The following is a 56242-nucleotide window of genomic DNA, read 5'->3' on the forward strand; positions in this document are numbered from 1 at the left end:
GAGCAGCAGAGCGGCAACCGAAATGCGCTTCCCGTGCTCGACCAGATTCCCGGCCTTGGCGACGCCTTCGGGCATCAGAGCAACGGCACCCAGCGCACCGAGCTGATCATCTTCATCCGCCCGCAGATCATCCGCAACGGTACCGACGCCCAGGTCGTCGCCGAGGAGCTTCGATCGAAACTGCGCGGCAGCATCGCCACGACATCGACCAATGCGCCGATCACCACCAGCTTCCACTGAGCCGGGCAACAGGATGCTCCGCATGCGCGCGCTGCGAACCGGCCTCTGCGCTACGCTTGCGGTCGCGCTTTGGGCGATGACCGCATCCGTCGCGAGCGCCGACAGCGTGGCGCGCGGAACGGCCGCCTTCCATCGCGGCGACTATGTCAGGGCGTCTCGGGAGCTCGCGCCGGCCGCCGAGCGCGGCAATGCCCGCGCCCTCGGCCTGCTCGGTTTCATGTATGAGCACGGTTTTGGCGTGCCGCAGGCCTATGACGCCGCCGCCGATCTCTACTATCGCGGCGCCGTGCAGGGCGACCCGTTCGCGCAAGCCATGCTTGGCCTGATGTACGACAAGGGCCACGGCGTTCCGAACGATTACGTGCTGGCCTACAAATGGCTCAATCTGGCGGCCGCCCGCGCCAGCGGGCGGCAGCGCGAAGCCTATCTCCGGTTCCGCGATGCGGTCGCATCAAAACTCTCGCGCAACGAGATCATCGCCGGCCAGCGCTTTGCATTGGGATGGATCCCTGGCCCGCCGGCGCCGGACGTGCACCTGACGGTCAAGTAGTTTTCCGCGCGGGCGCCAAGCTGGGAGACAGGTGTCTCCTTCGCAGCGGCCGGCGGCGCAGCCGGCGCCAGCCGATCACGATGCCGCTGATCGAGACGATCGTGCCGGCCGCTGACAGCAGCCACACCACGACATCGCGCGCCGGCCAGAAGCGCAGTAGCACTGGGAAATCCAGGCTGTGCAGCGCGTTGAACAGCCAGCGATAGGAGCGGCGGCTGTCGTCGCTGCGGTCGAGAATTTCACCAGTGATCGGAGAGATGTGCAGCCAGGTTTGCGCGGGATCATCAAAGCCGATCCGCAGCACGGGAAGCTCGCGCGCGTTGTGCAGCGTGTACCAATAGGCGTCGGGTTCATCGAGCTGTTGGGCCGATATCATGGCAGCTCCGGGCACCGCGCGCCGGGCGGCTGCCATGATCTCGTCACGCGAGAGAGACGCGGGCGCGCCGGTGGCGGGATCGGCGAGGCTGCGACGGCCATCGCTGTCATCGAGCATCATCAGTCTCCTTCCGCTAATCCAGACGAAGCGTGCCTCCACGGCTGATATCGATGGCGTCGACTGGAAGCCGGCGACAATCTCGGGCGCGTCATGGCCGCCATAGCCGACCGCGATCTCCCTGCTGACGCCGCGGCCGGAGAACACGCCGCCGGGATTGAGCGACAGCCAGCCGCTGAACATCCAGGTGAAAACGCAGATGCCGCCGATCAGCCCGGCGATATGATGCCAGGCCATCCAGCCGCGGTACGGCGAGATGGCGCCGCTTGCGTAGCGACGCATCAATCGAAGCCGTAGAATGCCGATCCAGAAGCCGGTGACCGCGACCACGAGGCACACGCCCGAGATCCACAGCACCACGTCTCGCCACAACGGGCCGTCCTTGCGCAGCACGGTCGGATAGATCCAGTGCGGGATCGAGCCGAGCCAGTTCCAGACCCGCTCCCGCCGCGTGGTGTCGAGCGCGATCTCGCCGCTGCGCGCGGAGACGTAGAGCTCGGTCCCGGCAGCGTCGCCGAGGCCGACCATATAGAGCGGCCGCAACGGGTCGAAACGCGCAGTGACCGACCATTGATCGCGCGTCACCGTGTCGAGCAACTGCGGACGCACCGCTTTCGGGTGATGACCAGCGATGGCCAGCGCCTGGTCCGGTGCGATCCGTTCGATGACGCTGCCGTCGATCGCCGAAATGGTGACGGCGGCTCCCTTCCAGCCGGCGACGCGATAGACCGGAACATCGGCCATCATCGACAGCCGCAGATCGCGCGGATAATGCTCCATGCCCGCGATCGCCATCGCGCGGTCAGGCGCGATCTGCACCTTGCCCCACGAAATGACTGGGAGCGCGGCCAGGCGCTCGCTGTCGGTGAGGCGCGGAAAGGCCACGTACATCATGACGAGGCCTGAGATGAACCACATCGCGAACAAGAGGCAGGTCGCGATGCCGATCCAGCGATGGACGACATAGAGCCATCGCCGTCCTCGCCGGACCAGAGCGTTGCGCATCGTCAGAACTTCACGTTGACGGAGAGTTCCGCGGTGCGCGGCATGCCCAGCAGCCACTGCCCGGCATAGGGCGACGTCACCGCGTAGACCTTGTCGAACAGATTGTAGACGCGGAACGCGACCGTGGTGCGCTCATCCGGCTTCCACCTGACACCGCCATTGACCACATTGTAGCCCGGCCGCAACTGGGTGTTGGCAAGGTCGGAGTACATCTGGCCGACGATCTGGACGCCGCCATAGACCGACCAGTTGGATGCGAAGTCCCAGGTCAACCAGACGTTCGACACCTGCTGCGGTACGTTGATCGGAACGTTGCCGGCATAGCTGACAAGCTTTCCGCTCACCAGCTGGCTGTTGTTGTCGTACTTCGCCTGCAGCAGCGCGACATTGGCGTCGATACGCCAGCCATAGTCCAACGCCAGTCCGACCGATGCCTCGACGCCGCGCGATGATTGCTGGCCGACCTGCAATGCGAGGCCTGCGGGGTTGTTCGGATCGGCAACGAGCAAATTGTTCTTGACGATCTGATAGCCCGCCAGCGTCCACTCGCCGCGTCCGCCCAGGAACGACTGCTTGACCCCGATCTCGGTCTGCTTGCCGGTGGCGAGCTGGAAGGTCTTTTGCGTGGCCGACAGCGAGATGAGATTGCCAACCGGATCGACGCCGACCGCATACTGACCATAGAACGCGAGGTTCTTGATCGGTTCATAGACCACCCCGGTGCGCCAGCTGGTGCCCGAGAGCGCGACGTCGAAACTGTTCGACGACGTCCGATAGTCGGTGCGGTCGACCTCGGGGCGATCGTACCTGACGCCGGTGACGAGCGACAATTGATCGGTCAGCGACAGACGATCCTCCGCAAACAGCGCGTATTGATTGACGATCGCATTGAAGCCGGGCGATGTCGCAGTGGTCGTCGCGAAGAACGATCCGGGATCGAAGACGTAGGGGTTGACCGACGACGCGCCGCCAAACGGCGAGTTATTGGTGTGGGTGAAGTCGATGTGGTTAACGTCGAATCCCGCAACGAAGCGGTTCTCGAGGCCGAAGATGTGGCCGCTAAAGGTCGCGTCCATCCGGTTGCCGGCCTGCTTCTGGTCGTGGAAGATCTCGATATAGTTGCCGCGATCGATCAAGCTGGTCTTCGGATTCCAGGTGTAGCTCTCGATGTCGCGCCAGTGCCGCTCGCTGGTCAGATAATAGAGCGTGTTGTTGATCTTGATGCCGTCGGCGACGTCCCACTCGGTCTTGAACTGGGTCCAGCTGTCCTGATAGCGGATCGTGCTGTCCAGCGCGTTGTAGTTCTTGAAGCGCAGCGCATCCTGGATCACGCCGTTGATCAGCGGCGTGCCGAAATAGCGCGACGGGCTGCGGTCGCCATAATCTTCCGAGAGAGTGAAGGCGAGATTTTCCGACGCCTGCACCCGCACCGCGGCGGAGACCACCGCGTTCGAGGTCTTGTCGCGATCGACCCAGCCGTCCGACATGTTGCCGGTGGCATTGATGCGGTAGGATACATTGGGATTAATCGGACCGGTGCTGTCGACCGAGAGCCGCCGCGTCATGTTGCTGTCGAGCGAGACCTCGGCTTCGTTGTAGGGCGTGCCCAGCGGCTTTTTCGGAATCACGTTGATGACGCCGCCGATTGCGCCTTCGCCGTACAGCACCGAGGCGGGGCCGCGCAGCACCTCGATACGTTGCGCCGACCAGGTATCGTACGGGAACGTCAGGGTTCCCGAGCCGATGTAGAAGCGCGTGCCGTCATACAGCGTCATCACCGAATTGCTGCCGGCGAAGCCGCGGGTACTGAACGATAGGCCGCCATTGCCGGGAGCCGGCGTTGCGATGAACCCGGCCGCGTCCTGGGTGACGGCATCTGTGACATTATGCTGGCCGCGTTCGGCGATGGTCTGCGACGTGATGATCTCGACGCTTGCCGGCGTCTGCAGCGGCGTTAGATTCAGACGGCTGCCGGTGCTACCCGGCGTGGTGGCGTTGAGCGTGGGCGATGCCGACCCCGAAGCGCCCGACGCTGCGGCGCGCGGCGTGTTGCCGATTGCCGCGGCCGGTGCGGGTCTGGAGCGTGGCCGCGACGACGACGCCGAGTTGCTGCTTCGCGCCGCGGGCTTGGGCGTTTCGGATGCCGAGGGCGAGACCTCGATCGGAGCGAGCCTGGTTGGTGGCGGTGTTTGTGCTCCACCTTCAGCCGGCAGCAGCAGCGATGACAGGGAGCAAACGAGGCCGAGGCGCCAGCGGCGCGCAACGGGAGAAGACGGAGACATGAAAGGACTCGCGGTAACGTGGCACGTCACCGCGAACGCGGACTGGCGCATTGCCCAAAAGGCAGTGCTCCGATCCCACCAGGACGCCCCCGCCCGATGTGCTCGCGTGTGACCACGACTGACGGCAGGTCTCCTGGCTCACGGGTCGTCGCCTGTCGACGCCTTCCCGGACCGAATGGCCCAGTGGCAAATTGACGAAAGGCTCGCCGTTTACAGTTGCGGGGACAGCTGCGGCATTGGGGTTACCCTCGCACCGCATTCCCTTTTGATCCCCGAAGGGAACCGTCGGCGGAAACGATAGGTGGTGCGGGATGGGCTGTCAATTCGGCGCGATTGTCGCGCACGTGCTTTGCGGGACGGTGCTGCGGCGATGACACACGGCCTGTATCGCTGACGCGGAGACCTCCTTAACCCGTCATCCTGAGGAGCCGCGAAGCGGCGTCTCGAAGGATCGACGGCCCGGCTGGTGGCCGTGCACCCTTCGAGACGCGCTACGCGCTCCTCCAGCGACAAAGGCAAAGCCTTTGCGCGGGGGTGACGGAAAACTCAGGTAGCTTCGACGCAGCCTGCCATGATCTCATCGATCTCCGCGCGCGACAGCACGCCGATCTCGGCGATGAACACGATTCGCGTGCGCGGCACGCCAGCCGACGGCACGCCGCCCGCAGCCAAAGTTGCGCGTCCGCCGGCGAGTTGAAACACAGTCAGCCGCCCCGGCTGCTCCACCGTCTCGAACAATCCCTTCGATCGCGCGAGCTTCGGCGCCAGCCTGCCGATCGCCTGCTGCAAGCGCGGCAACCGCACCGGCCGCTCCGACGTCCAGCTCAGCGTTTCGAACCGGTCGGACACCGGCCGTCGCGGCATGGTCTCACGCGGCGCCGGCAAATGATCGAGATCGGCCGGAAACAGTAGTTCGGTGGGCACCTCGCCATGCAGCGCATCGACGACAACCGCCGCCGGCCGCACCGCGCGTACGGCGTCGCGGATCGCGGCGCGCGCGGTGGCATCAGCCAGATCGACCTTGCTCAGCGCCACCACATCGGCCGCCCGCAGCTGCGACCGCAGCAGCGCATCGTCCAGCATCGTCACGGGCTGCGTCGCGTCGACCACGCACAGCACGGTCTCCAGCGGCGCCTCCTTCCAGACCACGGGATCCATCAGGTTGCGCACGATGTCGGAGGGATCGGCGATCCCGCTGGTCTCGATCACGATGAACTCGGGACGCGGATCACGCCGCAGCAAGGTTGCGAGCGTGCGCAGCAGATCGCCCTCCAGCGTGCAACAGATGCAGCCATTGCTCAGGCTGACCACGCCATCGCTGGCGCCCGCGATCAGCTCCGCGTCGATGTTGATCGCGCCGAAGTCGTTCACGACCGCCGCGATGCGCCGCCCTTGCGCATGCGCCAGCAGATGGTTCACGACCGTGGTCTTGCCCGCCCCGAGAAAACCCGCGACCAGCAGGATCGGGACCGGCATATCAGCCTCCGGCGACCGGCCGGCGCACCGGCCGGCCCGGCCGCGCCGCGACATCGAGCACGCCGTCGTTGATCAGCGGCTGACCGCTGACCACGAGGTGCCGCACGCCCTCCGCCGGGCGGTTCATCGCGGAGAAGGTCGCGCGATCGCTCAAGGTCTCGAAGTCGAACACCACGACATCGGCGTCGGCGCCGACCTGCAACCTGCCCTTGGCGCGCATCGCCGGCGTGCTTGCGGACAGGATTTCCGCCGGGATCAGCGCGCATTTGCGGATGCCCTCGAGCAGCGACACTTTCTTGCGCTCGCGCACCCATTCGCGGATGAAACGGGTGAAGCAGCCGGCCGAACGCGGATGCGAGGTGGCATCATCGGGCAGCGGCCAGCCGTCGCCGGTGTAGGGGCGGCCGTCCGACAGCGTCCACGGCATCGCATCGGACGCGATCGCGCCGCCCGGATACAGCACCGCCATGTCGAGCAGGTCGCGATGATGCTGATTGTTCTCGATATCGAGCACATGCCACAGCACCAGCGTGGAGGGTTCTTCGGCCTGCGCCGCCAGCAGCTCCTCGCGGCTGCCGAAGCGGTGACCGTCGGTCACGCGCTGCACCGAATCGTAGCCGAGGCCGTTGCGCTCCTCGAATTTGGGATCGCTGAAGAAGGTCGCCGCCAGCACGGTCGAACCGGTGCCGTAGGGATAGGCCTCCACCGTTATCGGCAGGCCCTGCGCCTGCGCTTTTGCGATCAGCGCTACACAGCGTTCGATATCCGTCTTGCTCGACGAGTTGAAGTGACAGATGTGCATATGCGCGCCGGTGGCGCCGGCATAGCCGATCAGGCGGATATAGGCTTCGGCCGCACTCTCGGGATCGATGCGGGACATGTAGGCGACGTGGGTGAAGGTCGGCACCGCATGCGCCGCCGCCAGTTGGCACACCGCGGTCAATTCCTGCACGCCGGCGCCCGGCGCATAGGCGTTGAGAATGCCAATGCCGATGCCGCCCTCGTTCAGTCCGTTGGCAAGACGCTCGAGGATGCCGCCGACCTCGCCCTCAGTCGCCACGTTCTCGATCCAGCGGCGATCGCGCATCGCTGCGCCGAACGATTCCAGCGAGCTCTCCGAATTCGAGCCGGTCATCGCGCCGATCCGCGCGAAGGCCCAATTGGCGGCCGCGCCGTAGTTCAGCACCCGGCCCTTCTCGGCCTGGCGCTTGTACCAGGACGCAACCGGCAGCACGCCGGCCTCGAGGTCGAGCGACGTCGTCACGCCGTCGAAGGCCTGCATGCGATCGGCCGGAATGGTCTGGCCGTGGGCGTGCAGATCGATGAAGCCGGGCGCCACCACGAGGCCAGTCGCGTCGATCTGCCGCTCGGCGCCGCCGAGGCCGGTGCCGACAGCGGCGATCCGGCCGTCGACAACAGCGACGTCGCCGATCGCGTCCATCCCGCTGGCCGGATCCACCACCCGGCCGCCGCTGATCATCAAACCACCCATCTCGCCACTCCCGCATTGTCCAAAACCGCGGTCCCGGCCGGCCGCCTTCATTAAGGCTTACGACCGGACCCAAGCGGGGCCAAGAGACAAAAATGCATCGCATCTATCGCGACGCCCCGATCGGGATTCTTGCGATATGGTGTAACGCAATCGTCCTTCGCGCGACGCGAGAAGGCCGTATCAACGATGCGAGTGGCGGCGAGGTCCGTTACGTTCCAGTCGCCCGTCGCGGGGCGAGGCCTCTCCAGAGATCGTCGCTGGGCCTGGTCCGACTCGCGACGAGCTTCGGCGGCGTCCGATCCTTGGCGATCGCCGCCTCGAACGCGCGCCGCAGCCGGGGATTTTCGATCTGCATCTGAAAGCTCCGGACAATCGCTACGGCATGGGCATCGTTGCCGGTGATGGCGCGGCACAGCTCCGCGGTCGTCCTGCGGAAGAAGTGGAACGAGCCGTCGGCCGCACCATCCAATCGATCGAGCTCGCCGGCCATGGCGAGCACGTGCATCCGGTCGGCGTCGTCGAGCGTCACCGTGAAGCGCAGCACGGCGAGTTGCCAGGCGCCGAGCAGCTTGCCCTGCGATTCGCTTGCTCCCTCGCTGCGCATCGATCGAACACCCCGCGCGCCCGATCCGGGGCGCGGCGTGACTATCCTTGCGCGGCAATAGGTTTTCGAGGGGAGCGCGCGAGCGATCTCATAGGCGCCGCATAAGCGGCCCGGCAACGCCTAGCAAGATCGCGGGCTCAAATCCCCTCGAACTGCAGCCGCGCCAGCCGTGCATAGAGGCCGTTGGCGGCGACCAGTTCGGCGTGGGTACCCTGCTCGACGATCCTGCCCTGCTCCATGACAAGGATGCGGTCGCAGGATAGCACGGTCGCCAGACGATGCGCGATCACCAGCGTGGTGCGGTGGCGCATCAGTTCCTCGAGCGCGGTCTGCACCAGCGTCTCGCTCTCGGCGTCGAGCGCCGAGGTCGCCTCGTCGAGCAGCAGCAGCGGCGCATCGCGCAGGATGGCGCGCGCGATCGCGATGCGCTGGCGCTGACCGCCGGACAGCGTCACGCCGCGCTCGCCGAGCTGGGCATCGAAGCCGCCGGGCAGCCGGCGCAGGAATTCGGTGGCATGGGCGAGATCGGCGGCACGCTCGACCTCGGCATCGGTGGCATCCGGCCTGCCGAACCGGATGTTCTCGCGGGCCGAGGCGGCGAACACCACGGAATCCTGCGGCACCAGCGCGATCCGCGCGCGAACCTCGGCGGGATCGGCCTGCCGGATCGGCACGCCGTCGAGCGAGATCGTGCCCGATTTCGGGTCGTAGAAGCGCAGCAGCAGGTGGAACAGCGTGCTCTTGCCGGCGCCGGAGGGGCCGACGATCGCGACCTTCTCACCGGAGCCGACCTTCAGCGACACGCCGTCGACCGCAAGCGCGTTGGGCCGGGTCGGATAGGCGAAGCTGACATTGTCGAAGCCGACATCGCCGCGTGCGGGCTGCGGCAGCGCGCGCGGCGCGGCGGGAGCTGCGATCTCCGGCTTGACGCGCAGAATCTCGAACAGCCGCTCGGCGGCGCCCGATGCGGCCGAGACTTCGCCCCAGACCTCGCTGAGCTGGCCGAGGCCGCTGGCAGCGAACGCCGTGTAGAGAATGAACTGGCCAAGCCGGCCGGGACTGATGGTTCCGACCAGCACGTCGTGCGAGCCGACCCACAGGATCACGACGACGCTGGCGAACACGATGAAGATCACGATCAGCGTCAGCATCGCGCGCGCCTTGGTCGAGCTGCGCGCGGCGTCATAGGCCTGCTCGACCTCGCGGCTGAAGCGCGTCCTGGCCAGTCGCTCGCCGGTATAGGCCTGCACGGTACGGATCGCGTTGACCAGTTCGCTCGCATAGGCGCTGGCATCGGCCAGCGTGTCCTGGGCGTTGCGCGACAGCCGCCGCACCCAGCGGCCGAACGCGACCAGCGGAATCACGATCAGCGGGATCGCAGCCAGCACGAAGCCGGACAGCCGCGGGCTCGTGATCACCATCATGGCGGCAGCACCGAAGAACAGCATCAGATTGCGCAGCGCAATCGACACCGAGGCGCCGACTGCGGACTTGATCTGCGTGGTGTCGGCGGTGAGCCGCGACACCAGTTCGCCGCTCCGTGCGGAATCGAAGAATGACGGCGACAACGAAATCAGATGCGCAAACACGTCGCGCCGGAGATCGGCGACGATCCGCTCGCCGATCGTCATCACGAGGTAGTAGCGCGAGGCGCTGGCACAGGCGAGCACGGCGACGACGGCGATCATCACGCTGAAATAGCTGTTGATCATCGCGATGCCTTCGGGCGTGAAGCCCATGTCGATCATCCGCCGCACCGCGACCGGCACGACCAGCGTGGTGATCGCCGCGATGGTCAGCGAGATCAGCGCGAGGATCGCGCGTCCCCTGTAGCGCGCCACGTAGGGCGCGAGCGCAAGCAGCGGCCGCAGGCGGGCACGGCTCTTCGCCGGCTCCGTGATCTGGCTCTCGATGAAGGCTTCCTCGTCGAGCAACGCATCGCGCGGAGGCTGCGGCCTGCCGGGAGGGGTCTCAAGCTGTTCGGCTACGCTCATTATGTTTCTAGACCGGTTCTATCGCCTCCACATAGGCCCGCCGACCCCCGGCTGGCAAATCCGGTAAAGTCCCAATCCGGTGATGGGCTTAAGCCCCTTTCTTGGCTTGTTTTGGGGGGCTCCATGCGTTATAGAGCCGCCCAAATCCCGTACCCCAGACATCTTGAGACGGGCGCCGGCGCGCCGAAGGAACTGCCATGAAAGCCGATATTCATCCGAATTATCATACGATTAAGGTCGTCATGACCGACGGCACCGAGTACCTGACCCGCTCGACCTGGGGCAAGGAAGGCGACACGCTGAACCTCGACATCGACCCCAAGTCGCACCCGGCCTGGACCGGCGGCACCCAGCAGCTGATGGACCGTGGCGGCCGTGTGTCGCGCTTCCAGAAGAAGTTTTCGGGCTTCCTCAAGAAGGACTAAAGTCCGCTTCGGGATCGCTATCGACGCCCAATGCAAAACGCCTCCGATTCGGGGGCGTTTTTGTTTGGGGGGTCGGGTCGGATCGAATGTCAAACAGCATGTTCAGTGTCATCACCCGCGCATGCGGGTGATCCAGTATTCCAGAGGCGCCAGTGCTTGAGCCGAGAGGCCGCGGCGTACTGGATCGTCCGGTCAAGCCGGGCGATGACAGTGTGGGTGGGGACGCAGCTCCGCATTCTCGCGACATGATTTGTCCGAGCTTTGCTTCTCGTTCCGCCCTCTCCTTGAACAGAGGGCGCAGGGAAAGCCGGGTGCCGATCGCACCCATGGGCCCCGAGCAAAGGTAGAAAGCTCGGGGGTAGGACCACAGGTGTAACCGGAAACAACCCGGCTTTCCCTGCGCGATGGGTTACGGCTTACTTCGTGCTCTCCCCGGCGAGACTTGGCTTGTTTGTCACCGCCTTCGCAAGAACGCTTGCGCGTTCTGCGAGGGGACACCGGCCACTAGGGCGTCAGGACCACACGACTTCACCGTCCGCCTTGCGTGTTCTCGTCAGTGCCACGCTCGGCGTCCACCGCATCTCACCGCAACACCCGTGACGATGCGCAGCGCCCCTCGATCGGGTGAGACGGGCGAACCATACACCGAGTTGCATTTCTGATAAAGCGAAATATTTTTGCGAAGGGAGCTTGACGCGTTTTGCTGAGTTGCCCGTCGGGCTGTTTTGTCGCACCCGCCGCATCAGGCTTGCCGTTGCGAGCAGATCGCATGACGCATGCGAGACCGACACCAGCGCGCGCTCAAAATGTTCCGGCGAGCGCAGTGCATGCGAGAGGTGCGCGGGTCGAGATCCTCGATAGGAGAAACCTGAAACTCAGCTCCGGGCGGTGGAGGTCGATGCGCCAAACCTGCCAGGCGAGCTATTTCCGGAAGCTACGATCGCCCGAACGACAAGTGCGATGCGTTCGCCGTGCGCGCTGGGCCTTATTCGGCCTGAACGTTCGAGTGCAGCGAGCCCATGAAGGGCTGCCCAAAACGTCTCGGTGACGCCAGCTACATCGACGCAAAACGGCGCCACAACTGCCGCAAGGGCTTCGAAACCGGCCCTTAGTTCCGGTCTGGTTCCAGCTTCGGCGAACCGCAAATCCGTCGGAAGGATGAACATCGCCTCGTAGAGTGCAGGATGACGTAGCGCAAAGGCGAGATAGGCGATCGCGACATCCTTGAGCGCATTTCGTCCTCTGGTCGATCCGCTTGCCGCTTCCCGAAGCGCGACTGTGAGCTCCTTAAAACCCTCGACTGCAACTGCCGCAACAATCGCATCCCTGTTCTCGAAATGTGAATAGAGGACTGGCTGGCTATATTCGATCTCTTCGGCCAGGCGGCGGACTGTGACGGCATCCCATCCTTCGCGCTCTGCGATCACGCGCGCTGCAGCGACAATGCGATGCTCGCGCTCAGCCCGACCCCTCCCTTTCCGCTCGGCAATACCCAATCCTCAATCTCCCAGATCCGGAAGGCCCACATATTCGTGATCACACCGATGCTTGATAATCTAGCAATGCTAGATTATCAAGCTAGCAACGCTAGGTTACCTTCTTTGGCTAGAATAGGACAATGTGATGCATTGGCTTGCGCTCGGAATGGCATCGCTCGTGGCTGTCGCGATTATCGTGATCGGCACCCTATATGTCGTGAACCCAACGACCGCGACGCGCAGTTTCGGCCTGCCGCTTCCTGAAAACGGCACCAACATCGTTTGGTGGCTTCGCCTCAAGGGGGTGCGCGACATTGCATCGGGATTGGCCGTACTGGCGTTCATGGCGTGGGGCGCCCCGCGCGGGGTCGGCATCATCCTGCTTGTTGAAGCAATCATCCCCGTGGGCGACATGCTGCTCATTCTCGCGGCGAAAGGCTCCACCAAAAGCGCCTTCGGCATGCACGGCCTCACGGCGGTGTTTATGGTCCTGGCAGCCATCCCCATGGTGATTGGTGCGGCCTGAGATGGTGCATGCTCTTCCAATCTGGCTCCTCGTCGCCGGATTCTTTGGCGCAGGCCTCTTCAACGCGATCGGCACGCCCGGGACGCAAAGTGATTTCGCGCGGTGGGGCTACCCGCGCTGGTGGAGCCTTTTTACTGGTGGACTGGAGATCATGAGCGCCGTTCTGATTGCGCTTCCCGCCAGTCGCAGTATTGGCCTGGCGCTTGGGGCGGTAATCATCGCTGCTGCAGTTATGACCGTTCTACGCCACCGCGATCTTTCGCACCTTGCGCCACTTGGTGTCTTTGTCGCCTTGATTGCTCTTGCCGCGACCTTGTCTTGAGGGCTGACCTAGCGGTCCTGGAACGCGAGCCGTGCGCCGAGCCCGACCAGGATGCTGCCGCCGATCCGCTGCATGATCCGCTGCGACCTCTGCGAGCGCTGCAGCTTCGACATCACGGCGCTGGCGAAAAACACGCAGACGATGTCGACCGCCGAGAACGTCAGATTGACGATGGTGCCGAGCAGAAACAGCTGAGCCCAGACCGGCAGGCTTGCGGACGCATCGACGAACTGCGGCAGGAATGCCAGGAAGAAGATCGCGGTCTTCGGATTCAAAACCTCGACGATGATGCTTTGCGCGAAGGCGCGCTCGGCGGAGAGCGGCGCAAGCTCGGGACGCTTGGTATTGTCGCGATCGCGGAACAGCGACAGGCCGAGCCAGACCAGATAGACCGCTCCGGCCAGCTTCATCGCCACGAACAGCGGCGGCACCGCGTGAAACAGCAGTGCTAGGCCGGCCGCCGCGGCGACGACATGGACATAGCCGCCGAGATGCAGGCCGAGCGAGGCCAGCAGCCCGACGCGCCGGCCGCCCGCCAAGGTGCGGGCCGCGGCGTACAGCATGGCCGGCCCCGGGATCAGGGCGAAGGTCGCAGTCGTGATCGCAAACGCGAGGTACAATTCCATCGCGAGCTTTCGTTTCAGTTCGCCGGGATCATCGCCGCGACCTCGCGGTCAGCAGGATTGTCGCTGGCATCAAGACCCGCGATGACACCGGCGCGATCCTCGAGCTTGCGGTTCTGACTCATCTTCTTCTTGGCGTCGATCCGCGTGATCGGCATCCGGAAGCCGACGATACCGCGCAGCTGCGCCTTGATGAAATCATCAGGCGCATCGCTGACCTGCCAGGCCTCCTTGCGCGTGCTCTCGTGCAACCGGGTCAGCCGCGTGACGACATCGAGCAGGCGGTCCGCATCCTCGAAGAATTCGGCCGCGCCGTAGGCGTGCACGGCGAGGTAATTCCAGGTCGGCACCACCCTGCCGTGCTCGGCCTTGGTCACATACCAGGACGGCGTCACATAGGCGTCGGGCCCGGTGAAGATCGCCATCGCCTCGCCGACCGCAGGCAGCTTCCACTGCGGATTGGGCCGCGCGACATGGCCGTACAGCGTGCCGTAGTCGCCCTCGTCTGCATCGAGGATCAGCGGCAGCGGCGTTCCGATCAGCCCGTCGGCGGTTACGGTGACCAGCGTCGCGAGCTTTGAGGCCCGCATCGCGGCGTGGATCGGGCCGAGCTCATCCATCTTGAAATGCGGCGGCAGGTACATGGCAGACCTCTGGGAGACCTCATCAATTGTTGCTCGCACAATAGCGCCGAAGTGGCCTATGATAAGAGCCACTTTCGATCATACTGAGTGGTCCACTATGCCCCGCCTGCGTACCACGATCAGCATCCCTCCGCTCCGGGCGGTCGACCGCACCGCCGGACAGGTTGGTCGGCAGATCGCGCAGGCTCTGCGCGCCGCCATCGCCAACGGCGAATTGAAGGCCGGTGAATTTCTGCCCTCGACCCGCGCGCTGTCGGCTTCGCTCGGCGTTGCCCGCGGCACGGTCATGGAAGCCTTCGAGCAATTGCAGGCCGAGGGCTATCTGGTGTCGCATGTCGGTGCCGGCACAAGCGTCGCGCCGACGCTTGCCGAACAGGCACGGCCCGTCCGCCCTCCGGTCAACCGCAGTTCGAACAAGACCGCGCCGATCCACTTGCCGCCACGCGCGATCCGGCTTGCCAAGGTTGCGGCTGCCTTCACGCCGATGCCGGAGGCGCCGTTTGCGATCGCAGTCCCGGGCGGCGCCGTCGCCCCCGACCAGAATTGGCGGCGCCTCGGCAACCGCGTCCGCGCATCGCGCGCGGCAGCGCCGGCAAGCTACGGCGATCCGCGCGGGCTGATGGAGTTGCGGCAGGCGATCGCCGACTACGTGCGCAAATCCCGCGCGGTGCATTGCGCGCCCGAGCAGGTCGTGATCACGGCCGGCACGCAACAGGGCCTCTATCTCGCCGGCCGCGTGCTGCTGACGTCGGGTGATCGCGTGTGGGCCGAGGATCCCGCCTATCCCGGCATGACGGCCGTGCTCGACGATCTCGATCTCGTCACCACGCGCGTGGGTGTCGATGCGCAAGGCATCGACGTCGATGCCGCGATCGCCGCGTGTCCGAATGCGCGCGCGGCCTTCGTGACGCCGTCGCATCAATATCCGATCGGCATGCCGATGAGCATGGCCCGCCGCAACGCGCTGGTGGCATGGGCCGCGCGCCGCGAGGCCTGGATCGTCGAGGACGATTATGACAGCGAACTGCGCTATGCGGGTCATCCTTTCCCGTCGATGCAAGGCCTCGCCCCGTCGCGGGTGATCTATCTGGGCACGCTGAGCAAGGTGCTGTTTCCTTCGCTGCGGCTCGGCTACGTGGTGGCGCCCCTGCCGCTGATCGATGCCTTCGCCGGCGCGCGGGCGCTGCTCGACCGGCATTCGCCGACCGCCGACCAGCACGTGCTGGCGGCTTACATGCGCGAGGGGCTGTTCGAAGCGCATATCCGGCGCATCCGCGGCGTCTATGCCGCACGGCGTGCGACACTGATCGCGGCGCTCGAACGTCACATGCCTGATGACGTCACGCTGCAGCCGAGCGACCAGGGCATGCACCTGCTGCTGTGGTTGCCGAAGGGCACCGATGATGTGCAATTGGCGAAGGCTGCCCTCGCCGATGGCATCGTCGTGCGGCCGATCTCGCCGATGTACGCGCTGGCCGCACGGCCCGGCCTGATGCTCGGCTTCGGCGGATTTGCGCCGGAAGAACTGGAGGTGGCCGCGATCCGTCTGCGCGGAATCATGGATCGCGGAAGACGTAGACAACCAGATCAGGTTCGCTTGAAATGAAAGCGTCGAGGTGACTGCCATGATGTTCTGGAGTGCGAGCGTGGCTGGACTGGCGATCGCCTATCTGTTCGGGGCGACGCCATCAGGCTATCTGGCGGGGAAGCTGCTCAAGGGCATCGACATTCGGGAGCATGGCTCGAAATCCACGGGGGCAACGAACGTGTTGCGCACCCTGGGGCCATGGCCTGCGCTGGTGGTTCTGCTGGTCGATGTGCTGAAGGGTGCGGCAGCGATCGTGTTTGCCCGCTGGTTCTATCCCTGGCTCGCGACCGTCACGCCGCCGGCTGCGCTTGACCTTGAGAGCTGGACACCTTGGGCTGTTTGCCTGGCCGGACTTGCCGTATTGCTCGGACACGGCCGTTCGATCTGGTTGAACTTTACGGGCGGCAAATCCGCGGCGACCGGGCTCGGCGTATTGCTGGCGCTGTCCTGGCCAGTTGGTTTCGGAGCCGCGACGGTGTTCCTCGCCGTGCTGGCTGTCTCTCGGATCGTTTCACTCAGCTCGATGCTGGCAGCGTTGACTGCGGTCGCCCTCGTCTGCACGCTGGAGCAGCCGTTGCCCTATCGGTTGCCGGTGATCGCAGGCGCCATCTACGTGATTGCGCGCCACCGGGCCAACATTCAGCGGCTGCTCGCCGGGACCGAGCCACGGTTGGGGCAAGGTGCGCGCCCGAGCTGATTCATGAGGACGCGGCCCGAACCGCGCCGCGCGTCGATTTACTGCTCGAAGGCGGCCTTGAGGCGGTTGAGCTGCGGCACCAGCGGGTTGCCGATCGTCGAACGATCCGGCGCCGGCGCATGGATCGTGGTGTCGAGCCGGCGCACCCGCGTCTGCAGATCCATCGAGCGGGCGATCAGCTGCTGCAATTGCTCCGGCAGTTTCGTCACCATGTCGGCGGGGCCGGGATCGGCGGCCGACAGCTTCACCTTGGTCTTCTCGCGATTGGCCTGGGTCAGCGTCATCTCGCCTTCCTTGACCGCGCGATGCAGCAGCAGCCAGGACGCGAGCTGCATCAGCCGCGTGGTCAGGCGCATGCTTTCGGTGGCATAGGTCAGGCTGACCGAACGTTCGAGCGCCTTGGCTTCGGCACGCCCGTCGCCGTCGAGATAGGCGGCGGTCTGCTCGACCAGGTCCATGCCTTCCCGGAACAGCACGCCAAATGCCGCAGAATTGGTCAGCCGTTCACTGAACAGCACGAGCCCGGCTTCGCTCTGGGAACGATCGGCCATGGTTAACGCCCTCACACCACGTAACGCCCGCTGGCATCTGACGCGCCAGCTTATGATGAACAAATCATTGCGCGGGCGCGGCGAAGAGTCCAGCCGCAACCCGATTTATGGTTTCCGGCGGATCGGACGCACAAAAAAGAGCCGCCGTTTCCGGCGGCTTTTGAAGTTGATAACAGGGAGGCGTCAAACAGAGTGGACAGGAGCCACTCGGTGTCCAAACGAGGACAATGCAGTCATAATCGAGAAAGCTTAACCGACCGTAAATGAGCGGATTTCTTCAGGCTTTGTTTGCCATGTCGGCCATTGACCTAGTTTGGGACAGGTGGCCGCACCATGCCAGCGTGTAGATGGGGTAACGGGCCGGCCGCCCGCTCGCTACGGCGCGATTTGGAAGCGCGCTCGCGAGCGGCCTGTTGGTTGGAAGGCGGTCGTCCCTCAAACTGATGGTGTCAATAAACGGAGTCGGGCAAGCCCGCTCCAAGCATCATTAAGGGACGACCATGTACCACTATGCAGGAATCGACGTGTCTTTGGAATGCTCGAGCGTCTGCCTTGTCGATGGGACAGGTAAGATTTTGCGCGAGGCGAGGGTTGCGAGTGAGCCGGAGGCCTTGATCACCTGGTTGCGGTCGCTGGGGTTGGTGCTGGAACGGATCGGGCTGGAGGCTGGTCCGCTGTCGCAATGGCTCTACGCAGCGATGCGGGATGCGGGCCTGGCAGTCGAACTGTTGGAGACGCGGCACGTCCGCGATGCCTTCAAGGCGATGCCGGTGAAGTCGGACCGCAACGATGCCCGCGGGATCGCGCAACTGATGCGGCTGGGCTGGTTCCGGCCGGTGCACTGCAAGTCGATCGAAGCGCAGGAGACGCGGGCGGTTCTGACGGCACGCAAGCTGCTGCAGTCCAAGCTGCGCGACATCGAGAACAGCCTGCGCGGCGTGCTCCGCGGCTTCGGTCTGAAGGTCGGCACGACCACCGAGCGCACGTTCGCCGAACGCATCCGGGAGCTCGTAGCGGGCCATCCCGGACTTGAGATCGTGGCACAGGCGCTGCTCGAAGCCCACGCCGTGCTGCGGCGCGAGTTCAATGGCCTGGATAAGCACACCCAAAAGCTCGCCAGGTCGCACCCTCAAGCCCGCCTCCTGATGACGACACCGTCCGTCGGCCCGATCGTGGCGCTTACCTACGCCTCGGCGGTCGACGACCCGAAGCGCTTCCGGTCCTCGAAGGCGACGGGAGCGCATTTTGGCCTCACCCCGAAGAAGTACCAATCGGGCGAAACCGACTATACCGGCCGCATCAGCAAGATCGGCGATGCCTCCGTGCGCGAGGCGCTCTATCAGGCGGCTCACGTCATGCTGACCAAGCCGGTCAGGAACTGCTCGGCGCTGAAAGGCTGGGCGATGCGGATCGCCCGGCGCGCAGGCCTGCGCAAGGCCAAGGTGGCGCTCGCACGCAAGCTCGCCGTCGTTCTGCATCGCATGCTCGCCGACGCCAAACCGTTCAACCCGATGGCCAAGGCCTCGGCAACCTAAGCAAGGAGCAGCAATCGGTTCTGGGCGGGCCACGACACCAGGCTCTCCCTGAGCGAGGTCCCTGCGCCGGGACGATGGATCCGGTCAGGCCGCCATCCGGGAAGTGGCTCACAACCACGCTTCCGTAGATTGGCCGGCCGGCTCCTCAATGCACCCCATCAGGCGACGGCCTTCGCGCCGATCCCGTACAGAAGCAAGTGCCCGGCGAGTGGATCACGCAAAAAGGGATTGACTTACAAAGGCCCGTTACAGAAGCCCGGATGGAGCCAACGGGTCGCGCGAACGCGTATTCCGTCATCCTGAGGCGCGAGCGCTTGCGAGCCTCGAAGGATCGACGGCCACCGCTCGGGCCGTGCATGCTTCGAGACGCGCGTTCCGCGCTCCTCAGCATGACGGATTGAGGGCGGCTTCGAATGAAATCTCAGCGCTACGACTTGAAGAACGCGTCAGCGGCATCCTTCGACGCGCGCTTCTTCGTCATCGCCTCTTTCAACCGATCGACCTCGGCAGTGAGCAGCGCGATGCGTTCGGTCAAATCCTCGACCGACAGCAGGTAGAGATCCTGGCCGATCTCGTGGCTGATCTTCTTCCTGGGACGGTCCTCATCCTCAATCGGCATGTGTCCTCCCCGCGATGATGATCTGGCGCCGTGCGTCCAGAAATGGTAGATGTCGAACCGAGGAGAATTTTGCAGTGACTTTCGTGTGCGCGCAACATCTGACGCGAATGCCCCGGCCCGACCGCAAGGAGTCTGACCGGACGGGATAGCGCGCGTCGACGCGCCAGGCATGAGCCGACCCCAAGCCCTTCCGATCATGCGGGAGGGCTTTTTGATTTTTCCGATTTGATCTTTGGGGGTCGGCATCAGCAAACGCGAAAGACCTTAACCCATGACCAAAATTCTCATCACCAGCGCGCTTCCTTACGTGAACGGCGTCAAGCATCTCGGCAATCTGATCGGCTCGCTGCTGCCCGCCGACGTCCATGCCCGCTTCCGGCGGCAGACCGGCTGCGACGTGCTCTTCATCTGCGCCACCGACGAGCACGGCACGCCCGCCGAGCTCGGCGCCATCGAGGCCGGACAGGATGTCCGGGAGTTCTGCGATGCGCAGCACGCCGTCCAGGCCTACATCTACCGGCGCTTTGGTCTGTCCTTCGATCATTTCGGCCGCACCAGCGCGCCGCAAAACCATGCGCTGACCCAGCACTTCTATCGCCGGCTCGACGCAGCCGGGTTGATCGAGGCGCGCACGTCGCGACAGGTGTGGTCGCCGGCCGACCGGCGCTTCCTGCCCGATCGCTACGTGCTCGGCACCTGCCCGCATTGCGGCGATCCTTCGGCACGCGGCGATCAATGCGACCATTGCGGCACGCTGCTTGACCCGCCAGAACTCATTGATCCGCGCTCGGCGCTATCAGGCGACCGCGCGCTTGAGATCCGCGACAGCAATCATCTGTTCCTGCGCCAATCGCAGCTGGTCGAGACAATCGGCGCATGGATCGACAGCCGCACCGGATGGCCGCCCTTCGTGGTCTCGACCGCCAAGAGCTGGCTCAACGCTGATCTGCGCGATCGCTGCATCACGCGCGATCTCGCCTGGGGCATTGCGGTCCCGCGCGAGGGTTTTGACGGCAAGGTGTTCTATATCTGGTTCGATGCGCCGATCGGCTACATCGCGGCGACGCAGGAATGGGCCGCTGCCGCGCCTGATCGCGACTGGCGGCAATGGTGGTGGCAGGCCGACGACGTCAGCTATATCCAGTTTCTCGGCAAGGACAACATCCCGTTCCACACCGTGAGCTTTCCGGCGACATTGATCGGCTCCGCCGAGCCATGGAAGACCGCCGATGTCATCAAGGGATTCCACTGGCTCAATTACGAGGGCGGCAAGTTCTCGACCAGCAGAAAGCGCGGCATCTTCACCGATGCGGCGCTGGACCAATTGCCCGCCGATCTCTGGCGCTGGTGGCTGATCGCCAACGCGCCCGAAAGCGCCGACACCGATTTTGGCGTCGCGAGATTCGTTGCCGACGTGAACAAGGACCTCGCCGACATCTTCGGCAATCTCGCCAACCGCATCATCAGCTTTGCCCATCGCAGCTTCGACGGCCGCATCCCGGAAGGTGGCGCGCCCGGTGAGGCCGAGCGAGAGCTTGCGCACGATCTGGAGCAGCGCATCGCAGCGCTCCACCGCCATCACACCGCACTGGAGTTTCGTGCCGCAGCGGCAACGACGCGCGCGATCTGGGACACCGCGAACGCATACCTGCAACACTCAGCACCATGGACCGCCATCAAGTCCGATTCCGTTCGCGCGGCGGTCATCACCCGCACCGGACTCAATCTTGTCGCGCTCTGCGCCACGCTGGCGTGGAGCATCGTGCCAGGCCTGTCGGAGCGCGTGCTCCGCGCGTTCGGCCACGACGATGCCGTGCCCCCCTGGCCCAATGGCCCACTCATCCCGCTGCTGGATCAAGGCGCCGGCACGCCGATCGCAAGGCTCGGCCCGCTGGTCGAGAAAATCACCCCCGAAAGAGCCAGTCATCTGGCGGCGCGGTTCGGGGCTTAAGGGCGTTTCGCTTCGTAGCAAAAGGCGGTATGCCACAAGCCAATCCTCCTCACTGACCAGGAACGAACCATGCCAAACCTGCCCGCGCAAATGACCGTCGTTGCCATCAGCAAGCCTGGTGGCCCCGAAGTGCTGGTGCCGGAAACTCGCGCGCTGCCGGTGCCGAAGGCCGGCGAGATCCTGGTCAAGGTCGCGGCCGCCGGCGTCAATCGCCCCGACGTCGCGCAGCGCTCCGGCTCCTATCCGCCGCCGCCCGGCGCCAGCGACCTGCCCGGCCTTGAGATCGCAGGCGAAGTGGTGGCGCTCGGTGAAGGCGCGACGCACAAGATCGGCGACAAGGTGATGTCGCTGGTCGCCGGCGGCGGCTATGCGCAATATTGCATCGCGCAGGATGCGCAGGCGATGACCGTGTCGCCGCAGCTCACGATTCAGGAAGCCGGCGCCATTCCGGAAACGCTGATGACGGTCTGGCACAATGTGTTCGAGCGCGGCGCGCTCAAGGCCGGCGAGACGCTGCTGATCCATGGCGGCTCGTCGGGCATCGGCACGATGGCGATCCAGCTCGCCAAGGCGTTCGGCGCCAAGGTGATCGTCACCGTCGGCTCGCAGGACAAGGCCGACGCCTGCCTCAAGCTCGGCGCCGATCACGCGGTCAATTACAAGACGGACGACTTCGTCGAAGCCGTGAAGACAGCCACCGGCGGCGCCGGCGCCAACGTCATCCTCGACATGGTGGGCGGCGACTATATCGACCGCAACTACGACGCCGCCGCGGTTGAGGGCCGCATCGTCCAGATCGCGTTCCTGTCGGGAACACCGAAGGCGTCAGCCAATTTTGCCAAGCTGATGGTCAAGCGGCTCCACCACACCGGCTCGACCCTGCGCCCCCGTAGTAATGCGGACAAGGCGGCGATGGTCGCGGCAATCGAGGCAAAGGTGCTGCCCTTGCTGCGCGAAGGCCGCGTCAAACCGCTGATGGACAGCACATTCTCGCTGGAAAAGGCCGCCGACGCGCACCGGCGCATGGAGACCAGCGAACATATTGGCAAAATTGTGTTGGTCGTTTAACTCTCGCGACGGAAGCGGGGGCGGAAACCCTTTGATTCCCTTCGCTTTCGTGTCATTTATCGCGCCACCGCCGGGCCGGTCGCCGGGCCCGGTCAGTTTGTCGATCGCGGAGTACTGACATTGCGTCTGATCAGGTGCCTTGCGCTGCTCGCGCTGGGCCTCATGATGTTTGCTGCTGCGCCTGACGCGTACGCGATCGACGCGGTCAGCGTGCGCAGCGACGCGCCGGCGATCGACCTAACCGCGGTTCTCGACCATCAACGCAGTGAAACCGACCGCATCCAGGTCTCCACTGCACCTGGAACCGACGGCATCGTGCGCCGCATCGAGGTTCGCGCCCGCGAAGGCGGCCAGAACTGGGTGGTGTTCGCGCTCGCCAACAACACCGACGACCAGCTCGATCGTCTGATTGTCGCGCCGCACTATCGCATCGTGTCGTCCGGATTGTTGTGGCCCGACCTCGGCCTGTCGCGCATCGCCACCATCACGCCGTCGGTCGGCGATCGCCCCGAACGGCAGGAGAGCCCGACCGCCGACGTGTTCCGCATCACGCTCGATCCCGGCGCTGTCGTCACCTATGTCGCGGAACTTCGCACCGACAAGCTGCCGCAGCTCTATCTGTGGGAACCCGACGCTTACAAGGACAAGGTCAACTCGTTCACGCTGTACCAGGGCATCGTGATCGGCATCTCGGGCCTGCTCGCGCTCGTGCTCACGATCTTGTTTGTGGTCAAGGGCAGCATCATGTTCCCGGCCGCCGCGGCGCTGGCCTGGGCGGTGCTCGTCTATATTGGCGTCGATTTCGGCTTCTGGGGCAAGGTGCTCGACATGTCGAACAACGCCGAGCGCGTCTGGCGCGCGGCGGGCGAGGCGATCCTCGCGGCGACATTGCTCGTGTTCCTGTTCGCCTATTTGAATCTTAGTCGCTGGCATGTGCGCTACTCGCACATCACGATCGGCTGGCTGCTCTTCCTCGGCTCGCTGGTGGCGCTGGCGCTGTTCGATCCCGCGGTCGCCTCCGGCATCGCGCGGATGTCGCTGGTGATGATCGCCTTCGCCGGCTTCGCGCTGATCGTCTATCTCTCGACCCACGGCTTCGACCGCGCGGTGCTCTTGATCCCGACCTGGTTCCTGCTGGTGGTCTGGGTGGTCGCAGCCGGCATGACGGTCGCGGGCTCCGTCACCAACGACATCGTCGGCCCGGCGCTGCTCGGCGGCCTGGTGCTGATCGTGATGCTGATCGGATTTACGGTGATGCAGCACGCCTTCGCCGGCGGCGGCGCCACCACCGGCGTGGTCTCCGACGTCGAGCGCCGCGCGTTGGCGCTGACCGGCTCCGGCGATCTGATCTGGGACTGGGACGTCTCCGCCGACAAGGTGTTCACCAGCCCGGAGACCGAAGCCTTGCTGGGCCTGAAGCGCGGCACGCTGGAAGGCCCGGCCGCGAAATGGCTCGAAGTACTGCACCCGCTCGACCAGGACCGCTTCCGCGCCGCGCTCGACAGCGTGCTCGACCAGCGCCGCGGCCGCCTGGTGCAGGATTTCCGGCTGCGCACGCCCGACGGTCACTTCATGTGGTTCGCGCTGAAGGCGCGGCCGGTGGTCGGCTCCGACGGCGAGGTCTCGCGCGTGGTCGGCACGCTGACCGACGTCACCGAGTTCAAGAACTCCGAAGAGCGGATGCTGCACGACTCCGTGCATGACAATCTGACCGGCCTGCCGAACCGCCGGCTGTTCATGGACCGGCTCGGCGCGGTGGCGAACCTCGCCAAGACCATGCCGAACCTGCGGCCGACCTTGATGGTGATCGACCTCGACCGCTTCAAGCAGGTCAACGATTCCGTCGGGATTGCGGTCGGCGATTCCATCCTGCTGACGCTGGCGCGGCGGCTGACCCGCATCCTCAAGCCGCAGGACACGCTGGCGCGGATGGCCGGCGACCAGTTCGGCCTGATCCTGCTGTCGGAGCAGGACCCGGCGCGGATCACCAATTTCGCCGAGACCATCCGCAAGACCATCCGCGCGCCGATCGCGTTCAACGACCGCGAGATCTTCCTGACCGCCTCGATCGGACTTGCGCTGTCCGATCCGGCCGCGCCGCTCTCGGACGAGATCATCAAGGACGCTGAGCTTGCGATGTATCACTCCAAGCGGATCGGCGGCGACCGCATCGACGTCTACAAGCCGGCGATGCGGGCGCGGAAGACCGACCGCCTGACGCTCGAGAGCGACCTGCGCCGCGCCATCGAGCGCCAGGAGCTCACGATCCTGTACCAGCCGATCGTGCGGCTCGAGGATCGCGCGATCGCGGGCTTCGAGGCGCTGGTGCGCTGGGACCATCCCAAGCTCGGCCGGATGTCGCCGTCGGAATTCATCAATGTCGCCGAGGAGACCGGCCTGATCGTCGACCTCGGCATGTTCGTGATGGACCAGACCGCGCGCCAGCTCGCAGTGTGGCAGCGCGCGATGCGGGCGCGCGAGCCGATCTTCGCGTCGGTCAACGTGTCGTCGCGGCAATTGCTGCGCCACGACCTGATCCACGATATCCGCACCGTGCTGTCGCGCTCCTCGGTGGCGCGCGGCACGCTGAAGCTGGAGCTGACGGAATCGCTTGTGATGGAGAACCCGGAGCACGCCGCCCAGATGCTGGCGCGGATCCGCGAGCTCGGCACCGGGCTGTCGCTCGACGATTTCGGCACCGGCCACTCCTCGCTGTCCTATTTGCAGCGCTTCCCGTTCGACACCATCAAGATCGACCAGTCCTTCGTCCGCACCACGAGCCGCGGCACCCGCCCGGTGATCCTGAAATCGATCATCGCGCTGGCGCACGATCTCGGCATGGAGGTGGTCGCGGAAGGCGCCGAGACGGATTCCGATGCCGTCGAGCTCTACCAGCTCGGCTGCGAATACGCCCAGGGCTTTGCCTTCGGCGAGCCGATGGACGCCGACGCCGCCACGCGGCTGCTCACCGAGGAACGGCTGGAAGCCGCGAGCTAGATCTTGTCGTCCCGGCCTCGTGCGCAACTGCGCACGGGGAGCCGGGACCCATACGCCGCGGCCCGTCCATGACGCGCTGGGGCCAGTTGCCTTCGTGACAACAACGCCCTGTGGTTATGGGTCCCGGCGTTCGCCGGGACGACGATTGGACATTTTCTTGAACCTGACGCTCTTGCCGTCGGCCTGGCGCGTGGCGATGTAGCCGGCGTCGAGACAGGCTTCGCGCTGCGGCATCTTCTCCTGCGGGCTGCGCAGGGTTTCCCACCACGACGCCCGGTGCGCGGCGCGCGGCAGCGCCGCATCGATGATCGCCTCGATCTCCTCGAAGGTCAGCACGAATTCGGGTAGATGCTGCTTCTTCAGATAATCCCGCAGCGCGTCGTAGTCGTTCACAACGTCCTCGATGACAAAAAACCAGGTTTCGGCAACCACCCGTTAACCCATTCGGCGGCCGCTGTCGCCATTTAAGGCGACAACAAGATTTCCCGTTGCATGACCGAGCTTTGGAGCGGGTCATGCCATTTCGACGGGGAAACGACGCAAGGCGGCGGTGGCGGCTATCGGCAAAGCTGCTGATCGCCGCGTCGGTTGCGACCGTCCTCGGCTTCTCCGCTGTCTGCGCCGGCGTGATGTTCGACATGCGCCGCGGCGAGGAGCAACTGGCCCGCCAGACCCTGGAGAACTTTGCGTCAGGCATCGAGGCCGACATCAGCCGCAACATCGAGCTCTATGACTTGTCGCTGCGCGCGGTCGCCAGCAATCTTGAGATGCCGGAGATCCGCAATGTCAGCAAGGAACTGCGCCAGCTGATCCTGTTCGATCACGCCGCGACCGCAAAGCATTTCGGCGCGATCCAGGTGTTCGACAGCAAGGGCGACCTGACCATCGACGCGGCGAGCCTCGACCCGCGGCCGGAGAACCGCAGCGACGAGGAATATTTCACGGTCCAGCGCGACCACCCCGACACCGGGCTGTATATCAGCCGGCCGATGCTGCATCGCGGCGCCTACGCCATCGTGCTGAGCCGGCGCATCGTCGGCGAGGACGGCCGCTTTCTCGGCGTCGTGGTCGGCTCGATCCGCTTCAGCTATTTCGACGATATGTTCGGCCGGCTCAACCTCGCGCCCGGCGATACCATCACCGTGCTGCGCAACGACCGCACCATCATCATGCGGACGCCGTTCGATCTCGACGTGATCGGCAAGAACCTTGCGGAGCAACTGGACTGGAAGGCCGAGAATCTGAAGGGGGGCGGCGCCTACTCCGGCAAGGGTCCGGTCGACGACACGCCGCGGCTCTATGTCAGGCGCAGCAGCTCGGGCCCGCTCTACGTCGTGGTCGGCAAGCCGCTCGAAGCCGTCTTCAACCTCTGGCGAACCGAGGCGATCCGGATCGGCGCGATCATGGCGTTTCTGGTCCTGTTCGCGCTCAGCGCGACGCTGGTGCTGGCCCGCGAGATCGTCCGCCGCGCCGATGCCGAGGACAAACTCGAGGAGCTGGCGACGACCGACGCCCTCACCGGCCTGAATAACCGGCGCAAGTTCGACACCGAGATCGAGCGCGAGTGGCGCCGGGCGAGCCGGCACGGCCAGCCGGTCGCGTTGTTGATGATCGATGCCGATCATTTCAAGGCCTATAACGACACCTATGGACACCAGGCCGGCGACCAGGTGCTGGTCGGGATTGCGATCTGCATCTCGGATGCGGCGCGCCGCGCCGGCGATTGCCCGGCGCGCTTCGGCGGCGAGGAATTTGCCGTGCTGCTGCCCAGCACCACCCCGCTCGAGGCCTTCAATCTGGCCGAGACCATCCGCGCCAAGGTGCAGCAATGGTGCGAGGGCGAGGTCATCACGACGGTGAGCATCGGCGTCGCCAGCATGCGCCCGAATGCAGGCCAGCAATGGTCCGACCTGATCGAAGCCGCCGACAAGGCGCTCTACGCCGCCAAAGCCAACGGCCGCAACCAGTCGGTGCTGGCGACCGCGCCGAAGATTGCGCTGGTGGCGTAGGGCACAACTCTCGCCGTGTCGTCGTCCCTGCGAAGACTATCAGAGCCGTCATCCTGAGGTGCGAGCGGAGCGAGCCTCGAAGGATGCACGGCCCGGCTGGTGGCCGTCGATCCTTCGAGGCTCGCCCAGCGGCGCAAGCGCGCTGGAAGGCTCGCACCTCAGGATGACGGTGATGGACATGCGCATGATCCCTCACCGCATCGCTCGTCCAGGGATAGCTGCTCGTAACTCCGCCCCATCGCAACACCTCCTCAAGGAAGTGTTGCACTTCGTTTGTGAACTCAGGGGACCCATAACCACAGGATTGAGTCGTCGAAACGAGCTGTGGCCCCAGCATAGCGCGAGTAACTGCCATTCGTGGTTATGGGTCCCGGGTCGCGCTGCGCTTGCCCGGGACGACATCGAGTTTGTTGCACGGCTGTGAGTCATACATCCGCATTCTCGCGACATCATTTGTCCGAGCACAGCGTCGTAGTCGACGCGGATCAAAAGGGTCTGGCCGGACGAGCCCGACGAGAGCGATGGCAGGTTACGGCTTCGCCTAACCCGCCTTGCAAGACTGATTGCCTTCGGCGCCGGCTATTTGCCCCACGCGGCCTTCCTGATCCGCCCCTTGCCGCCGCACTTCTTGCACGGCTCCGGATAGATCTTCCGTCCCGGCTCGCTCGGTTGCTTCACGTCCGGAAAGCCCGTCCCGTTACACGCGTCACACTTCTCTTCATCGGAAACAAGGTGCTTCACCATCCAACGCCCCGGATTTAAAAAATCCGGAAGCCCGCGGCCGCGGACCTCCGCCACCGTTCGGATACGAACGGCGGCGAGACATGGTTTCAGCGTGCATGGCTGCCCTGCGCGGCAACGCAGGTGGGAACGACAACGGGACGATCGCCGTTGTCAGCCGCTTTTCCACGCTCCGTTACTTCCCCTTGAGCGCCTTCTCGTGGCTCTCGAGCGCTGCGGCCATCAGCTTGGGCAATTGCGCGGCGTAGACCTCGATGAAGGTGGCATCGCCGCAGGCCTCCGGATCGCGCCCGGCCTGCTCGGCGATGCGGGCGGCCTTGGCCTCGCATTTGGCGAACATGTGCCAGAACCAATCCGTGCTCTTGCCGAGCGCCGGCCTGTGCTTCTTGATGACGGCGGCGCCGACCGCGCTCATCGCGTTGACGACGCCGGCGCCCAGCGTGCTGATGGCCCGCGCGTTAAGGATATCCTCGCGCGATTGCGCGGTGGTGTTGGTCGCGGTCGCTCGTCCGGTTGTTCGTGCCTTGGCCGGCATGCTCTGAGCTCCTTGTCGATCCCTTTGGCGCGGCAAGCATCGGCCGCGGAAGTTGAGGAAGGCTCAAGGGGCATGGTTGAAAAGCGCTATGGATTTCATTCCGGTTTTATGCGCTTCCGAGTGATCGGCCTGGAGGGGTTTTTGACCGTCCCTCCAGCGCTCGATCCGTCAGGGGCCGTTACCCTTTCGCGCCGTAACGGCGGATCAGCTGGTTGGCGACATCGTTGAGATCGTCACCCACGACCTGCGGCTGCGGGCCGACGCCGAGCACATCATTGCCGGGCGCCTGATCAGCGCAGCCTCCCAACCGGCGGCCACCGCGCCGAGCGTGTCCCAGGTGTGGCATGCGATCAGGCAGAACTCCGAAGGCTTTGCCCCAAGCTCCCGCTCGACATAACCATAGGCCTGCCGCGACGGCTTGTGATGCTTGACGCCATCGGCCGAAAAGCGCCGCTCGAACAAATCGACGATGCCGCCATGCGTCAGCTGACGGGTCTGCACCTCCAAAAGATTGTCGGTCAGCGTGAACAGGCGGAAGCCTGCGGCGCGCAGCTTGCGCAGCGCCGCCGGCACTTCGGCATGCGGCGGCATGGTGGAGAATTTCTCCGTCAGTTCCTTCTTGTCGGACTCGTCGATCCTGATGCCGCGCGTATCCGCCAGCATCTTCATGACCGCGGCGCCGATGTCGGTGAAGGGCACGTAGCAGCCCGCCACGGTGAGCGAGGCCGAATACATGATGAAGTTCGCGAACCACAGCCACATCGCGCTCTTGTCGTTGAAGATGCGCGCGAACACCGGCTCCATGGTCTCGAGGTCGAGCAGGGTTTCGTTAACGTCGAACACGATCAGGGGAAGTGCCATTTGGTTGGTCTCCTGTTTTTTGTTTTGAGCATGATCTCTTCGGAAAACCGCTGCACACTTTTCCGGATCATGCTCTGGTTCTCAGCCCCTGTCCTTGATCCGGCTGCGATGCGCGGCCTGCTTGGCGCGATTGCCGCAGATCGCCATGCTGCACCAGCGGCGCGCACGCGCCCGCGTGTGATCGGCGAACATCAGCGTGCAGGCCGGGCCCTCGCAGGCCTTGATGTCGGAAAAGCTCTCCTCGCAGACGACCCTGGCCATCGCCTCGCCGATCGGCAGCAGCAACGACTCCGCCGAGCGCCAGCGCCGCGTCCGCTCCAGCGCGAAACCGTCGTGCTCGTCGTAGTGATGCGGCACGATGCGGCTGAACGCCTGATCGCTTTCGAGCAGCCGGTTCAGCGGCTCCAACTCCTTGAGCGCCCGCGGCGTCAGCGGCCGGCCCATATGCTTGCGGACGAAGCCGCGGAACCATTCGCGCAGATCGCGGGCCTGACCGGCGACGTCGTCGAGCTCACCCGCGGTCGCGCGTGCGCCGAGCTCATCGAGCACATCTGACGGCACCAGTTTCGCCTGCGCCAGCCAGCGCAACAGGCCGTCGCCATCAGCGATCCAGTCCACCGGCGTATCGACCGGGGTCGCGATCGAATTGATGAAATCGAGCCCCAGGCTATCGGCGATGAACATCGCGGGCGGATGGGATTGCACGGTGACGCCCTCCTGGCGGCTTTTCGACCTCGCCGCAAATAACCTGATTAATGCCTATTGACAAGTTACGAACATTGGACCACAAGCGACGTAACCTGTCAAATAGCATTTAGACGGTTATTGCATCAGGAGCGAACAATGTCGAGCAAGGATGTCAGCGTGGTGCTCGCCCATGGCGCGTGGGCCGACGGTTCAAGCTGGGCGCGGGTGATCACGGCGCTGGATGCCGAAGGCATCACTGCGGTGGCGACGCCGCTGCCGCTGACTTCGCTTGCAGACGACGTCGCCGCGCTGAACCGCACGCTCGACCGCGTCGAGGGACCGATCGTGTTGGCCGGCCACGCCTATGCCGGCGCTGTCATTGCCGAGACCCGTTCGCCGCGCGTCAAGGCGCTGGTCTATGTCGCGGCGCTGGCGCCGGACGAGGGCGAGACCGTCGCCGATGTGTTTTATCGCGCACCGCCGCATCCGTTCGCGCCAAAACTTGCACCCGACGCCAACGGCCTGATCTGGCTGCCGGAGTCCGCCTTCGCGTCGGCCTTCGCGCAGGGCGCGCGCGCCGAGGAGCTCGCGGTGCTGGCGGCGGTGCAGCGGCCGATCTCGCCGGCCTGCATCACCGTTCCGGTCGGCCGTCCGCGGTGGAAGGACATCCCGAGTTGGTTCCTGGTCGCCGAGGACGACCGGATGATCGCGCCGGAGACACAGCGCAGCACGGCGGTTCGGATGAAGGCTGTGGTGCGTTCACATCCCGTCGATCACACGCCGATCGTCACCGCGCCAAAACTGGTCGCCGACATCATCCAGGAAGCCATCCGCAGCGTTACAGAGCACTGACCTCTTTTCACGATTGGACAGGAGCACTGCCATGCAGGAGAAGCCTCTATCAGCCGATCGGCTCGGCGCGTTTTCCGATGCGGTGATCGCCGTCATCATCACGGTGATGGTGCTGGAACTGAAGCCGCCGGAGGGCTCGCGGTTTGCCGACCTGCTGCCGCTGTGGCCGACCGCAATCAGCTACGCGGCGAGCTACCTGTTCATCGCCGTGATCTGGGTCAATCATCACCATCTGCTGCATCTGGTGCGGCAGCCGACGCCGCGGCTGATCTGGCTGAATTTCGTCCATCTGTTCGCGGTCTCGCTGCTGCCCTTCGCTACCGCTTGGGTCGCGCAGTCGAAAATGGCCGCGGCGCCAGTGGTGGTCTATGCGGTGATCTTCCTCGTGATCGACCTCGCCTATCTCGCCTTCGAGCGCGCGGTGCTGGCGCAGGCGGACCAGACCATGATTTCCCAGCAGCTGCGGACATGGACGCAGCGCCGCACGCTGCTGGCGCTGCTGGTGTTCGCGGCCGGCGCCGCCATCGCACCCTTCATGCCGCTGCTCGGCTTCGCCACCGTGTGCTGCGCGCTGCTGCTTTACCTCAGGCCCGAGGCGATCAGCGGGCTTGTGACGCAGATCAAATCCTGACCCCACCCCACATCACGACCACAAGGAGTGACAGATGTCCGAGATCAAATATCGCACGGCCGATGTCGACGGCTTCAAGGTGTTCTATCGCGAGGCCGGATCGCCCGGCGCGCCAAAGCTGCTGCTGCTGCACGGCTTCCCGAGCGCGGGCCACATGTTCCGCGATCTGATCCCGCAGCTTGCGGATAAATTCCACATCGTGGCGCCGGATCTGCCCGGCTTCGGCCGGTCGGACATGCCGGCGCGCGACAAGTTCGCCTACACCTTCGACAACATCGCCGCCGTGATCGACCGCTTCACCGAGGTGATCGGCTTCGACCGCTACGCGGTCTATGTGTTCGACTATGGCGCGCCGACCGGCTTCCGCCTTGCGCTCAAGCATCCGGACCGGATCACCGCCATCATCTCGCAGAACGGCAACGCCTATGAGGAGGGCCTGAGCGACGGCTGGACGCCGATCAAGGCCTATTGGCAGGATCCCTCGCCGGCGAACCGCGATGCGCTGCGCGCGTTCCTGGCGCCGGACACCACGCGCTGGCAGTACACCCACGGCACATCGGACCCGGAGGCGGTGTCGCCTGACGGACAGAACCTCGACAATTACTACATGGCGCGGCCCGGCGCTCACGACGTGCAGCTCGATTTGTTCGGCGACTACAAGAGCAATGTCGCGCTCTACCCGGCCTTCCAGAATTACTTCCGCACCCATCAGCCGCCGTTCCTCGCGGTGTGGGGCAAGAACGATCCATTCTTCCTGCCGCCGGGCGCCGAAGCCTTCAAGCGCGACAATCCGCGCGCGGTGGTGCGCTTCTTCGACACCGGCCATTTCGCGCTGGAAACGCATGCCGCCGAGATCGCGCTGAGCATCCGCGAATTCCTGAGCCGCTGACATCACGGGCGCCGATCACCAGGGAATATGCACATGACCGAATCCGTCGCTATCGTGACCGGCGCAAGCTCCGGCATCGGACGCGCCACCGCGCTGCGGCTCGCCCGGGATTTTTCCGCCATCGCGCTCGTCGCGCGCAGCGGCGAGAAGCTGCGAGAGGCCGGCCGGGAGATCGAAGCCGGCGGCGCCACGCCGCTGGCGCTCGATCTCGACCTCGCCACGCCTGATGCCGCCGACGCCGTCGTCAAGGCCACGCTGGATCGCTTCGGCCGCCTCGACGCGCTGGTCAATGTCGCGGGCTCCGTGCCCGGTATCGATTTGCTGGAGATGACCGATCAGCAATGGGATTCGGGGCTCGCGCTCAAATTCCACGGCGCCAGGCGGCTGACGATCCGCGCCTGGGATGCGCTGAAAGCGTCGCAAGGCGCCGTGGTCTTCACGTCAGGCAATGCCGCCGTGCTGCCGCGCGCCGGCGCGGCCGCGGTCGGCACGATCAATGCGGCGATCGAGGCATTGGCAAAAGCGTTCGCCGAACGCGGCATCGACGACGGCGTGCAGGTGAATTGCGTATCGCCCGGCGCCATCATGACCGGACGCCGCCTTGCGATGCTGGAGAAGACCGCGGCGGCCAGGCAGGTCGACGTCGAGACGGCGAAGGCAGGCTTCCTCAGGCAGGCCGGCATCAAGCGGTTCGGCACGGCAGAGGAGATCGCCGACCTCATCGCGTTCGCCGTGTCACCGCCGGCGCGCTGGATGACCGGCACGGTGCTGCGCATGGATGGCGGCGAGATCAGGACCGTGTGAGGCCGCACTGACGCCACTTACGCCTCGTCACACACCCAATCACGTTGCCGACATCGTGGCCAACCGTCGAGGCCGAGCGCGACGCCCGACCGGGCCGCAGTCGTTCACAATTACAGCTTTACCAATTCGACACGGCGGTTGCGGGCGCGGCCGTCCTCGCTGGTGTTGTCGGCGACGGGCTTGTCCTGGCCGAAACCTGCTGCAGTCAAACGCGCCGGCGCGGCTCCGGATAGCACCAGCGCCGCGACGACCGACTTGGCCCGCGCAACCGACAGCGCCTGGTTCGATCTGGCGTCACCGGTGTTGTCGGTGTGGCCCTCGACGCGCAACTTCAGATCGGGATGGCTTTTCAAGAGCGCTGCGATCTGCGCAACGATGGCTTGCGACTCTGGCCGGATCGTCGACTTGGCGGTGACGAAATTGATCTGCAGCGCGACGTGGCCGGCGGCGTCGAGCGCGCTGGCCATGGCGTCGGCGGTGGTCACCTGCTGGGACAATTCCCCCTTGTCGACGTAGATGATCTGGTAGTTGGCGCCGCCGTTGGTGTCGAGTTCGGCCCATTGCTCCTTTCCGCCCTGGACGCGCCGCGCGGTCAGGCCGGCATCGTGGCGGTTCTCGACAATTTCCCAGCCGCTCTGCTGCATGATGGCCTGGTAGTTGCGAATCACTGCCAGCGCCGAAGGCGCCTTGTGTCCGTCGGACAACGCATAGGCAATCCGGGCCTTACGCCCCTCCACGGCGGTTTCATGGTCCGAGCCCTCTGCGAACACGAACCGGTCGAAATCCGTGCGCTCGCAATCATTGATATAAAAGCCCGGCATGCGAGAGAAATTGGTGTCGCTGCAACCGACCGTATCCGGCTCGGCACGCGCGATCGTGCAGAGGACGACGAACAGAGAAGCGGCAACAAAGGTTCGGCGGGGCGCAAGGAGCGGCAGATCGGAAAAGAGAACGGGACATGCGTTGGTTCGCTGGCTCAGGATGAAGACAGCGCAGGCTAGAATCGGCACGGAAAAGCACCAAGGCATGCAGCGTACCGCTTGCGGGCGTTGCGTGCACAATTTCATTTGTCACACCGACGGGTTGATGCCACGTTCGCTGCGATCTGCGGTGATCAAGCGGGGCGAGCGTGATGACAAAATCGGTGCAATGCGTGAGCGTGGCCGGGCCCCGAGGTCTGGCGATCTGGCGCGAGCAGATCTACGAACAATTCCGTCAGGTCGAGTTGGCGCGGCCGGTTTCGGGCCAGGGGTTTCGCGCTCGCCTACGCATCGATGCGGCTTCAACGGTGCAGACTTGCCGCGTGGCAGGCAGCAGCCAGGCGGTGCGGCGGCCGGCGCGCGCCTGTGGGCACGAATTCGGGATCATGAAGGTCGTCCGGGGCAACACTCGCCTCGAGCAAGGTGGCGTTGTCAGCGAACTCGGCCCCTCCGACATCGTGCTGTTCGATAACAGCCGTCCGTACACCCTGGACATGTCATCAAGCTTCGAACATGCGCTTTTGCTGGTGGATCGAAAGGCTTGGGCGCCTGAGATCGCCGAAATCGAGACCCAGCCGCTGGGCAGGCTGCCGGACACCGCGGCCGCGCGTATTCTTGCAGGGATGCTCGAGACCATGGTACGGCTCGCGCCGGCGATGGATGCCGACGAGTTCGAACGCGTCGCACTGCCGCTGACGCAACTCGCCGCCGCAAGCCTCGACCGGCGCTCGACGGAATCTCCGACCCGCAGCCAGATCAGCGCCGCGCTGTTCAAGCGGATTTGCGGCGATATCCGCGCGCGACTGGCAGATCCCGATCTGGCCCCAGGTGAGCTAGCCCGCCGCCATGGCGTTTCGTTGCGCTATCTTCACAAGCTGTTCGCGCAGCATGGGCTGAGCGTCATGCAGTTCGTCCGCAACCAGCGCCTTGCGCAATGTGCGTCCGAATTGCGCGCTTGCGCCGGCCGGCCGCATGTCGGCCTGATCGCCGCGCGCTGGGGTTTTAACGACGACGCCACCTTTCGCCGCGCGTTCCGGGCACGCTATGGCATCAATCCCACTGCGTTCGCGAACCGGACCTGAGCAGGACAAGCAGGGCCGCAGCCGAAATTGGCCGCGGACCCATGCGAAAGGAGGCTGGCGACGGTCCTATCGTTCCGCCGTCACGCGCCAGATCACGTTGCCGACGTCGTCGGCCACCAGCAGCGAGCCGTCGGGACCGAGCGCGACGCCGACCGGGCGGCCGTATGACACCTTCTCGTCGGGCGCGAGGAAACCCGACAGGATGTCGCGCGCGGGCCCCGAGGGACGGCCGTTGGTGAACGGCACGAACACCACCTTGTAGCCAGACAGCGTCGAGCGATTCCACGAGCCGTGCTGGCCGATCACCATGCCATCGGGGAAACCGGGCAGCGTGCCCGCGGGCATCCAGCACAGGCCAAGCGAAGCGGTGTGGCCGCCGAGCGCGTAGTCCGGCTGGACCGCCTTGGCGACCATCGCCGGATCCTGCGGCACGCGATCGTCCACCGTCTGACCCCAGTAGCAATAGGGCCAGCCGTAAAAGCCGCCGTCGCGCACCGAGGTCAGATAGTCCGGCGGCGTCTCGTCACCGATGCCGTCGCGCTCGTTGACGACGGTCCACAGCACATTCGTCGTCGGCTCCCACGCGATCCCGACCGGATTGCGCAGGCCGCCGGCGAAGATCCGGCTGGTGCCGGCGACGAGATCGAGCTCGTAGATCGCGGCACGGCCTTGCTCGACCTCCATGCCGTTCTCGGCGATGTTGCTGAGCGAGCCGACGCCGGCATAGAGCTTCTTGCCGTCGGCGCTCGGCATCAGGCTGCGCGTCCAATGCCCGTCGGGCTTGAAGGTGAGGAGCTTGCGTCCCTCTGCCGTGATGCGGTCCGCACCCGCGGTGTAGGGAAAGGCGACCACGCCGTCGGTGTTGCCGACATAGAAGGTGTCGCCGATCAGGGCCATGCCGAACGGCTGGCGCAGTCCTTCCATGAAGGCGCCACGGCTTTCGGCAACACCGTCGCCGTCACGGTCACGCAGCAGCGTGATGCGGTTGGCGCTGACGCCGAGCGCGGCGGCGCGGCGCATCGTCGCTTGCATCGCATAGTGGAACACGCTGCGCGGGGTGCCGGCGATCTGCGTCGCCTCGGCGATCAGCACGTCGCCATTGGGCAGCACATTGATCCAGCGCGGATGATCGAGCCCGGCTGCAAAGGCGTTAACCTTGAGCCCGGTCGCAGCGGTCGGAAGCTGGCCCTTGTCCCAGCCGCGTGCCGTCGGCATCTTCAGCGTCGGGATCGCGCCCTGCGACTTCGCCGCCGGAATCTGCGGCGCGCTGCCCCAGGCGGGCGCCGGCTCGGCGCCCTGCATCCGCCGCCACGCCACGGCCCCCGCACCGATCGCCGCGACGACGCGGGCAAAAACTCCTGACGTGCTCATGAACTTCCTCCGTACTTGTGCCGTGTTATTTCGCCTTGCTGGCCGGCTGCGACCGGCAAGAGCATTGGCATAATGCCGGCCCTGATGACAGTAGTTATACGATCTTCGCAGCCGCCCTCGAATCGAGGAAACTGTCCACACGCTCCCTTGTCAGAGCGTTTTCCTCCCTGAGACCTTGCCCGCCGCAGTGGCGGGCTTCCTTTTGCGGAACGCCCCGCTTTTTCGAAGCACGGCTGCGCGGCCCGGCCGTGGACCGTTATAGCCAGGAGGGCATAGCGGACCAGCGCGGGATGCATACTGCTGCGCAGAGACGTGCGTACCGGTCCTTCAGGGTCCAAGCCCCCTCACCAAAATCTGATCCCACCCTCGTGCAGCTTCACCTTCATGGGGTGCATGGCAGATCAGGAACGCTGCTCCATGCCGGTCGTTGGTCGGGACACCAGCAAGGAGAGTCTGAATGCAACGGAAGACCAAGATACTGACCCTGGCCGTGGCGTCCCTGATTGCAACGACAGCAGGTGCGTTCGCGCAGGGCTATTATCCGTATGGGAGCCCCGATGCGAGATACTACGGCGGTCCGCGCTACGAGACCGTTCAACCGCATGTGATGTACCAACCGGCGCAACCGGGCCGGTACGGCGCGATGAACGGCAACCATCCGGCGCCGAGTTCGACCCAGGGCGACGTTGGTCCTGAAGGGAACAACAACGGCACGCTGACCGGCGTCTACCGGCAGTAGTAGTCTACGCAAGATTGAAGGCCCATCGCTCGGCCTGAGCGATGGGCCTTTTTGCTGTTCCTCACTCGGCCGCCTGGACATGCACGGGCGCCTGCGCCTCCAGCGCGGAAGAACTGCGTGCTGCAGGCGCCGTTCAAGGCCGCGCGGCGGTCAGTCTTTCCGGTCTATCTCGGGCTTGTCGCGCAGAACAGCGTTCAGAAGCGAGCTGTGAACTTCGATCTTTCCGTTGTAGCTGATGAAGCCGAGCTTGCGGAATTTGTTCATGAAGAAGCTAACCCTTGAACGGGTCGCACCGATCATTTCGGCCAGCGTTTCCTGGCTGATCTCGACGTCAATGGGCTGCGCGCTGGTTTCCTTGCCGAAATTTGCCAACAGGAGCAGCAGGCGCGCCAAGCGCTTCTCGCTGGAATTGAAAAGTTGGTCGATCAGGTCTTCTTCCATTCGGCTATTGCGCGCGAGCAGATAGGTCATGAACAACTGAGAGAACATCGGCTTGGCTTCGAGCGTTGAAATCATCGCCGTCTTCGATATTCGCGTGATGACGCAGTCCTCCATTGCCGTGGTCGTGGCAATCCGCAATGGATGACCGTTGAGGCAGCCCTCACCAAAGAATTGTCCCGGCTCCAGGATCCCGACCACGGCTTCCTTACCTTGGTCAGAAACGACTGTGAGTTTGACCTTTCCTTCTTGAATGTAGAATACCGCGTCCGCGACATCTCCCTGCGCGAATACGTTCTGGCCTTTGCCAAAGCTGGAAATCGATTTTCCGGCCCCAACCTTGGCCAGGAAGGTTTTGGGATCAAACAAGTCCTTCGCGGGCTTAACCAAAACGGCACTCTCGTTCGCTGGGCGTTAGCATGCTGTCATGCTACCAAGATTCTGCAGGATGTTCATCCGTTGAAAGGCGCGCGCAGCGGGAAATTGGCGTCAAAACGACGCGCTTGACCACCGTTGCAAGAGCCACAGCGCGAGATGCGGGCATGTCGAGAAGTTGCGCGTCTTTGCGCGGATTTCACCCTGTCGCGGGTTGCCTGATTAGCCGCGGCGCTCCGCGGCCTTGCCGCTGCCGAGCGATTCGGCACAGGCCCTTGCGACTGCCGAATTTGGCTCAGTGCTTCCCGGCATCGTGGCCCAACCGCCTTTTTCGACAAACCTGCTCTGGTCGAATGAATAAGTCGCCTTCTTCATTTCGGCCAGGTTCGCCGAGGCATCGGCAGCTTGTCGGAACCTGTCAACGCAGATGGGTGTGAGAGCTGCGACCACGGCCGTCGCAGCACGGTTGCTCGCGAGGGTCTCGGCCGACCCGCCCGTCACCCAGCCCCCCCAGCTGAACCCCACGATCGCCAGAGCAATTGCTCCGCCTGCAGCGCCCCATAACGCGGGCCGCATGGCAGCTTTTGTTTCCTTGGAGATTTCCATGATCTTCATCCTGACCTAGAGGTTTGGGACAGTTCGTGAGACCAAGACACGTCGATTGATCGGTGTCTGTACCAAATTGCTCATTCGGGCGCGGATGGACCTTCGGGGATGGCCTGGTGTACCGGTTGTTTGTGCCCGCGTGCTCCTGAGCTGCGCGGTCGCTGTCGCGATTCCTCCACCGCGCAGTTGGGTACGAGCGGTGCGCCCAAATAGTCGGTTCCGTGTTCCTTTTTCGACAGACAGGGAGAGCCATCGCCGATCTATTCCACACATTGCACGACTTGAAATATATTACCGATCAGCCCGGCCCTCGCGGCTGGGCTTTTCGCTTGAGGTCGCCCGTTCCGATCAAACGGCGGAATGACACCGGCGTCCCGGCAAAGCGAGAGAGCCTCCCTACGGCGGTTTCGAGCGCAGAGGTGCCCGGTTCGCGTGAAGAAAACACGTCAAACCAAAAACCGCCTGGGATTCAATCAGAACCGCCAATCGAGGCCCATCGCTCAGTCCGAGCGATGGGCCTCGATGCCTTGCTGAAAGAGATCTCACACTGCGGTCACGGTTCACTTCACCATCGCGCCGTAGACGATGTCCTGCACGTTCTCACGATAATATTTGCGCAGCTCGCCGGGCGCTGCGGTTCCCACCACCACGACGAGGCGTTCCTTCGGATCGCAGAAGAACTGCGTGCCGTTGGCACCGTTCCAGGTGAACTCGCCGGGATTGCCCGGCACCGACGACAGGCCCTCGCTGGTCCGCACCGCGACCGACAGCCCGAAGCCGAAACCGCCGCGATGCGGCTCGACGGCGGCGACGTTGTTCTTGATCTCGGGCCCGAGATGGTTCGAGGTCATGTGATGCACCGTCTTGGGGCTGAGGATGCGCTGGCCGTCGAGCTCGCCGCCGTTGAGCAGCATCTGTCCGAAGCGGAGATAGTCGCCGACGGTGGCGAACGAGCAGGCGCCGCCGCAGTCGAACTTGATCGGCGCGTCGAGCACCCTGATCGATTGCGGCTTGCCGGTAAGCGGATCGTTGGCAAACGGCCGCGCCAGCCGCGCGCGCTGGGCGTCGGTCAGATGGAACGTCGCATCCTTCATGGCGAGCGGCGTCCACACATTGGCCTTGAGATAGTCGCCGAGCCGCTCGCCCGAGATTTTCTCGACCACGGCGCCGAGCACGTCGATCGAGAAGCCGTATTCGAACTCGGTACCGGGCTGATGCACCAGAGGCAGCTTGGTGATGCGGTCGATGAAGGCCACCGTGTCGCCCTCGACCGCCGGCGCGGTGCCTTCGGGATAGAGCCGCGCCAGCGCGCTCGAACTGTCGGGCCGGCCGCCGTACATCAGGCCGGAGGTGTGGCGATAGAGATCATGGATCAGAATCGGCCGGGCCTGCGGCTCCATCTTGAGCGAGCCGTCTTCCTGGGGCACGCCGACCTTCATGTCGGCAAACGCCGGATAGTACTCGGCGACCTTCGACTGCAGCGGCAGCCGGCCCTGCTCCATCAGCGTCAGGCCGGCGACCGCCGCCATCGGCTTGGTCATCGATGCCAGCGCGAACACCGCATCGATCGGCATCGGCGTGCCCTTCACAGGATCGAGCTGACCATACGCCTTGTAATGAACGAGCTTGCCGTCGCGCGCGATCGCCACCACAGCGCCGGGCACCCGCTTGGCCGCGATCTCGCGCGCGAAGAAATCGTCGAGCCGTGCCAGCCCCGCTTTCGAGAACCCGGCCTGGTCGGGCTTTATCTCGGGCAGCGGCGCGGCGTGGGCGATGTTGAAAGCAAGACTCGTTGCGGCGACAGCCGCGGCGATAACGGTTTTTCTCATTGTTTCCTCACCGGGGACTGCGGGCGATTGTTATTGACTTCGCTGCCCGCACCCGGAGGGCTTAGATTACGCCGGCAAGGGCGACAAGGCGTCGCGACGCGCGGCCGCGTCGCCGGGTTGCATGCCTCCGCTGCCGAGGCGCGGCTCGACCTCGTGCTCGAACGTCTTGAGCGCGGCGCCGATCGCCTGGTGCATGTCGAGATATTTGTAGGAGCCGAGCCGGCCGCCGAAGATGACGTTCGGATGCGACGCCGTCATGGCGTGGTAGGCGGCGAGCATTGCGCGGTCGGCGGCGGTGTTGATCGGGTAATAGGGCTCGTCGTTGCGGCCGGCGAAGCGGGAATATTCGCGGTAGATCGTCGTCCGCGCTTGCGGATGCGCGCGCTCCGGATGCAGGTGCCTGAACTCGTGGATGCGGGTGAACGGCACCTCCGCGTCGGCATAGTTGATGACGGCAGCGCCCTGGAAATCGGCGACATCGTGGACCTCGCGCGCGAAGTCGACGGTGCGCCAACCGAGATGGCCGCAGGCATAGCCGAAGAAGCGGTCGATCGGTCCGGTATAGACCACGAGCTGCCGCGCCTTGATGCGCTCGGCGACGTCGAAATAGTCGACACCGAGCCGGACCGCGACTTTCGGATGATCGAGCATCCGGCGGAAGATCGCGGTGTAGCCGTCCACCGGCATGCCCTCGTAACGGTCGGCAAAGTAGCGGTCATCGAACGTGAAGCGGACCGGCAGCCGGCCGATGATGTCGGCCGAGAGCTCGCGCGGATCGGTCTGCCATTGCTTCTGCGTATAGCCGCGGATCAGGAGGTCGTAGAGCGTGCGGCCGACCGAGGCGATCGCCTTGTCCTCGAGATTGCCGATGCCGGAGGCGCCGTGCGCTGCGGCCTCCGCCGCGATCGCGGCGCGCGCCTCACCGGGCGACATGATCCGGCCGAACGCGGCGCACACGGTGGCAAGGTTGATCGGCATCGAATAGACGCGGCCGTTCGCCACCGTGAAGACGCGGTGGCGATAGTCGGTGAACTCGGTGAAGCGCTGCAGATAGCGCCAGACGGTCTCCGAATTGGTGTGGAAGATTTGGGTGCCGTAGCGGTGCACCTCGATGCCGCTGTCCGGATCGACCTCCGAATAGGCGTTGCCGCCGATATGCGGCCGGCGGTCGAGCACGCAGACGGAGCGGCCGAGCCTGTTCGCGACCTGCTCGGCGATCACGGCGCCGAAGAAGCCCGCGCCCACCACGACGACGTCGAAGCCATCAAGCTGCATGTGATCCCCGCCCCTGTCCGTCGGATCGCAACGGCGCCCCGACGGAGCTTCAACGCTGCGGCATGGCCATTCCGGCGAAATAAATCGCGGCGCCAGGATAATTCCGAGCCCGGAACGGCCGGCTCGGCCGTTCAACGAGGAGCATGCGAGGCGATCGATTAAGTCCGCGCGCAGCAACAACATCATACGCGGGGGCCTCATGTCCGTGATCTGCGTTCTCTATTCCAGCAACACGACCTATGATTCGCTGCGCGGCATCCTCGCGATGGCCGCCGCCGAGCTCGACCGGCTCGGGCACGAGGTCATGATGCTCGACCTGCTGGCGCCGGATTTCTCGGCCCGGCTCAACGCCCTGCTGCCGCGGCGGACCGAGACGATGGCGCTCGGCTTCTCCGGCATCGGGCTCGACATCCACACCAAGGACGGCAAGCTGTTCTGGGACGTCGCCCAGATCCCTGTCTTCACCTGGTTCTGCGACCACCCCTGCTATTTCGCCAAGCGTCACGGGCTCGAGAGCCGCTATGCCGCGCACGGCTACGTGTTTCCGGACCACGCCGCCTTCAACCGCGATCATCTGGGCGCCAATGGCGCTGTCTTCGCGACCCATATGGGCATCCCCGATCCCGGCTTCTTCGGCGGCCTGCCGCCCGAGCAGCGCAACGGCCGGCTGATCTTCGCCAAGTCGGGCTGGAATCCGCTGGCGCTCGAACGCGGCTGGCGCAAGACGATGCCGCCAAAACTGTTCGGCCTGCTGTTCGATGCGATCGCCGAGGCGCGCGGCAAGACCTGTGGCGCGTTTCCCAAAATCATCGTCGAGGTGGCCGAACGGCATCTCGTCTATCTGAAGCCGGGCGGCGACCTGTTCAACGTGATCCTGACCCGGCTCGACAATTACACGAGAGGGGTGCGCACCCGCGAGGTTGGCGCGGTGCTCGCCGACTATCCGGTCGATTTCATCGGCGGCGGCTGGAGCGATCTCGACGTCACCGGACGTCCGGCCCGCGTGCTCGGCGCGATGACCTTCGATGCGATGCGCGAAGGCCTCGGCAGCTATCTCGCCGCGGTCTCGCTCAATCCCAATATCGACCTGTCGGTGCATGACCGGGTGTTCTTCGCGCTCGGTGCCGGCACCGTGCCGGTGTTCGATGCCAACCGCTTCTCGGCCGCCGAGATGCCGCATCTCGCCGGCTTCACCTTCGGCCAGGACACGGCAAGCGTCGCCGCCGCCGTCGAGGCGGTGCTGGCAGATCCTGCCGCGGCGCAGGCGGCGACCGCCACCACCCTACGCGAGCTCTATCCGCGCTTCTCGATGCAGCGGTCGGTGCAGGAGATCCACGAGATCACGCGGTCGATCGCGGGCGCCGCCGGCGCCAATCTGCTGCCCGCCGAGCCGGTGCCGGCCGGCGTCTGGACGCCGAAGCAGGCGGCCTGATCGCACAGCCATTTCCGTGGCTGGCTCGCACGCCCTGCGATACCATGGACCCGTCACCTCCGATCGGGTCCAGCATGAACCGCCGCGCGTTTGTTTCGGGACTGGCCGTCACCGCCGTGCTGGCGGGCCTCGCGTCAGCGCCGGCTCGGGCCGACGGCAAGCGGGTGGCGCTGGTGATCGGCAACGGCGCCTATACAAGCGTGCCGGCGCTGTCCAATCCGCCAAGTGACGCCGGCGATGTCGCGGCGGCGTTGAAGCGCCTCGGCTTCACTGTGACCCTGATCACGAATGGCCGCTTCGACGAGATGCGGCGCGGCCTGATCGCGTTCGGGCGCGCGGCCGCCGGCGCCGACATGGCGGCGGTGTACTTCGCCGGCCACGGCATGGAGATCAACGGCGACAACTGGCTGATCCCTGTGGATGCCGAGCTGAAGCGCGATACCGACGCCGCCAATGAAGCGATCAGCCTGCAGAGCGTGATGCTGCAGGTCTCCAACACCACAAGCCTCGGCCTCGTCATCCTCGACGCCTGCCGCAACAATCCGTTCGCGGCGAAGATGAGCCGCTCGCTCGCGACGCGCGCCACAGCGGGCAGCGGGCTCGGCCGCATCGAGCCGGTCGGCAACGTGCTGGTCGCCTATGCCGCGCGCGACGGCACCACCGCGCTCGACGGCGACGGACGCAACAGCCCGTTCGCCGCGGCGCTGTTGCGCAACATCGAGGCGCCCGGTGTCGAGGTCACCTTCATGTTCCGCAACGTCCGCGACGATGTGATGGAGGCGACGCGCAACGAGCAGCAGCCGTTCGTCTACGGCTCGCTGTCGCGCAAGGCGATCTATCTCGCGGGCGCGCCGCCGGCCGAGAGCACGGCGAAACAGGCGAACGCCGCACCGGCCGCCGCGGCTCCGGCATTGTCGGCGCCAACAGCGACGTCAGCCGGGGCCATCGATCCGGCGCTGGTCGGCACCTGGGAGATCATGGTGGCAAGCGGCCGCGGCCAGTCGCGCTGGATCTGGCAGATCATGGCCGACGGTGCTTACAAATTCCACGCCGAGCCCGCCCGCTCCGCGCGCCCGCATGAAGGTACCGTCAGTTTCGCCAACGGCCGCTGGACGCTGCACGCGCTGCGGGGGCTGAAGAATTACAGCGACGGCGGCTCCTACGAGGTGCGCGATACGACGGCGGTGATTACCGGCAAGCTCGGCACGGGGTACTGGAAGCGGAGTGGGGGGTGAGGCGGCGCGCGGCAATGGTGCGGCGGCCGCAGGCCTTCGCACCCCCTCTCATAAATCCAGTTGACCAGTAGCGGGATAGACCACGGTGCGGTCGCTCTGCACCACGGCGCCTTCGGTGAGGCGGGCGGGCTCCAGCCGGCCCTCCCCCATGATGTGGACGACGGTTTCTCCTGACGCAATGAGATAGTCGGCGACGATGCGGCGGTGGCAGCGCCACCACACGGCTTCGGAGCACATGATCGCGCAGCGTTGCCGGTGGCCCTCGTCGCGCAGATGCTGCAGGCTCGCGTGAAACTGCGGCGCCAGCGCATAGTCGGCGTAGTTGTGAAAGCTCTCGTTGCTCCAGAACCCGTTGACCGAAGGCGGCACGGTCTGCGCCTTACCGCGGAGCCCGCCGAGATCGGCCAGATGCTCATACGAGATGCCGACCACCGTCAGCGGTTTTGGCAACGTATCCTTGTTGAACTGCGGATTGGTCCTCGACCTCGGCACCGTTCTGATGTCGACGACACGATCGATCTTGGCCGCGGTGAGGAGGACGATGAAATCCTCGAGGGCGCGGTTGGAATGGCCGATCGTGAAGAACGGAAACGCCACGCCTTTGCTAGGCATGATGGAGCGCGCTGCCCTTGTGGGCCGCGACGTGATCGGTCTTGTCGCTCTTGATCTCGTATTGCGGATCGGCCTCCGAGGCGCGGTGCATGTGCCCCTTGTAATCAAAATCGCTGGTGTGAACCGCGATGATGGTGCCCGAGACCCGTCCGGCCTCGGAATTCCAGCTGACGTAATCGCCGACTTTGAATTTCCTGGCCACGTCGCAACGTCCTTCAGGCGTGGGATTGCCTCCACGATAGGGCGCCAAATTGCGACGCCGGAATCAAGATGTCCGCCACTGCAAACGGGTGGCAGCCAGCCAAGTTCCCGTCTCGCGTTCCGGATCGTCCGAATGCGCTGTTGGACTGGTCAGAACTGCTGCGAGGAGAATGGTGCCCAGGGGCGGGATCGAACCACCGACACTGCGATTTTCAGGCTCAGGTTTACCCAATAGAAACAACAACATAAGGGCACGGGACGGGTCTAACCGTTTACCAAGGATCAACCAGTTACAATGGTTTCGTCTAACCCTCGGCTTCGGCGCGCGCCACAAACGACAACGACACGAAAGCCTCAGGGAGTCGCGTACCAGCCTAGCGGCTTCTCCGGTCGAAAACCGCCACTCCGATAAGAAAGGTCAGGAAACTGACAGTCATACTGCTTTGATTTCAATTCCAGGAGAAGAGGCATTAGTTCGCACGTTTCATGAATGCGCCGCCAGTAAGTATCGTACCTTACGCATGGGACGGCGCTAGACGCGCCGGGCTTCTCGAAGACCTTACAGATTCGCCGCTCGATAAGCTTCATCGAGTAGTAGATGCCGAGACCGCTTTGATGCTGCTCGATGCAATAGATGGGCTTCTGTTCGGTTGATTTTGACATACCCAGGGTGATAAACGCCGGAGACCAACGCGCAACCGCCACTTCCGTCTAACCAAGGGCAGATTTGGCGCGCTTAGCCACCACAATCGGCTCACTTGATGAGCGTAAGAAGTCTCAGCAAAGCTAGTCCGACTGCTATCCAGACCCAAACAGGGACGCGCGACAACCAGCCGTCCGGAGACGGTGGCGGCGGCTTATATTGATAAGGCGGAGGCGATGGCGATGGCGGCGTTGTTTGCGCCGGAGGTGGTATTTTGAGGGTTTGGAGTATTTGAGCGTTTTTGGTCGTCGGAGGCAGTGGCGAGACCCATGGTGGCACTCCCAGTGCCGGTCGCGGTGACGTTTTGGTGTTAGCAGCGCTGTCTTGTGGCTTCGACCGCGAACCGCCCTGAATTTGATCTAGAATATCCGCGTTCGTCGATCTTGTCGTCGTGCGCGGCTGTTGTCTCTGCGCTGGAGCGCCACGCCCGAGACGGAACTTAGCGTCTCGCTCGGTTATCTGGAGAATTTGATTGTCAGACACCACAGCAACGACGGTAATTGAGTTAATCCGCGAACGAGTAGAAGTAGGGGGAAAGGTGCTAAGGAGTGACCAAGAAGTTGGTGCTACCTGGAACAAAACGGGAAGACGGTATACGTCCCGCTGCACTAGCAAAAGCAAAATCGAATGAGCGAGCCGTGTCGGACGACGCTCGCTGTGTCCCATGTGGTAATCCGCCCGGGGTCCGCTAATGGAGTCATTCGCGACCGGGTCGCTGCAATAACAAGTCCAGCCATCTCCGCTATGGGACGCCGAGACGGAAGTAGATTCAGCGCATTGGCGGCAACTCTCAAAGGCATGGCAGGTCGATCGCATATAACGCAACCCGCTGTTCTCCGTTGTTCTTCGGGTCCTGTCGGGGTCCCGGTTGGGTCCCGCATGACCGTGAACGGACGCAGAAGATCTTAAATCATCTTTGCGAAAAACGCCGGAAAAACAAGGGCGCTCTGCCAAGCCAGAGCGCTCATAACGGTCTGGTTGCAGGTTCGAGTCCTGCCGGGCCCACCACCTTGGTTCTTGGGCCTTGTAATCGTTGGATAATTTCCTCGATTTGACTAACCGATCTCCTAATTAGTCACTTAGCGTTCGCGTTCTGTCTGATGAGCGCGGCCATACCTTGATGCGCCATCCGCACTTGATCGGCCGCGCGCGTATACAACTCGATCTCATCAAGCGACTTGTGGCCGCTGATCGAAGCGATAACGTTGGCGCTACATCCAGCTTCCGCGAGACGACGACATGCTGCCTTGCGCAGACCATGCGCGCTAAGTCCCTTCGGAAGTCCGGCCGCATTACAGGCATCGCGAAACCAGTTGGTGAAACCGGCACTGCTGAAGCCCCTGCCCTGATGGGTCGTGAGAAACGTCAGGTTGTCGGAGGCCATCGCATCCAACGCCTCTTGCAATTCAGGGTGCACCGGGATCGCCAGCGATGTACCGGTCTTCTGCTGGCGCACATCGATCAATGCACCCTCCTTGCTCTTGCGCAGATGCTGCCTTCCCATTTTCACGATGTCGCTGCGGCGCTGGGCAGTGCAGAGCAACAGTTCCAGTGCCAGCCGCTGGCGGCTGCCAACTGAATGATGCGCACGAAACGTTGCGATGTGCTCCTCGCTCCACGTCGCGTAACCTTCGGTCTTACCCGACAAATTCTTCACACCAGCGGTCGGGTTTTCGCGCAATGCGCCGTTCTCGACCGCGAAAGCCATGAGCACGCGCAACGTCTTCAGGAAGTTGCGTGCGGCAAAACGCTTGACAGACTTGCCGTTGACCAGCGCGATGATGTGCTCGCGCCGCAGCGTCGCTGCGCGCTTGCTACCATGCTCCATAGCGAACCGGAGCAGGATGTTGCGGCGGGTGCGCTGGGTCTCGGCGGCGAGATGGCGGAACTTACCGGAGTTCAAGTATTGATCGACCAGCGCCGCAAGGGTCCCCGGCTTGCTCCGCTCAACGACTGAAGGTGCTCCAGACATCGCTTCCTGATAGGCGCGCTGGAATTCCTCCGACCATGGCGAGCCCGGCAGCGGAACGAGCCGCTGGCCGCGACGGCGTAAATAGAAGCGCGGCGTGCCGTTGCGATCAGTGTAGCCGTTGACGTATTTCGGCAGCTTCCACCTCATTGCAGCACCTCGTCCCACTCACTCGTCGTTGCACCCTTGCTCCGTGGCGCGACTTCGCCGAATAACAGCGTCACGCTGCCGTCCGCATTTACCGTTGCGCCGCTCACTGCAACTCCGGCGTCGCTCGCCTGCCGCATCGCTCGCGCGAGGGTCACGCGCGGCTTGCGCACGCGTTTTTGCTTACGCGGGAAAGTTTCGATGTCCCAACGATCACGGTCATCGCCGGGGACAAGTCCCCACTTGCTGAACTCAATGAACGCCCGCCAGGCGTCGTCAGGGCCAACCATGGTGATGCCTTTCACACTCAATATAGCGTCGGCTTGTCTCGACGTACATTGTCGAAAGCCGGGAATTGCTGCGGCCTCGCCGACCTTGACCCCCCAAGAGAAATCGACACAGCGAGGAGGTTGGCTTTCCGTTGTTGGGCTGGCCGCTTCGCCCGCATTTACCCTGTGCCGAAGCTCAATAACCTTTCGTGGAGCGCACGACGGCGACGGTCGGCGTCGTCGTGCCCGTGATCTGCGCAATCTCGTTCTGGAGCGAGGCGATGGCCGCGCGCATCTCCTCGCCGCTGGTGTAAGTGATCGAACGGCCGTCGTACTCCAGCGAGCGCGTGCCGGAACGGTACGCGCTCTTCAGCGTGTCGAGTTGCGCCCGCAACGCCGCAACGTCGGCCATATTACTGGCCCGCGTTGGTGACGAGGCCGCGCCACTCGACGGCACCACAGCCGTAGTCGAGACGCACCTTGGTTTGCACGCCGTCAACCTCGAAGCCCGCGCGGCTCTCAGTCTGCGGACCCGGCGCACCCGCCAGATACGCGAATTCGATGCAGGGCAGCAGCGCCGGATCGGCGGTGAGATACCAGCGATGAGTATCGGCCAAGCGCGGCTCGACGATCAAATCGAGGAACGCGAACGGATTGACGTTCGCGGTCTGCGTCGCCTGCACCGACGTGATCAGCTTCTCGGCGCTGGTCTCCAGCGCGCTCGGCACGATCAGATAGCGGGGCACAACACTGATGCCGCCACCGCCGGGACCGGTCTGATTGCGCATCAACAGGCGCGCTTCCGACAACGTCGTCTCGCTCGGCACGCCGCCGGTGCCGACGTTGCCATGGCTCGCGTGGAACAGCGTCAGGCTGTCCGACATGGTCGGGCCAAGACCCGAGTTCTGCACGATCAGGTCAACGAGCTTCTGGCGTTCGAACTCTGCCGCAGCGAGGCCAAGGCGCTGCGTCACATCGCCGAGGCCGCCCAAATCGTCGTTGACCAACGCTTTGCGCGTGATGGCAACAATCTTGCCGTAGGTCGCGACGCTATAGCTCTCGGCGCTGTCGATGAAAGCGCCAAAGGGGTACTCGGCGCTCTCATCGATCAGGTCGAGCGTGAAGCCGGAATGATCGATCTGAATGCGGCTCTTTGCGCGGAAGTCATTGGCCTCGGTCTGACGAGCGACGCGGCGGATGCCGCTCGGCGCGATCTGGTAGGCTTCGCGCAGCGACTTATTCATGAGATTGGCGAGCAGCGCCGGATAGTCGCTGGTGGTCTGCAAGGCGCGCGTGATCACCGTCGGTGCGGCCAAGCCGAGCGGCGAAATACCAGCGCGATGCAGACACTCACGGGCGATGTCGGCGCAGCTCATGCCGACATACTGACGAGCCTGCGGCATTGGCGTGAGGTTTGGCGCGATGCGCGTGTACATGGCGTCGGCGGCGGCGCGCTGAAAAACTTCAGGGTTATCGAGCGTCATAACGTTGTGCATATTGGCTGTTCCTGCGCTGCGAACGGTGACGGACCGATCCAGCATGTCATTGAGAAAAGCGCGGCGCGCATCGTCGATGCTCGCGCCGCATTCGATCAGGGTATTGACGCGGTCCGTCGCAACACCGGCACGGCGGCCGAGTTCACGGATGGCGCGGTCATCGTTGGCCGCGCGAGTGCGCGCCGTGGGATCGGCGGGCACGGCGACAAAGCTCGCCTCGCGCACCGACCAACGGATAGCCGTCATGGTACGCACGCCAGCGGCGTCTTTGCCCGCCTTCCACTCGCCGACTTCATAGCCGACAGACAGATTGCGAATGATGCCGTTGCGGATGTCGGTGACGACCGGCGCGATCTCCGGACGCGACGAGAAGCGCAAGCGCGCAACCACTTCGCTGCCGTCGATCCAAACGTCGTCAATCGTGCCGAGCACGTTGTCGATACCAGCCTGCTGGTGGCTGTCGAGAACCGACGCGCCACGGGTGACGCCGAGGTCCAAGCCTGCGGGGTCGAGGATTTCCATGAAGTCGCCACGCGCATCACGACGCCGAACCGGCGTGGTCGATGCGATGACGGCTTCGATGGTCATGGCCTCGGCGTCAAAGGTGCGCGGACGCGGGATCGCGTCGCGGCGGGTCAGGTCAACCGCGCTTTCGCGCAGCAGCAGTGCAGTAGAACTACGCATTCTCATTCTCCGTTTCGTTTTGGCTGGCGATATCGCCAGCGCTTGCCGACAGATCGTCGGCGGCAAAGGGGTCGTTCTCGATTTCAGCATCAACGTCGGCGGGATCGCGCCCGCCCTCGCTGATGATCTCTTGGCGTGAGCGCAGCTTGGCCGCGACCGCGAGCGTGTCGGCTTTCGCTTTTTTCAATTCGTCGATGGCGGGCCAGCCGGGGAACAGGAACGACGCGCCGTAGCGCTCGGGATGGCTCTCGTAATCCGGCGCACGCATGCGGCCGGAGAGCACTTCCAGCAGGACGAGACGATCCCAAATCGGCGTCAGGAGTTGCGCGACGACATGGTTTTGCTGAATGGCCTTGATGCGACGCTGAAAGGTCGCCAAACCGAGCTTGCCAGCGGAAAAGTTGATCGCACCGAAGTCGCCCGTTGCCATGAACGCGGGAACGCCTGCGCCCGCGCAGACCAAGCGCTCGATATGAGACAAGACTTCCGCGACCGTGTTCATTTCGGAGGTCGGCGGAAAGCTGACATCAGCGCCGGGCGGCAGGCGCAGGGTCGCGCCGGGTTCGAGATAGAGCGATGCCGGATCGGTGGTCTGATCAAAGGGGAAATTGCCCTCTGGGTCGCGAACGACCATTCCGACAAGGCAAGTGGTGCGCAACTTCACGACCGCCGCGTCGATGCAGTTGTCGAGTTCGAGCGCGAGCGGCGCAACCGCCGTAAACGGCGACATACCGCGCGGCGCGCCGGGAAAGCGCGGCTCGAAGACTTGGCAGATATCGAGCGCCGAAATGCGGGTGGAGGGCTCGACGCTGGCCCACGGCGCATCGGGCGGCGTCGGGAGAACCCAGAAGCCAACGCGGCGGCCTGCGCCGTCGAACTCGACACCGCCCACGATCATGGGCGCATCGCCGGTCATGCCGAGCGACGGAATGGTCTTGGAATGATCAACCTGATCCGCCGAGAGCAGACGCAGCTTAAGCTGCATCGTGATCGGATCGGTCACGAGCTGGGTGAAACTCTCGCCATCGACATAGAAACCGCGAGCCACGCGAGACAGGTAACCACCGAGCGACTGACCACCCTCAACGGCGCAATCTTGGAAAAAGCTGTTCCAGGCGCGTTGCAGTTGAGCGGCGATCTCGGCATCAGGATGCGCGGCGCGCACGGTCGGGCCGTCGCCGACAATCGCGGTCACGGCATGCTGAATGATGCTGCTAACGAGTGCATTGTTTTCGCTCTGATGCGCGATCTTACGCGACGCGAGCCGACCCGCCGCGAGCTGCTGGCTGATCGGTGACGGCAGCATGTACTGCGTCGGCCAGCGGCCGGAGCCGCCGGTCACGTCATAGCCGCTGAACGCGCGGGTGAAGGCGCGAAAGGCGTTGCGAGTGCGGGTGATGATACTGGTCATTTGCGATCACTGGAGATGTTGAGGGCCTTGAGCACGTGATGAACGACGGCCGCCAAATCGATCACGATCATGACGCCGCCAGCTTTGCTCAACATGTCGCGGAAGCCATCGTGATCGAGGAAATAGAGGTCCGGCTTCTCATTGCCGTCCTTCGCATTCCAACGAAAGCCAAGCACGCTGCTGACGGTTTCGCCGCTCAGCAGCGCGAAGATTTGCAAGCGCACAACACCGTCATCGGCTGCCATGATCGCGCCTTTGGCGCCAAGACCGGCATCCGTGAGCAACTTGACCGCGCGCGCCACGCAGGCGTCGGTCAAGGAAAGGCGCTTCTCCACCTTGGTGCGCGTCACGGTGTCCGCAAACAGGTTGAGGCGATTGCGCCACGCGTCGAGTGTCGGGCGCGGGCAACCAACTGCGTCGGCGACCTCAGGAATGGGGAACTGCGGGGCTTCGAAGTCCATGGCAGGTAATGTACTTGCATTATTCAATATAATGCAAGTACATTAAGTGCAGTTTACGCATGAAAAACCCGCCTACGGTTGTGGGACCGGAAGCGGGTCGAAGAGGAAAATCACCTGTGGAAACAACAGTATACGACACTAGCCAGGAAGTGTCCACCACCGGACCGGTGAAGATCGGCGACTACTGGGTTTGTTCGGCCGGGTTTTCGACCGAGGATTTCGGCGATCCGGTCCCGGACAACGTCCAGCGCAGCCAAGTGGAGATCGTCAAATCGATCTTTGTTCGTTGTCGCCCGACGCGCACTGTGCAGCCCGATGAGCATCTGACCATTGGTTGGCTCAAACATGATGTTGAGCGCCTGACCCGTCGTGGCTACATCTCGCGCGGCGCGGTGCTGGTCGCGGCGTCAGAGATGGGCATCAACATCATTCCCATGTTCGGTGACGACGGCCCGGCTGACGAAGGCTTCGCGCCGGTCACCGCTTACATCGGCATCAACCGTCGCGACGTTGATCGCTTGCTGCGCGAGGTGCGCGCATGAATGAGGTCGCAGACGCCGAAGAGAAGTTCTTGGCGCAACTCAAGCGCCGAACGTCGTTAATCGTGCAATCGAATAACATGGCTCAGGTGATCGAGGAACTGATCAAGGACAACGAAACCGATCACGACATCCACGCATTTTGCGCAGCATTTCGCCGTCATACCCCGGCCGAAATCCGGAAAATGATTGCCGATGCGCGCACGACGCTTAAGATTTCGGAGCATATGTCGCGCGGCCAGATGCGCGCAACACCGTATCGCTGGACGCCGCCGGAGCAAATTCCGATGCGGGAGTTTCTTTACGGCAAGCATCTCATCCGTGAATATGTCAGCGCCACGATTGCGCCGGGCGGCCTCGGTAAATCTTCGCTCATCATTGCCGAAATGCTCTCGACGGTCTCGGGTCGGGCGTTGCTCGGCGTCACTTCCGAACAGCTCCGCGTGTGGTACTTCAATCTTGAAGACCCCGCCGTGGAGACGACGCGTCGCATCCAAGCCACTGCCAAATACTTCAAGCTCACGGAAAACGACATCGGCGACCGGTTGTTTATCAACCATGGCCGTGAACGCCCCCTCGTCATCGCCAAGACGGAAGGCCGTGATACCGTGATCTGCGCGCCTGTCGTTGACGCCTTGATCGCGGAGATCAAGGCGCGCGGCATCGACGTTGTGATCGTCGATCCGTTTATTTCGTCGCATAAGGTTCCTGAGAACGACAACAACGCCATCGATATGGTGGTGAAGGAATGGGGCAAAGTCGCCGATCAGGGTAATTGCGCGGTTGAGCTCGTCCACCACGTTCGGAAGGGCGAACAGGAGGTCACGGTGCAAAGCGCGCGCGGTGGCGTTGCGCTGACTGATGGTTGTCGCTCGGTTCGCGTGCTCAATCGCATGACAGAAGCTGAAGCCAAGAACGCAGGCGTCGATCAGCATCGGTCGTATTTCTCAGCCTATGCCGACAAGGCGAACCTGACCAAGCCAGCCGACAAGCGGGATTGGTTCAAGCTGGTTTCGGTCGATCTCGACAACAACCCGCTGAACCGTCTCAGCGGCAATCCTTTCGGTGATCTGAAGGGCGACGATATCGGTGTCGCGACCCGGTGGGAATGGCCCGACCCGCTCGACGGCATCACTGGCGGCGACTTTGAGCGAGCCGCAGCAGCCATCAAGAAAGGCCAATGGCGCGCCAATAGCCAGGCCAAGGACTGGGTCGGCTTGCCCGTCGCCAAAACGCTCGGTCTCAGCCTCGCCGTGAAGCAGGAGCGCGCCAAGGTCGCCGGTCTGATCAAGATTTGGCTCGCGAGCGGCGCGCTGGCGGAGGTCGAGCGGCAGGATGAGCGCCGCAAGGTGAAGAAGTCCATCGAGGTCGCGAGTGATGACGATTAGCTCCGGCTGCTCCACCTGCTCCACTTCGGTGGAGCAAAGTGGAGCAAGGTGGCGGCTCTGATCTGCTCCACCTCCACCCCCTTATTAGGGGTGGAAGGTGGAAGCGGAGCAGATGGAGTGATCGAAACGAGGTGGAGCAGATGGGGGCTGTCGAAATGAAAAAATCAATCTGGGGCGGCGCGAGCGCCGTCACGTCGTAACCAAAGGAACCAACCGAATGTATGTGATGCCCACGAACCTGTTTGAGCAATACTTCCTGCACTTCGCTGGCAAGCTCGCCGATGCGCCCGGCGCGGCCCACCTTGCGGAGCTGGCCCAGACCGCCAAGGCCATTCCGGTGCCGGTTCTGGCGAGCCTGACGGCCAAGATGGCGCGGCTCAATCCGCGCGCGGTCAACTGGACCTTGGCGACGCTCGCCGAGGAGATCGCCGATGGCTGCGCCCACTATGGCGACGCGACCGGCTTCGCGCGTACTCTCGACCGCGACCTGGATTGGCCGGAGTTGGTGGAGTTGGCCGAGGCCGAGTTGGAGCGCGAAGAGCGCGGCAGCGTGCACTAGGCTCTTAATTCGTGATAGAAGGCGGGATGTTGTACTAAGCCATTTTTCCAGCGTGGCCGAGCCAAGCCAGCCCCATGCCGCACCTTCCTAACCCCAATCCTGTTCGTCCCGGCCTAGGTCCTGAACAGCGACTGCGCAACTTGCAGCGTCGTTTTCGTGCGGTATCGGCACGCCGTGATCGTACCACTAAGCTACGGTGGGCTATGGTGGCATTGATCGCAATCGCTGCCATTTTGGTTGCCTATCCGGCTATTTGGCTCCTTGTTTCGAGTTCTTGGCCGATCACGACAACGCTCAGACATATTGCGTCCGCCCCCAACTGTGAGTTTGCCCGCTTGGTCGGCTTGGCACCCGCGAGACGAGGGGACGCGGGCTATTGGAGGCACCATGATCGTGACGGAGATGGAATTGCATGCGAACCATGGCCGCCACGGCGGTGAGCGGTTGTCTTACGAGCTTTCTCCGATCAAGTACGACACGAATTCTTCGGTGAAATTGTAGCGCGGCACATCGTTGAATGTGATGTCATAGATCGCGCCAACGTGCACCATGATCGTCATGACCGCGAGTAAATTCTCGTGATCCTGATGGTAGTAGACAAAGTATGGCGTCGGTCCCGGATTGTAGCCCACCCCTTTTGTCAGGACGATGATTTGCCTAACCAAAGGTCGCTTATTCAAATCTTCACGCATCTCGGTGAGGAGCCGAGGAGCCTTTTTTTCCAGATCGGGAAATGGTCGAGCCCGACGCACCACGAAGCCGCGCGCTTCAAGCGCCGCCATGCGCTCAGCAATTTCTTTCCAATCGCGGAGAACAGCGGGAGTGTAAGTCAGGTCATCATCATCGACTAGCTTTGCGTGCGTCTGGCACAGCCAAATGCCGTTGGTGATGTCGCTTCGCTGCTCAGGCGTCAGCGTCTCGTCGTAGCGCGCTCCTCCCGGTGACGCTGCCGTTATGTGCGCAGCCACCCCTGTGTTGGTCACGCCACCATCGCCGTCTGGTCCTGACGTTGGCGCGCGGCATGTATGGAACGGCCCGCGGGCGCAAGAGCTTTCTCAGTCGACTTCACACATGGGAGCGGTGCGGTCATGTATACGGCCTGTAAAGCGCGGCGCATGACCGCTGGCCTCGATGAAGTCCGCGACACAAGGGGCTAAATCAATCAGACGCGCTTGAAGCGCATTGTCGCGCCAGCCTCACTCGTGTCGGGATTTCGTCCCGTGGGTTCATCGCCTGTTATTGCTCCTTGCCCTCTGCCGGCCCGCGCCGGTC

55 protein-coding genes, 1 tRNA gene and 1 riboswitch (1 of these 57 running past the window's edge) are annotated in these 56242 nt (G+C 64.1%); of the genes, 26 read left to right on the top strand and 30 right to left on the bottom strand.

Annotated elements, in window-relative coordinates; translation table 11 throughout:
- Positions 1 to 240, top strand: the final stretch of a protein-coding gene (gene gspD, locus V5279_RS40550; RefSeq protein WP_338692405.1) for a type II secretion system secretin GspD. 2139 nt of this gene lie to the left of the window's left edge; the window shows 240 of its 2379 coding nt (coding positions 2140-2379); its start codon lies off the left edge, out of view; its stop codon occupies positions 238 to 240.
- Positions 241 to 316: 76 nt separating this feature from the next.
- Entirely contained in the window at positions 317 to 790 is a 474-nt protein-coding gene (locus V5279_RS40555) for a tetratricopeptide repeat protein (RefSeq protein ID WP_338701663.1), read from the top strand.
- Here the strand turns inward: V5279_RS40555 and V5279_RS40560 are convergent.
- From V5279_RS40560 to V5279_RS40585, 6 genes are all read right to left on the bottom strand, one after another.
- Positions 783 to 2288, bottom strand: coding sequence for a PepSY domain-containing protein (locus tag V5279_RS40560; RefSeq protein ID WP_338692406.1), 1506 nt, complete (start codon positions 2286 to 2288; stop codon positions 783 to 785). The genes V5279_RS40555 and V5279_RS40560 overlap by 8 nt on opposite strands.
- 2 nt (positions 2289 to 2290) lie before the next feature.
- Entirely contained in the window at positions 2291 to 4570 is a 2280-nt protein-coding gene (locus V5279_RS40565) for a TonB-dependent siderophore receptor (protein ID WP_338692407.1), read from the bottom strand.
- A gap of 106 nt (positions 4571 to 4676) precedes the next feature.
- Positions 4677 to 4872: riboswitch (cobalamin riboswitch) on the bottom strand.
- Between the two features lie 244 nt (positions 4873 to 5116).
- Positions 5117 to 6046: a GTP-binding protein gene (locus V5279_RS40570; RefSeq protein ID WP_338692408.1), complete on the bottom strand. Its 930-nt coding sequence runs from the start codon at positions 6044 to 6046 to the stop codon at positions 5117 to 5119.
- 1 nt (position 6047) lies between these two features.
- Entirely contained in the window at positions 6048 to 7538 is a 1491-nt protein-coding gene (locus tag V5279_RS40575) for an amidohydrolase family protein (protein WP_338692409.1), read from the bottom strand.
- A gap of 208 nt (positions 7539 to 7746) precedes the next feature.
- The gene (locus V5279_RS40580; protein WP_338692410.1) at positions 7747 to 8142 is read right to left on the bottom strand and encodes a hypothetical protein; all 396 of its coding nucleotides are present in this window, start codon (positions 8140 to 8142) and stop codon (positions 7747 to 7749) included.
- Positions 8143 to 8279: 137 nt separating this feature from the next.
- A complete protein-coding gene (locus tag V5279_RS40585; protein ID WP_338692411.1) occupies positions 8280 to 10136 on the bottom strand; it encodes an ABC transporter ATP-binding protein/permease in 1857 nt (618 codons plus the stop codon).
- 197 nt (positions 10137 to 10333) lie between these two features.
- On the opposite strand from V5279_RS40585, the gene rpmE reads away from it, so the two are divergent.
- Positions 10334 to 10561, top strand: a complete 228-nt coding sequence (gene rpmE / locus V5279_RS40590; protein WP_016845230.1) for a 50S ribosomal protein L31 — start codon at positions 10334 to 10336, stop codon at positions 10559 to 10561.
- A gap of 875 nt (positions 10562 to 11436) precedes the next feature.
- Here the strand turns inward: rpmE and V5279_RS40595 are convergent.
- Positions 11437 to 12057, bottom strand: coding sequence for a TetR/AcrR family transcriptional regulator (locus tag V5279_RS40595; protein WP_166299084.1), 621 nt, complete (start codon positions 12055 to 12057; stop codon positions 11437 to 11439).
- Positions 12058 to 12184: 127 nt separating this feature from the next.
- On the opposite strand from V5279_RS40595, the gene V5279_RS40600 reads away from it, so the two are divergent.
- Together V5279_RS40600 and V5279_RS40605 are read left to right on the top strand one after the other, a co-directional pair.
- Positions 12185 to 12565 (top strand): DUF4267 domain-containing protein, encoded by a 381-nt coding sequence (locus tag V5279_RS40600; RefSeq protein ID WP_166299085.1) that lies wholly within the window; start codon positions 12185 to 12187, stop codon positions 12563 to 12565.
- Position 12566: 1 nt separating this feature from the next.
- Complete coding sequence (locus V5279_RS40605) at positions 12567 to 12887, top strand: DoxX family protein (protein ID WP_166299086.1); 321 nt, start codon at positions 12567 to 12569, stop codon at positions 12885 to 12887.
- Between the two features lie 8 nt (positions 12888 to 12895).
- On the opposite strand, the gene V5279_RS40610 is transcribed toward V5279_RS40605, so the two are convergent.
- Both V5279_RS40610 and V5279_RS40615 read right to left on the bottom strand, forming a co-directional pair.
- A complete protein-coding gene (locus tag V5279_RS40610; RefSeq protein ID WP_338692412.1) occupies positions 12896 to 13513 on the bottom strand; it encodes a LysE family translocator in 618 nt (205 codons plus the stop codon).
- A gap of 14 nt (positions 13514 to 13527) precedes the next feature.
- Positions 13528 to 14154 carry an FMN-binding negative transcriptional regulator gene (locus V5279_RS40615; protein WP_338692413.1) on the bottom strand — a complete coding sequence of 209 codons (627 nt, stop codon included), beginning with the start codon at positions 14152 to 14154 and terminating at the stop codon, positions 13528 to 13530.
- A gap of 97 nt (positions 14155 to 14251) precedes the next feature.
- Here V5279_RS40615 and V5279_RS40620 point away from each other — a divergent pair, with 97 nt between their 5' ends.
- Together V5279_RS40620 and plsY are read left to right on the top strand one after the other, a co-directional pair.
- The gene (locus tag V5279_RS40620; RefSeq protein WP_166299089.1) at positions 14252 to 15760 is read left to right on the top strand and encodes a PLP-dependent aminotransferase family protein; all 1509 of its coding nucleotides are present in this window, start codon (positions 14252 to 14254) and stop codon (positions 15758 to 15760) included.
- Between the two features lie 19 nt (positions 15761 to 15779).
- Entirely contained in the window at positions 15780 to 16439 is a 660-nt protein-coding gene (plsY, locus tag V5279_RS40625; RefSeq protein ID WP_338692414.1) for a glycerol-3-phosphate 1-O-acyltransferase PlsY, read from the top strand.
- 38 nt (positions 16440 to 16477) lie between these two features.
- On the opposite strand, the gene V5279_RS40630 is transcribed toward plsY, so the two are convergent.
- Complete coding sequence (locus V5279_RS40630; RefSeq protein ID WP_166299091.1) at positions 16478 to 16990, bottom strand: DUF1465 family protein; 513 nt, start codon at positions 16988 to 16990, stop codon at positions 16478 to 16480.
- Between the two features lie 500 nt (positions 16991 to 17490).
- Here V5279_RS40630 and V5279_RS40635 point away from each other — a divergent pair, with 500 nt between their 5' ends.
- Positions 17491 to 18525, top strand: a complete 1035-nt coding sequence (locus tag V5279_RS40635) for an IS110 family transposase (protein ID WP_166294930.1) — start codon at positions 17491 to 17493, stop codon at positions 18523 to 18525.
- 427 nt (positions 18526 to 18952) lie between these two features.
- On the opposite strand, the gene V5279_RS40640 is transcribed toward V5279_RS40635, so the two are convergent.
- On the bottom strand, positions 18953 to 19144 hold the full coding sequence (locus V5279_RS40640) for a DUF1192 domain-containing protein (RefSeq protein WP_166299092.1): 192 nt from the start codon (positions 19142 to 19144) through the stop codon (positions 18953 to 18955).
- 271 nt (positions 19145 to 19415) lie between these two features.
- Here V5279_RS40640 and metG point away from each other — a divergent pair, with 271 nt between their 5' ends.
- The 3 genes from metG (at position 19416) to V5279_RS40655 (ending at position 25160) form a co-directional block, all read left to right on the top strand.
- The gene (gene metG / locus V5279_RS40645) at positions 19416 to 21095 is read left to right on the top strand and encodes a methionine--tRNA ligase (RefSeq protein WP_338692415.1); all 1680 of its coding nucleotides are present in this window, start codon (positions 19416 to 19418) and stop codon (positions 21093 to 21095) included.
- A 69-nt stretch (positions 21096 to 21164) separates the two neighbouring features.
- Entirely contained in the window at positions 21165 to 22163 is a 999-nt protein-coding gene (locus tag V5279_RS40650) for an NAD(P)H-quinone oxidoreductase (RefSeq protein WP_338692416.1), read from the top strand.
- A 120-nt stretch (positions 22164 to 22283) separates the two neighbouring features.
- A complete protein-coding gene (locus V5279_RS40655; RefSeq protein WP_029079800.1) occupies positions 22284 to 25160 on the top strand; it encodes an EAL domain-containing protein in 2877 nt (958 codons plus the stop codon).
- A 114-nt stretch (positions 25161 to 25274) separates the two neighbouring features.
- On the opposite strand, the gene V5279_RS40660 is transcribed toward V5279_RS40655, so the two are convergent.
- A complete protein-coding gene (locus tag V5279_RS40660) occupies positions 25275 to 25553 on the bottom strand; it encodes a DUF7662 domain-containing protein (protein ID WP_165129260.1) in 279 nt (92 codons plus the stop codon).
- 122 nt (positions 25554 to 25675) lie between these two features.
- On the opposite strand from V5279_RS40660, the gene V5279_RS40665 reads away from it, so the two are divergent.
- Entirely contained in the window at positions 25676 to 27169 is a 1494-nt protein-coding gene (locus V5279_RS40665) for a sensor domain-containing diguanylate cyclase (RefSeq protein ID WP_338692417.1), read from the top strand.
- Positions 27170 to 28085: 916 nt separating this feature from the next.
- Here the strand turns inward: V5279_RS40665 and V5279_RS40670 are convergent.
- The 3 genes from V5279_RS40670 to V5279_RS40680 form a co-directional block, all read right to left on the bottom strand.
- Entirely contained in the window at positions 28086 to 28445 is a 360-nt protein-coding gene (locus V5279_RS40670; RefSeq protein ID WP_338692418.1) for a hypothetical protein, read from the bottom strand.
- 204 nt (positions 28446 to 28649) lie between these two features.
- The gene (locus V5279_RS40675; RefSeq protein WP_338692419.1) at positions 28650 to 29306 is read right to left on the bottom strand and encodes a haloacid dehalogenase type II; all 657 of its coding nucleotides are present in this window, start codon (positions 29304 to 29306) and stop codon (positions 28650 to 28652) included.
- A gap of 81 nt (positions 29307 to 29387) precedes the next feature.
- Positions 29388 to 29990, bottom strand: a complete 603-nt coding sequence (locus tag V5279_RS40680) for a CGNR zinc finger domain-containing protein (protein ID WP_338701668.1) — start codon at positions 29988 to 29990, stop codon at positions 29388 to 29390.
- Positions 29991 to 30149: 159 nt separating this feature from the next.
- Here V5279_RS40680 and V5279_RS40685 point away from each other — a divergent pair, with 159 nt between their 5' ends.
- Genes V5279_RS40685 through V5279_RS40700 form a run of 4 tightly spaced genes read left to right on the top strand, consistent with a single transcriptional unit; the run spans position 30150 to position 33169 of the window.
- On the top strand, positions 30150 to 30845 hold the full coding sequence (locus tag V5279_RS40685) for an alpha/beta hydrolase (protein ID WP_338692420.1): 696 nt from the start codon (positions 30150 to 30152) through the stop codon (positions 30843 to 30845).
- A gap of 31 nt (positions 30846 to 30876) precedes the next feature.
- Positions 30877 to 31476, top strand: a complete 600-nt coding sequence (locus tag V5279_RS40690; protein WP_338692421.1) for a TMEM175 family protein — start codon at positions 30877 to 30879, stop codon at positions 31474 to 31476.
- A gap of 34 nt (positions 31477 to 31510) precedes the next feature.
- On the top strand, positions 31511 to 32365 hold the full coding sequence (locus tag V5279_RS40695; protein ID WP_338692422.1) for an alpha/beta hydrolase: 855 nt from the start codon (positions 31511 to 31513) through the stop codon (positions 32363 to 32365).
- Positions 32366 to 32398: 33 nt separating this feature from the next.
- Entirely contained in the window at positions 32399 to 33169 is a 771-nt protein-coding gene (locus V5279_RS40700) for an SDR family oxidoreductase (RefSeq protein ID WP_338692423.1), read from the top strand.
- Positions 33170 to 33279: 110 nt separating this feature from the next.
- On the opposite strand, the gene V5279_RS40705 is transcribed toward V5279_RS40700, so the two are convergent.
- Positions 33280 to 33906: an OmpA family protein gene (locus V5279_RS40705; RefSeq protein WP_338692424.1), complete on the bottom strand. Its 627-nt coding sequence runs from the start codon at positions 33904 to 33906 to the stop codon at positions 33280 to 33282.
- A 9-nt stretch (positions 33907 to 33915) separates the two neighbouring features.
- On the opposite strand from V5279_RS40705, the gene V5279_RS40710 reads away from it, so the two are divergent.
- Positions 33916 to 34170, top strand: coding sequence for a hypothetical protein (locus tag V5279_RS40710; protein ID WP_338692425.1), 255 nt, complete (start codon positions 33916 to 33918; stop codon positions 34168 to 34170).
- Between the two features lie 131 nt (positions 34171 to 34301).
- Positions 34302 to 35231, top strand: coding sequence for a helix-turn-helix domain-containing protein (locus tag V5279_RS40715; RefSeq protein WP_338692426.1), 930 nt, complete (start codon positions 34302 to 34304; stop codon positions 35229 to 35231).
- Between the two features lie 66 nt (positions 35232 to 35297).
- Here the strand turns inward: V5279_RS40715 and V5279_RS40720 are convergent, their stop codons facing one another.
- Positions 35298 to 36602 (bottom strand): sorbosone dehydrogenase family protein, encoded by a 1305-nt coding sequence (locus tag V5279_RS40720; RefSeq protein ID WP_338692427.1) that lies wholly within the window; start codon positions 36600 to 36602, stop codon positions 35298 to 35300.
- A gap of 457 nt (positions 36603 to 37059) precedes the next feature.
- Here V5279_RS40720 and V5279_RS40725 point away from each other — a divergent pair, with 457 nt between their 5' ends.
- A complete protein-coding gene (locus V5279_RS40725) occupies positions 37060 to 37341 on the top strand; it encodes a hypothetical protein (RefSeq protein ID WP_338692428.1) in 282 nt (93 codons plus the stop codon).
- Between the two features lie 150 nt (positions 37342 to 37491).
- Here V5279_RS40725 and V5279_RS40730 read toward each other — a convergent pair whose 3' ends face one another.
- The 4 genes from V5279_RS40730 to glf form a co-directional block, all read right to left on the bottom strand.
- Positions 37492 to 38169 carry a Crp/Fnr family transcriptional regulator gene (locus tag V5279_RS40730; protein ID WP_029079813.1) on the bottom strand — a complete coding sequence of 226 codons (678 nt, stop codon included), beginning with the start codon at positions 38167 to 38169 and terminating at the stop codon, positions 37492 to 37494.
- 207 nt (positions 38170 to 38376) lie between these two features.
- The gene (locus V5279_RS40735) at positions 38377 to 38760 is read right to left on the bottom strand and encodes a hypothetical protein (protein WP_029079814.1); all 384 of its coding nucleotides are present in this window, start codon (positions 38758 to 38760) and stop codon (positions 38377 to 38379) included.
- A 560-nt stretch (positions 38761 to 39320) separates the two neighbouring features.
- Entirely contained in the window at positions 39321 to 40589 is a 1269-nt protein-coding gene (locus V5279_RS40740) for a serine hydrolase domain-containing protein (protein WP_338692429.1), read from the bottom strand.
- A 66-nt stretch (positions 40590 to 40655) separates the two neighbouring features.
- Positions 40656 to 41864: a UDP-galactopyranose mutase gene (gene glf / locus V5279_RS40745; RefSeq protein ID WP_338692430.1), complete on the bottom strand. Its 1209-nt coding sequence runs from the start codon at positions 41862 to 41864 to the stop codon at positions 40656 to 40658.
- Positions 41865 to 42063: 199 nt separating this feature from the next.
- Here glf and V5279_RS40750 point away from each other — a divergent pair, with 199 nt between their 5' ends.
- Complete coding sequence (locus V5279_RS40750; RefSeq protein ID WP_338692431.1) at positions 42064 to 43296, top strand: hypothetical protein; 1233 nt, start codon at positions 42064 to 42066, stop codon at positions 43294 to 43296.
- A gap of 74 nt (positions 43297 to 43370) precedes the next feature.
- Positions 43371 to 44531 carry a caspase family protein gene (locus tag V5279_RS40755; protein WP_338692432.1) on the top strand — a complete coding sequence of 387 codons (1161 nt, stop codon included), beginning with the start codon at positions 43371 to 43373 and terminating at the stop codon, positions 44529 to 44531.
- A 48-nt stretch (positions 44532 to 44579) separates the two neighbouring features.
- Here V5279_RS40755 and V5279_RS40760 read toward each other — a convergent pair whose 3' ends face one another.
- Entirely contained in the window at positions 44580 to 45143 is a 564-nt protein-coding gene (locus tag V5279_RS40760) for a DUF488 domain-containing protein (RefSeq protein WP_338692433.1), read from the bottom strand.
- Positions 45136 to 45345: a DUF2945 domain-containing protein gene (locus V5279_RS40765; protein ID WP_166299108.1), complete on the bottom strand. Its 210-nt coding sequence runs from the start codon at positions 45343 to 45345 to the stop codon at positions 45136 to 45138. The genes V5279_RS40760 and V5279_RS40765 overlap by 8 nt, the downstream gene beginning before the upstream one ends.
- A gap of 1642 nt (positions 45346 to 46987) precedes the next feature.
- Here V5279_RS40765 and V5279_RS40770 point away from each other — a divergent pair.
- Positions 46988 to 47055 (top strand) — tRNA-Met (locus V5279_RS40770).
- Between the two features lie 67 nt (positions 47056 to 47122).
- On the opposite strand, the gene V5279_RS40775 is transcribed toward V5279_RS40770, so the two are convergent.
- The 6 genes from V5279_RS40775 to V5279_RS40800 form a co-directional block, all read right to left on the bottom strand.
- A complete protein-coding gene (locus tag V5279_RS40775) occupies positions 47123 to 48166 on the bottom strand; it encodes a tyrosine-type recombinase/integrase (RefSeq protein ID WP_338692434.1) in 1044 nt (347 codons plus the stop codon).
- A complete protein-coding gene (locus V5279_RS40780; protein ID WP_338692435.1) occupies positions 48163 to 48474 on the bottom strand; it encodes a hypothetical protein in 312 nt (103 codons plus the stop codon). The genes V5279_RS40775 and V5279_RS40780 overlap by 4 nt, the downstream gene beginning before the upstream one ends.
- Before the next feature lie 154 nt (positions 48475 to 48628).
- Positions 48629 to 48844: a phage head-tail joining protein gene (locus V5279_RS40785; RefSeq protein ID WP_338692436.1), complete on the bottom strand. Its 216-nt coding sequence runs from the start codon at positions 48842 to 48844 to the stop codon at positions 48629 to 48631.
- A 1-nt stretch (position 48845) separates the two neighbouring features.
- On the bottom strand, positions 48846 to 50678 hold the full coding sequence (locus tag V5279_RS40790) for an HK97 family phage prohead protease (RefSeq protein ID WP_338692437.1): 1833 nt from the start codon (positions 50676 to 50678) through the stop codon (positions 48846 to 48848).
- Positions 50605 to 52023: a phage portal protein gene (locus V5279_RS40795; protein WP_338692438.1), complete on the bottom strand. Its 1419-nt coding sequence runs from the start codon at positions 52021 to 52023 to the stop codon at positions 50605 to 50607. Before V5279_RS40795 ends, V5279_RS40790 begins: the two co-directional genes overlap by 74 nt.
- Positions 52020 to 52484 (bottom strand): hypothetical protein, encoded by a 465-nt coding sequence (locus V5279_RS40800; RefSeq protein WP_338692439.1) that lies wholly within the window; start codon positions 52482 to 52484, stop codon positions 52020 to 52022. Before V5279_RS40800 ends, V5279_RS40795 begins: the two co-directional genes overlap by 4 nt.
- Positions 52485 to 52600: 116 nt before the next feature.
- Between V5279_RS40800 and V5279_RS40805 the strand changes: the two genes are divergently transcribed.
- From V5279_RS40805 to V5279_RS40820, 4 genes are all read left to right on the top strand, one after another.
- Positions 52601 to 53026, top strand: coding sequence for a hypothetical protein (locus V5279_RS40805; protein ID WP_338692440.1), 426 nt, complete (start codon positions 52601 to 52603; stop codon positions 53024 to 53026).
- Positions 53023 to 54411 carry an AAA family ATPase gene (locus V5279_RS40810; protein WP_338692441.1) on the top strand — a complete coding sequence of 463 codons (1389 nt, stop codon included), beginning with the start codon at positions 53023 to 53025 and terminating at the stop codon, positions 54409 to 54411. The genes V5279_RS40805 and V5279_RS40810 overlap by 4 nt, the downstream gene beginning before the upstream one ends.
- Before the next feature lie 217 nt (positions 54412 to 54628).
- Positions 54629 to 54970: a hypothetical protein gene (locus V5279_RS40815; protein WP_338692442.1), complete on the top strand. Its 342-nt coding sequence runs from the start codon at positions 54629 to 54631 to the stop codon at positions 54968 to 54970.
- A gap of 203 nt (positions 54971 to 55173) precedes the next feature.
- Entirely contained in the window at positions 55174 to 55410 is a 237-nt protein-coding gene (locus tag V5279_RS40820) for an excalibur calcium-binding domain-containing protein (protein ID WP_338692443.1), read from the top strand.
- A 9-nt stretch (positions 55411 to 55419) separates the two neighbouring features.
- On the opposite strand, the gene V5279_RS40825 is transcribed toward V5279_RS40820, so the two are convergent.
- Positions 55420 to 55953, bottom strand: a complete 534-nt coding sequence (locus V5279_RS40825) for a hypothetical protein (RefSeq protein ID WP_338692444.1) — start codon at positions 55951 to 55953, stop codon at positions 55420 to 55422.
- Between the last annotated feature and the right edge of the window lie 289 nt (positions 55954 to 56242).

The sequence above is a fragment of the Bradyrhizobium sp. 26S5 genome, from assembly GCF_036923295.1.
Taxonomy (GTDB): Bacteria; Pseudomonadota; Alphaproteobacteria; order Rhizobiales; family Xanthobacteraceae; genus Bradyrhizobium; species Bradyrhizobium septentrionale.

What these genes read in the sequence shown, in the direction of transcription:
- V5279_RS40555 (WP_338701663.1), top strand. Translation starts at nt 317, where the DNA reads ATGACCGCATCCGTCGCGAGCGCCGACAGCGTGGCGCGCGGAACGGCC.
- V5279_RS40560 (WP_338692406.1), bottom strand. Translation starts at nt 2,288, where the DNA reads ATGCGCAACGCTCTGGTCCGGCGAGGACGGCGATGGCTCTATGTCGTC.
- V5279_RS40565 (WP_338692407.1), bottom strand. Translation starts at nt 4,570, where the DNA reads ATGTCTCCGTCTTCTCCCGTTGCGCGCCGCTGGCGCCTCGGCCTCGTT.
- V5279_RS40570 (WP_338692408.1), bottom strand. Translation starts at nt 6,046, where the DNA reads ATGCCGGTCCCGATCCTGCTGGTCGCGGGTTTTCTCGGGGCGGGCAAG.
- V5279_RS40575 (WP_338692409.1), bottom strand. Translation starts at nt 7,538, where the DNA reads ATGGGTGGTTTGATGATCAGCGGCGGCCGGGTGGTGGATCCGGCCAGC.
- V5279_RS40580 (WP_338692410.1), bottom strand. Translation starts at nt 8,142, where the DNA reads ATGCGCAGCGAGGGAGCAAGCGAATCGCAGGGCAAGCTGCTCGGCGCC.
- V5279_RS40585 (WP_338692411.1), bottom strand. Translation starts at nt 10,136, where the DNA reads ATGAGCGTAGCCGAACAGCTTGAGACCCCTCCCGGCAGGCCGCAGCCT.
- rpmE (WP_016845230.1), top strand. Translation starts at nt 10,334, where the DNA reads ATGAAAGCCGATATTCATCCGAATTATCATACGATTAAGGTCGTCATG.
- V5279_RS40600 (WP_166299085.1), top strand. Translation starts at nt 12,185, where the DNA reads ATGCATTGGCTTGCGCTCGGAATGGCATCGCTCGTGGCTGTCGCGATT.
- V5279_RS40605 (WP_166299086.1), top strand. Translation starts at nt 12,567, where the DNA reads ATGGTGCATGCTCTTCCAATCTGGCTCCTCGTCGCCGGATTCTTTGGC.
- V5279_RS40610 (WP_338692412.1), bottom strand. Translation starts at nt 13,513, where the DNA reads ATGGAATTGTACCTCGCGTTTGCGATCACGACTGCGACCTTCGCCCTG.
- V5279_RS40615 (WP_338692413.1), bottom strand. Translation starts at nt 14,154, where the DNA reads ATGTACCTGCCGCCGCATTTCAAGATGGATGAGCTCGGCCCGATCCAC.
- V5279_RS40620 (WP_166299089.1), top strand. Translation starts at nt 14,252, where the DNA reads ATGCCCCGCCTGCGTACCACGATCAGCATCCCTCCGCTCCGGGCGGTC.
- plsY (WP_338692414.1), top strand. Translation starts at nt 15,780, where the DNA reads ATGATGTTCTGGAGTGCGAGCGTGGCTGGACTGGCGATCGCCTATCTG.
- V5279_RS40630 (WP_166299091.1), bottom strand. Translation starts at nt 16,990, where the DNA reads ATGGCCGATCGTTCCCAGAGCGAAGCCGGGCTCGTGCTGTTCAGTGAA.
- V5279_RS40635 (WP_166294930.1), top strand. Translation starts at nt 17,491, where the DNA reads ATGTACCACTATGCAGGAATCGACGTGTCTTTGGAATGCTCGAGCGTC.
- V5279_RS40640 (WP_166299092.1), bottom strand. Translation starts at nt 19,144, where the DNA reads ATGCCGATTGAGGATGAGGACCGTCCCAGGAAGAAGATCAGCCACGAG.
- metG (WP_338692415.1), top strand. Translation starts at nt 19,416, where the DNA reads ATGACCAAAATTCTCATCACCAGCGCGCTTCCTTACGTGAACGGCGTC.
- V5279_RS40650 (WP_338692416.1), top strand. Translation starts at nt 21,165, where the DNA reads ATGCCAAACCTGCCCGCGCAAATGACCGTCGTTGCCATCAGCAAGCCT.
- V5279_RS40665 (WP_338692417.1), top strand. Translation starts at nt 25,676, where the DNA reads ATGCCATTTCGACGGGGAAACGACGCAAGGCGGCGGTGGCGGCTATCG.
- V5279_RS40670 (WP_338692418.1), bottom strand. Translation starts at nt 28,445, where the DNA reads ATGCCGGCCAAGGCACGAACAACCGGACGAGCGACCGCGACCAACACC.
- V5279_RS40675 (WP_338692419.1), bottom strand. Translation starts at nt 29,306, where the DNA reads ATGGCACTTCCCCTGATCGTGTTCGACGTTAACGAAACCCTGCTCGAC.
- V5279_RS40680 (WP_338701668.1), bottom strand. Translation starts at nt 29,990, where the DNA reads ATGTTCATCGCCGATAGCCTGGGGCTCGATTTCATCAATTCGATCGCG.
- V5279_RS40685 (WP_338692420.1), top strand. Translation starts at nt 30,150, where the DNA reads ATGTCGAGCAAGGATGTCAGCGTGGTGCTCGCCCATGGCGCGTGGGCC.
- V5279_RS40690 (WP_338692421.1), top strand. Translation starts at nt 30,877, where the DNA reads ATGCAGGAGAAGCCTCTATCAGCCGATCGGCTCGGCGCGTTTTCCGAT.
- V5279_RS40695 (WP_338692422.1), top strand. Translation starts at nt 31,511, where the DNA reads ATGTCCGAGATCAAATATCGCACGGCCGATGTCGACGGCTTCAAGGTG.
- V5279_RS40700 (WP_338692423.1), top strand. Translation starts at nt 32,399, where the DNA reads ATGACCGAATCCGTCGCTATCGTGACCGGCGCAAGCTCCGGCATCGGA.
- V5279_RS40710 (WP_338692425.1), top strand. Translation starts at nt 33,916, where the DNA reads ATGGTCCGAGCCCTCTGCGAACACGAACCGGTCGAAATCCGTGCGCTC.
- V5279_RS40715 (WP_338692426.1), top strand. Translation starts at nt 34,302, where the DNA reads ATGACAAAATCGGTGCAATGCGTGAGCGTGGCCGGGCCCCGAGGTCTG.
- V5279_RS40720 (WP_338692427.1), bottom strand. Translation starts at nt 36,602, where the DNA reads ATGAGCACGTCAGGAGTTTTTGCCCGCGTCGTCGCGGCGATCGGTGCG.
- V5279_RS40725 (WP_338692428.1), top strand. Translation starts at nt 37,060, where the DNA reads ATGCAACGGAAGACCAAGATACTGACCCTGGCCGTGGCGTCCCTGATT.
- V5279_RS40735 (WP_029079814.1), bottom strand. Translation starts at nt 38,760, where the DNA reads ATGGAAATCTCCAAGGAAACAAAAGCTGCCATGCGGCCCGCGTTATGG.
- V5279_RS40740 (WP_338692429.1), bottom strand. Translation starts at nt 40,589, where the DNA reads ATGAGAAAAACCGTTATCGCCGCGGCTGTCGCCGCAACGAGTCTTGCT.
- glf (WP_338692430.1), bottom strand. Translation starts at nt 41,864, where the DNA reads ATGCAGCTTGATGGCTTCGACGTCGTCGTGGTGGGCGCGGGCTTCTTC.
- V5279_RS40750 (WP_338692431.1), top strand. Translation starts at nt 42,064, where the DNA reads ATGTCCGTGATCTGCGTTCTCTATTCCAGCAACACGACCTATGATTCG.
- V5279_RS40755 (WP_338692432.1), top strand. Translation starts at nt 43,371, where the DNA reads ATGAACCGCCGCGCGTTTGTTTCGGGACTGGCCGTCACCGCCGTGCTG.
- V5279_RS40760 (WP_338692433.1), bottom strand. Translation starts at nt 45,143, where the DNA reads ATGCCTAGCAAAGGCGTGGCGTTTCCGTTCTTCACGATCGGCCATTCC.
- V5279_RS40775 (WP_338692434.1), bottom strand. Translation starts at nt 48,166, where the DNA reads ATGAGGTGGAAGCTGCCGAAATACGTCAACGGCTACACTGATCGCAAC.
- V5279_RS40785 (WP_338692436.1), bottom strand. Translation starts at nt 48,844, where the DNA reads ATGGCCGACGTTGCGGCGTTGCGGGCGCAACTCGACACGCTGAAGAGC.
- V5279_RS40795 (WP_338692438.1), bottom strand. Translation starts at nt 52,023, where the DNA reads ATGACCAGTATCATCACCCGCACTCGCAACGCCTTTCGCGCCTTCACC.
- V5279_RS40800 (WP_338692439.1), bottom strand. Translation starts at nt 52,484, where the DNA reads ATGGACTTCGAAGCCCCGCAGTTCCCCATTCCTGAGGTCGCCGACGCA.
- V5279_RS40810 (WP_338692441.1), top strand. Translation starts at nt 53,023, where the DNA reads ATGAATGAGGTCGCAGACGCCGAAGAGAAGTTCTTGGCGCAACTCAAG.
- V5279_RS40815 (WP_338692442.1), top strand. Translation starts at nt 54,629, where the DNA reads ATGTATGTGATGCCCACGAACCTGTTTGAGCAATACTTCCTGCACTTC.
- V5279_RS40820 (WP_338692443.1), top strand. Translation starts at nt 55,174, where the DNA reads ATGGTGGCATTGATCGCAATCGCTGCCATTTTGGTTGCCTATCCGGCT.